The organism is Raineya sp. (assembly GCF_053497555.1).
Genome location: NZ_JBRCWE010000006.1, coordinates 1 through 57,671, shown reverse-complemented (window position 1 = coordinate 57,671; position 57,671 = coordinate 1). Strand labels below are relative to the sequence as shown.

Here is a 57,671-nt window from a genome sequence, read left to right as displayed (position 1 = left end):
GAGAATTCATTTTTTATGCTAATACAGGGAAACTAAAATTCTTCTTCATCACTTTCATTTTGCTGTTTGCCCAAATGCGTAGCCTTTTCAGCAAGCGTTGTAGAGCCATACTTCTGCTCGGAAAGGTTACCATATTGAGCGAAAGCGGCGGTTTCTAATAGCATTGAAAAAACTAAATAAAACAAGAAAAAAAGGATTGTAAAGGATAATACCAGAAACATTGCTTGCTCATTGGCACTTGTATTGCGTAGTGCCGTAGAAAAAATATCCCAAGAGTTCCCTACAAAAAATAAACCTAAAATATACATCAGCACATAAAAAATAAGATATGCCAAAACTCCTACAATTACACGAATACCAAAGGTTTGCCACCAGTACCCCCTCACTAAATTCCAAGATTTTCTAAGAGCCGCTATTCCTGCTTCTTGTTCTTTTATACTTATTGCCCCAATCAGAGCAAAGCTATTGCCAATAAAAATGGTGAAAATGTAAAAAAACAAGTTGAATATAATATAAAGGATACCCCCTAACTGTACAAGAGCAAAATTGAGAAAGGTGGTCAGTATCATTAAAAGCAAAAAAAGCAAACCATAAACAGCGTAAGTAACAAAAACTTTGTAATAATTTTGGAACGTAGCTTGCAATACCTCTATGATACTTGGTTTTTTCTCGGGATTGCTTTCGCTCAAAAGGTAATAATTCAGAAAAATGCTTATGCTATACGCATACGCCAGTAAAGCGATGAAACCCAAAATAAATATGGTTGTAAAAAGTTGAACAGGGTTTGGCATAACCACCGTAAAGAAATTCACCAAAAAGTTGGTGGTAAAAAGCACATTTACAAACCAATAAATCAGAGCAACGAAGGGTAAATGGGTAATGAGGATAGTTGTAAAAAAATGGAAAAAGTTTTTGCCTATAAATTTGAATGTAAAGCCAATAACTTCGCCCAAATCTCGTTTTTGAAAAAAAGAAAGAGTATTTGTCATTTTGGTACTGATTTTGTTACTTGCGAAAATAGTGAAATTTTTGTTAAAAAGATATGCTTATGAAAAATTTACTAATTTTTTCGTTTTCAGCTCTTTTCCTTTGCTTGTTGCTACTGATGAGTTATCGCTTTCCTGCGGTTTTGCAAGATGACCGAGAGCCTAATGTGATGAAAGGCATAACAGAAAGGCACAACTATTGGCGAGCAGAATTGGGCTTGCCGCCGCTCCGATGGTCTAATGAACTTGCCAAAGTAGCTCAAAAATGGGCAGACGAACTCAAAAAAAGGGGTTGTGAAATGGAGCATAGCACCAATCAATATGGCGAAAATATCTATTGGTACAAGGGTTCAAAGCGTTCTTCGCCACAAAAAGCGGTTGATGCTTGGGCGGCAGAAAAGCAATACTTCAATTTTGAAAAATTGGAATGTAACGGACATTGGAGCAAATGTGGGCATTATACACAACTTATTTGGGAAAATACTAAAAAAGTGGGTTGTGGTGTAGCCTATTGCGGAGATGAGGAAATCTGGGTATGCAACTACGAACCCGCAGGCAACGTAGTGGGGCAAAAACCTTATCGTAAAAAATAAGATTTTCTTGGCAAATTCAAACTTTTTACGTTTCTTTATAGTTGAAAAGCAAAAAGGAGGTTATGCTGAGAATTTCAAACGAAACTATCAATGCCAAAGAGGTTGAAAAGAAAGTATATTCTTTGCGTTTGGTACAAACTCCCAAAAGTGCAAGAATACTTACCTACTGGATTATTGGCATACTGATTTTCATTCTTTTTTGTATGTTTTTGCCTTGGCAACAAAACGTTCGTGGAGGGGGTAGAGTAACTGCTTTTGCTCCCCAAGACCGCCCCCAAGATGTAGTTGCCGTCATTGCAGGGCAGATTAAAGAATGGAAAATTCAGGAAGGGCAGTTTGTAGCACAAGGCGATACCATTCTGATTTTGGAGGAAGTAAAAACCGAATACTTTGACCCCGAACTTTCAAAACGTTTGGAAGAGCAAGTGCTTGCCAAAGGAGAAAGTATTGAGGCTACCCAGAGAAATATTATTGCCATAGAAAACCAAATTGCGGCTTTCAGGCAGGCACAAGCGGCAAGTCTGGAAAAAGCCAAAGCCAAAATTGACCAAAACCGCAACAAAGTAGCTATTGATAGTATTGAACTCTACAACGCCAAAGTACAATTAGAGCTAGAAGAACAACAATACAAAAATGCGGTGGAAATGGTGAAAACAGGTGTTATCGCTCAAAACAATTTTTTGAAGCGAGAGGCTTCGTACCAAGAAAAAGTTAATAAGTTTCAATCTGCCAAAAACAAATTACTTGCCAGCAAAGATGAACTCTACCAAAGTATAGCCGACTACAATAATATTTACGCAGACTATCTCGGTAAAATACAGAAAGCCGAAGCTGAAAAAAGCTACTATCAGTCTTATCTTGCCAATTCCAAAGGCGAGCTTGCCGAAAAGCAAAATAAACTTGCCAGCATCAATATTCGTAACCAACGCTATTTTATTTTAGCTCCGCAATCAGGCTATATTGTGAAAGCCTTACGAGCAGGTATTGGCGAGCAGGTGAAAGAAGGTGAAGCAGTCGTTACTATTCAACCTGCACAGCCTCAGAAAGCCGTAGAATTGTATGTAAAAGCAATGGATTTGCCATTGCTCACCAAAGGTACAAAAGTTCGTTTAGAATTTGATGGTTTCCCTGCCTTGCAGTTTTCGGGCTGGCCTGCTGTGAGCATTGGTACTTTTGGTGGAGAGGTTGCAGTGATTGATTACGTAAATACCAAAGATAACAAATATCGTGTGCTTATCATACCCGATAAGGCTGATAAGCCTTGGCCTAACCAATTGCGTATAGGTACAGGTGTGTATGGCTGGTTTATGCTTCGTGATGTACCTATTTGGTATGAAATCTGGCGACAACTCAATGGTTTCCCACCAAGTTTGGAAGAAGAACCTCGCGTAAAAGACGAAAAACTGCCTCCAAGTCCCAAAGATTTGAAAAAAGAGAAAGATAAAAAATAAGAAAAAACAAATAGGCAGGAAACAAGATTTTGAGCTATCAAATGTATTTTTGAATAAGCAAAAAAACTTACAAAAACCAAGCCCTTGCCTATAAAACGAGGGCTTTTGGTGCTTTTCAATAAAAAAAGCGAGAAATTTTCTCGCTTTTTGTGAATATGTTTTAGGTAAGTTTTATTTTGACATCATTGCTTCCAAGCGTGCTTTGTACTTTTGGGCATTAGGACGTTCTTGAGAATTGTAATGTTCTTTGATGATTTCTTCATACACCGCAATAGCATTTTTATAGTCGTTTTTCAGCTCGTAAGCCAAAGCCAATTTGCTCAAATACATAGGCGAATAAAACTGATTGGTGTAATAGTTTGCGGCTTTGCGATAGTAATTGATAGCATTATCCAGTTGGTTTAGCTCCATATGAGCATCGCCAAGCAAGGCATAGGCTCTTCCCTGAATAATTTTATCAGAGGAACTGAAACTTTCCAATTCTTTGATAGCTTCTTTGAACTTTCCTTCTCGCAAATAGGCTATTCCTGAATAAAAATGTGCCAAATCAGCAGATTTTGTAAGGGAATACTCTTTGGCGACTTTGAGAGCAGACCAATAAATTCCTCCCGGTTTTTTTTGCCCTTTCAAAACTAAGGAAAGAGAATCATTTCTAAAAAACTGCTCGGCGGGGAATAACTCGGCAGAAGCGGATTCTTCTTGCTCTCCAATATAATAACGCCAACCAAAATACGCTCCAACTCCCACCAAAATACCTACTAAAATGATAAGAATACCTTTTTGATTTCTTTTCAAGAAATCCTCTGATTTATTCCAAATAATTTCAGGACTTACCTCGCTTTCTTTTACTTCGGTAAATTCTACGGGAGGATTTTCGGCTTGTTCTTGGGCTTTCTTTTTAGCCTTTTCTTCAAAATGTTTGATTTTTGTCATTGCCTTCCGAATTTTGAACCGCAAATGTAGGGATTTTTATTCTTTTTACCAAACTTTTACCAAAAATTTACATTCGGCAAGCCGCCTCCATATTTCTGCGTTTTTCATCTTCTCGTTTTTTGCGTTTTTCTTCCTCTCTCTTTTTTCTTTCTTCCTCTTGCTTGCGTAAAAGTTCTATATCTTTTTGTTTTTTGGGAGGTGTATTGGTAGTAGTAAGATTCGTGGGTTTATCAATAGGTTCAAGGTCAATGATAACTTCAATAACATTTTTGCTGGGATTGGGCTGAAAAGTTTTCTTGAAGCTCTTAAAATTACTATCACCGCCGAAAGTTGCTTCAAAATCTCCTATTTTCTTTTTGACAATTATCATCAATTCGCCTGTACCTGCTTTGCTCCATTCGGTAGCAAAGTTAGTTTTATTTTCATAAAAATTGATTTCTCTACGCAAAGGGGCTTTGGTACGGGCATTGCGTACAATACCTTTGATAATGAAAGTGTAATTGGGCTTCATTTCGGGGGGCGATTTGCTAATATCAGCCATATAAATATCGCTATCACGAATAAAATACACCTCTTTGCCGTCAGAAGTAACTATGAAGCCGTAATCATCTTGGGCAGTATTGAAAGGAGAACCCACATTGTAAATGGTAGGATTTTTGCCTGCCAGCAAATCGTTGAGATTTACTTTGTAGATATCCAAACCGCCAAAACCTTTGTAGCCACTGGAAGCAAAATACAAAGTTTCGCCATCGGCGGCAATGAAGGGAGAGCGTTCATCGAGAGGTGTGGAAATGGATAATTTTTTGGGGTAAGTCCAAAACCCATTTTTGAAAAAACTAACGAACAAATCCATATTGCCATCGTATTTGCCTACGGCAACTACCATTGTTTTTCCGTCAGGCGAGATAGTCATTCCGTCTGTGGCAAGTTCCAAGCCTTTATCCTCTCTATCTTTGAAAAAAGAGGTAATCCCTCCTCCCAAACCTTTTACATTTACCCAATGATTATTGCCAACTCTATCAGCTTTGTAGTAAGGACCGCCGTTTCTTTGCCAACTGCTCCAACTCTGAAAATACACGGTTTTGCCGTCAGGCGATACATTGGGTTCGTCTTCGCCCGAGCTGGTATTGATATCTTCGCTTAGGCACTTGGGGCTTTGCCAAGTTTTACCTGCTCTTTCAGAATACCAAATATCGCCATCGGCTTCCCATTTACCCTTGAAACGAGTGTAACGGGAGTTAGTCCAAGGCATTTCGCCACGAGAGGACATAAAAAACAAATATTTGCCGTCGGGGGTAATATTGAGATTTACTTCGCGAAAATCAGAATTGAGTTGGGATAATTTAAGAATAGCAATGCTGGCAGGTTGCTTCAAAATTTGAACGTTTTGGGCATTAGCTACGAAAGCCAAAGAGCAACACAACACAATACAATACAATGCTTTCATAGTTTTATTCATTTTGCCCCAAACACAAAGTTCAAAGCATATCAGCCTTGAACTTTGTGGTATCAGACATTCAAACTTTTCAGACTTTCAGGTGAAAGTGGCTTGTTGAGGTATTTTTTTACATACTGATACTTTTTAGATTTGCTCATATCTTGTGGATTGATAGAGGAAGTGAGCATTACTATTTTGCAGTATTCTTTGGTAGTAGGGCTTAGGGTTTCAAATTCATCAAGAAATTGAAAGCCATCCATAAGTGGCATATCAATATCCAAGAAAATGAGTTCGGGCAAACCCTGATTTCCTGTAATAGGTGCGATTTTTTCAATGTTACGCAAAAATTCAATAGCACTTTTCCCTCCTGTATGCGTAAAAATATAGTCGCAAATATTAGCCGCCTCAATAATTTTTTGGTTTATCAGGTTATCTATCTCATTATCATCAATGAGCATAATCGCTTTGTAGGGTTTTTGCGTAGCCATAGGTTGTATGTTGATTTAAGGTGCTTGCAAGCAAATGTATAAAAAAGGTTTGAATAAACAAATTTTTTGCTAAAAATCAAATTTGATACCTTGTGCCAAAGGCAGTTCGGTACTATAATTGATAGTATTGGTTTGCCTACGCATATAGGCTTTCCAAGCATCAGAACCCGATTCTCTGCCTCCTCCTGTTTCTTTTTCACCCCCAAAAGCCCCTCCAATTTCTGCTCCCGAAGTACCAATATTCACATTGGCAATACCACAATCCGAACCTGCACAAGAAAGGAAGGTTTCTGCTTCCAGCAAATTGGTAGTGAAAATAGCAGAGGAAAGCCCTTGTTTTACATCATTCTGAATAGCTATGGCATTTTCAACATTGCCTTGATATTTGATAAGATATAAAATAGGGGCAAAAGTTTCTTCTTGCACCATTTCGTAATGGTTTTCCACTTCCACAATGGCAGGTTTTACATAATTGCCTTTGCCTTCAAGCACCTGACCGCCTACAATAAGTTTTCCGCCTTCGGCTTGTACTTTTTGCAAAGCATTCAGAAAGTTCTGTACAGCGTCTTTATCTATAAGCGGACCTACCAAAGTTTTGCTATCCAGTGGATTGCCGATGGGTAGAGTAGGATAAATTTTAGCCAAACGATTTTTTACTTCTTCATATACTTTTTCGTGTACTATCAGGCGGCGAGTAGTGGTACATCTTTGCCCTGCGGTGCCTACTGCTCCAAACAGCACCGCCCGAATAGCCATTTCTAAATTTGCATTTTCGGTAATAATGATTGCATTGTTTCCACCCAGTTCCAAAATGCTTTTGCCTAAACGTTTGGCAACAGCCTCGCCTACTTTTTTACCCATTCGGGTAGAGCCTGTCGCAGAAATGAGTGGCAAGCGGCGGTCGTTGCTCATCAATTCACCGATAGAAGCATCGCCCAAAATAAGACTAAACACACCTTCGGGCAGATTATTGGCACGAAGTACATCAGCAATGATATTTTGGCAAGCAATTGCCGTAAGAGGTACTTTTTCTGAGGGTTTCCATACACATACATCTCCGCAAACTGCGGCAATCATTGCATTCCAAGACCACACCGCCACCGGAAAATTAAAGGCAGAAATGATACCCACAATGCCAAGCGGGTGCCACTGCTCGTACATACGATGCATAGGACGCTCCGAGTGCATTGTAAGTCCATAAAGCTGACGAGAAAGACCTACGGCAAAATCGCATATATCTATCATTTCTTGCACCTCGCCCAAACCTTCCTGCAAAATTTTACCCATTTCATAGGTAACCAGTTTGCCCAAAGGCTCTTTGTAAGCACGCAATTTATCACCAATTTGCCTTACAATTTCGCCGCGTTTAGGAGCAGGTATTTTTTGCCATATCTTGAAAGCCTCTTGGGCTTTTTGTACAACGATTTCGTAATCTTGTGGAGTTGCCAATTCTACACTGGCAATAGGCTCATCATCAATAGGAGAGTAGATTGTTTTTTTGGTTCTATTACCTATTTTTGCCCATTCCAAACCTGTGCTATACGCAGGATTTTCAGATTTTATACCCAGTTGGGCAAGAATTTCTTGGATAGAGGATTGCGAAGTTGTCATAAGTTAAAAAATTTGCAAATACAAAGCTAAAATTTTTCAAGGAAAAATACAATTTTAGGTAAGAAAATTCGCTTATTTGAACTTTTGTGTGGCAATCATTCGGAGCATATCTCTCTTGACAAAATCAATAACGGGAGCAAGAGAGTCGTTATCGTTGGCAGTGCGAAAATAAATAGCGGCTCGTAAGAAATGTTTTACCGAATCGGTAGTGTAAAATTGTAAATGGCTGGGTATTTCGCCTTCAAAACCAATGGCAAGTACAGGTAAGTTTTGAGCATTTTTGTACTCATAGTATTTGAGGGCTTCAGCTCGGTAAAGATGTTTGGCGGCAAGGCGATGCGAGTCATCAATGAGTTCGGCAAGTTTTTTTGTAGGATTATCACTGATATTTTTGTAAGTGATTTGAATTTCGGACTTGCCAAGTTTGGGGTAAATGATATGTATCCAGTAGCGTTCTGCTAAGTGCGAGCTATCAGGACGAATAATAGCTTCTTTGGAATATTCAAAAGCGTAAGGGAAGCTATCAGGCAGAGGGCGATAGTCGTTTGGGGGCAGTAGAATACGATTGTAGCCTTTGGGCTTGGGAGCAAAGCTATCTTGCTCAGCTTGGCTTTTCCACCACCAAAAAGTGAGAGCTATTAGGGAAAATAGTGCGAAAATGGCAAGAGAAACTCTTACTTTTGCTTTCTGAAAATTCATAGCTAAACCGAAGGCTTTTGAAGGTTTGCAAAATAAGTAAAACCAAGAGCCTATGCAAATTTATTCTCGGATAAAATCAAGAGCATCTATGATATTTCTACCTTGCGGAGAAGTTTTAATTTTCAGAAAAACACGATAGTTGCCATTGGAGGAGGCATATTTTACGATAGAATAACTCAAGCCTGCTGATTGCCCTCGGTGGTAGCTTTCAAAACTCTCGGGAATAGGTGGATTTTTGCTGAAAAAATCTTTTACCACAAATTCGGCTTGGGTACGACTATAATTTTGCTTTTTACCTTCAATGTTGATTTCTATGGTTTCGTTGAAATAACGTGCCAGATTGCGGGCATCACCTTGTTTGAGAAAACTTTCGGCTTCATTCATTTCCTTGCGAGCTTCTATACCTCTGGATTGGGCAAAAAGCATATCAGCTGAAAAAATCAATATTCCGAGCAGTACAATAGCTTTTACAAAATAATTTTTCATTGTTTCAAATTCAGATGTTCAAAAATATTTTCAGTGTTCAAAATGTAAGGTTTGAAGGATAGTTTTTTCTAAAAGAAGCAATCCAAACATACCAAGTAATCAGCAAATTTCGTGCTACATTGCTGTTGATGTAAGAAAACTAAGAAGTTTTTGTTTGGTTTTGGCTAATAAACTGATTGATGACAAACTCAATGGAAGGAAAGCTGTTGGAAAGTAGATTTTCAGTTTCGTTGGGAGAAACCCAAAGGATTTGCTCAATATCTTCTTCGGCTTGGGGGTGGGCTTGGTTGGGGTTGGAGGTGGTCATTATGTACCATTTGGTTTTTTTAATAACCATTTTGCCTCCCATCCAGTAATGATGCCAAGTGGTGCAAAGTTTTTTTTGAATTTGGGTTTGCAGATTACACTCTTCTGCTACTTCGCGGATAGCGGCGATTTTAGCTTTTTCGCCTTCATCTATTTTGCCTTTGGGCAAATCCCATTTACCACGCCTGAAAATCATTAAAATTTTATCATCATAGATCACCACGCCCCCCGAAGCCTTGATGACTTCAAAATGCTTGCTTAAATGTTTTTTGAACACTTTTTTACTTTCTACCACAAAGGAAATTTTTCGGATAGAAGTATTTTCTTGCCTATCTAAAAATACAATGATTTGATAAAACAGGTCGGCATTGGCATTGAGCATTAGCACATTGCCGCTTAAACCTTTGAGCAATGCATTGCTCAAATTGATTTGGCTCAAATCAATAATATTCTGAAAGTTGGTATAGTTCAACTCTTTCTCAGTGATTTGCAGATAATATTGATGAATAAAGCAGTGCATCATAATTTTGTACAAGGATTAAAATAAATTCAGGGATTGAGAAAGCGAAAATTTCAAAAATTGTAACTATTGGCGTTCAAAAAATTAATGTTTGGAGTTAAGATTTTAAGGACTTTATCGCTCATTTTTGGCTATGGCATCAATTATCTAAAATTCTGTTTCCTTCTTTTTGTTTCTTACGCAAGATGGCATACAAATATTGCTGAAATTTCAGAAAAGCCAAACAAAATTCTAAAAATTATGAAAAACATCTTGTTTTTATCCAAAAAATGCTTAAATTTGTGAAATAATCAAAACGCAAAAGACCTTATGAAAAAACTACTACTAACATTCATTGCCTTGTGGGGTTTGCATTGGGCAATGGCACAAGAGAAGTGTGCCTCGCATATCGAGGAGCAAGAGTTGCGAGAAAAGTATCCACAACAATTTGGAACAAAAGAACAATTTGAAACTTGGTTAGCTGAAAAAATTGCAGAAAGGAAACGTTTTGGAAATGCCGCAAGAACGGGACCTTACACTGTGCCTGTTATTATTCATGTTATCTATAATAACGCATCAATAGCAGTATCTAATAACTCGCCCAATATTCCTTATGGTCAAGCGGCTTCGCAAATAAGAGTACTTAATGAGGATTACCAAAAAACAAATCCTGATTTTTCAACGGTTGTACGTGCTGTTTTCCAGCCTAAAGCAGGTTCTATGGACATTACTTTTGTTCCTGCCACCAAAGATCCCAATGGAAATTGGCTTGTTGAACCAGGTGTAGAACGTATCAATGGCGAAGCTCGGTTTAATAAAGAAAGTTGGAGCAGAACAGAATGCAATTCTATCTTAAAACCTCAAACGTATTGGGATCCACAAAAATACTTTAATATTTGGGTTGTAAAGTTTAGTGGAGGCGATGATATGGGACTTTTTGGTTATGCTCAATTCCCAAGTATATCTCCAGCGTGGGGAACTACTCCTGGTGCGGATAATACCGATGGGGTAGTTTTGAATTGGAGAGCTACAGGCTCAAATTATGATGCAATGGGTAATCCTCTTTCTACACCTTACGTATCTGCATCAAACCTGATTTGTTCTAATTGCGATAAAGGTAGAACTGCTACTCACGAAGTAGGGCATTGGCTTGGTTTGCGTCATATATGGGGCGATGTGAGTGGTTGTGGTAATGCAAACCACGATGATTATTGCACAGATACTCCTGACCAGAGTGGTTCCAGTCCTATTGGTGCTTGCTCATCTCCAAATACTTGTACAACATTGGAAACGGAATATAGTAATACAGATGTTCCAGACCAACGAGAAAATTATATGGATTACTCTTCGGATGCTTGTATGGGAATGTTTTCTTTACAACAAGTAGCTCGTATGGAAGCAGTAATGGATAACTCACCTAATAGAGCCTCACTTACAACTCCTGCTAATATTGCTGCAGTTGCTCCTACTCGCCCTACAGGTTTATATGTTAGTATTTACGGCAGTAGAACTCAAATCATAGAAGGTGATAATATTAATTTTTATCAATTAAGTCAGGCAGAAGGAGTGCCCAACCCTACAAGCTATTCTTGGAATTTTGATGTAGATGGTTTAGGAGGCGTTTCTCCTGCTACTTTTAGTGGGGCTACTCCACCTGCGGTTACTTTTAATAAGGTAGGAACTTACAAAGTACGCCTTACTATTAGCAATGGAAGCAATACGGCTCAAAGTAATGTCATAAATATTAATATAGGGTTACGTGCTCCAAGTGCTTTGCAGTTTTTAGATGTAGTAAATCCTGGTCCTAATGCTAAATCTGTTGATGTTGCCAAATTGAAATGGAATGATAATTCTAATAGCGAGGACAACTATGTTATTGAACGCAAAAAAAATACTGAACCTAATAGTGCCTTTGCTGTAATTGCTACCTTACCTGCCAATAGCACTACCTACAACGATAATTTTGCGAATAACAATGCTATTGAATCAGGACAAAGATATAACTATCGTGTAAAAGCTGTAAAAGGCACTTTGGAAGGCTCTGTAACAGGTTCTATTATTCTTGAAAGAGTTACGGCTCTTGATGAAACCCCGCTGGCTCGTGAAATAGGCTTGTATCCTAATCCTGCTCAAAATAGCTTTATAGTAGATTTGAAAGGTATTCAGGTGCAAGAAGCTCGCTTGGTACTTTATAGCTCATTAGGACAAATAGTAAGCGAGCAAACTACCCGCAGTAGCGAAGCTACTTTTAGTGTAGAACGCTTACCCAAAGGTATGTATCTACTGAAAATTTACACCGAAAAAGGTGTAGCTGTAAAACGTTTGAGTGTGCAGTAATATTGCTAACTTTTGCCTTGTAGATGGCAATATCTACAAGGCTTTTTTTCACTATTTTTCACCAAATTAAATTTAGTACGTATGTTGAAAAAATTACTTTCGCTCCTATTTTTTTGGGGTACAATAGGAATTCCGTTCTCAATGGCACAGGAGAAATGTTGGTCTCATATTTATGAACAACAGTTGCGAGAGCAGTATCCGGGAAATTTTGGTACTGTGGAAAGTTTTGAAAGTTGGCTCAAATCTAAAATGGGCGATGGGTATCTTTCTCAACCTGTAAAAATGCCGAATGGCAGATTAGGGGGAGGACCTTACAAAATCAAAGTGATTATCCACGTAATTTATCAGACCAGCCAAGCGACTATTGCCAATGGCAGTGAGAATATTCCTTATGCACAGGCAATGTCTCAGATTAGGGTACTAAATGAGGACTTTCAGCGTACCAATGCAGATGCTTCGCAAACTAGAAGCATTTTTCAAACTGTGGCGGGGGCTTTCCCTGATTTAGAGTTTGAGCCTGCCACACACGACCCCTCTAATAACCCATTGGCAGAGCCGGGGGTACGCCGTATCAATGGACAGACTACTTGGGGGGTTACAAGTTGGAATGAAGGATCAGGAGGAAATATTGAAACTATATTAAAACCAAATACTATATGGAATCCGAATGTTTATCTTAACATATGGTGTGTTAGATTTACAAACTCTGGATTATTTGGCTATGCACAATTTCCAGAAGGTTCTGGCTTGCCTGGTATGCCTACAGGAACTCAGCCTAGCAATACAGATGGCGTTGTTATCAATTTTAGAAGTTTTGGTTCTAATTATTTAGCAAACGGTAATCCAGACCCCGCAGGTCCTTATATTACTTCTCCGTTAGCGGCTGGTACTGATAGAGGTCGTACTGCTACCCACGAAATCGGACACTGGCTTGGCTTGCGTCATAGTTGGGGCGATGGAAATTGCTCCGCTGATGATTTCTGTTCGGATACACCTTGGCAAAATGGAGATTCTCCACTTACAAGCAATTGTGCTTCTTCACAAACTCGCAACACTTGTTCTACAATAGATGAACCTTGGGGACAAAATATGCCCGACCAAATTGAAAACTATATGGATTACTCTGCTGATGTGTGTATGAATATGTTTACCCGTCAACAGATAGATAGAGTGAGAATAGTGCTTCTCAATTCCCCTCGTCGCAAAGAACTTATTGGAAATACTTTATTTTCAATTTTCTCTGCGAATGTTATTGGTGGGCTTTCTCCCTTGCAAGTTACTTTTACCAATAGGTCGGGCGTAACAGGTACAGAACCCGCTATTACTTCTTGGAACTGGAATTTTGATGTAGATGGTTTGGGAGGAGCTTCACCTGCTACTTATACAGCTACTTCGGCTTCTGCGGCAAATCCTCCTTTGGTTACTTTCAATAATGTGGGTACATATAAGGTAAGACTTACAGTGAGCAATGGTTCTAAAACTGATGTTTCTGAAATGCTTATTTATGTTCGTCAGCCACCTTTACAAGCCCCTACCAACTTAATTGTAACTAATCAGGAGGGAACAAGTCCTAATTTCTATGCAACAGATAGAGTAGATCTTCAATGGAATGATAACTCCCCTAATGAAAATAGTTTTATAGTATCTCGTAGAAGAGATGGTGCCCCCGTATCTTCTACCGTAGATATAGCTACACTTCCAGCTAACACTACTACTTACAGTGATAATGACGCTTCTTTGGAAGATAATGTAGATTATATTTACCAAGTAAGAGCTACTCGGGGTACAGAAACAGCTTCATCGAACACTAGAAAAATCAAATTTAGAAAATCTGCTGTTTTATCTCTTGATGAAACGCCATTGGCTCGTGAAATAGGCTTGTACCCTAACCCAGCTCAAAGTAGTTTTGTAGTAGATTTGAAGGGTATTCAGGTACAAGAGGCTCGTTTAGTGCTTTACAGTCCTTTGGGGCAAATGGTAAGTGAGCAAACTACCCGCAATAGTGTAGCTACTTTCAACATAGAACGCTTGCCCAAAGGTATGTATCTACTGAAAATTCATACTGAAAAGGGCGTGGCGGTCAAACGTTTGAGCGTACAATAATGGAATAGTTTTTTTGAAGGCACGTAAATTTTTTAGATTTACGTGCTTTTATATTTTAATCAAACCTTTTCTGATTTTATGCTAAAAAACTTCTTTTTTTCTTTGCTGTTTCTGCTTACAAGTTTTGTTGCAACGGCACAACAAGAACCTTGTGGCTCTCATATTTTTGAGCGTCAGTTACGAGAGCAGTATCCTGATAGCTTCGGTACAATAGAAGATTTTGAAAATTGGCTTAAATCTAAAATGGGTGGTGGGCATCTTTCTCAGCCTGTAAAAATATCTAATGGTCGTTTGGGGGGAGGTCCTTACAAAATAAAAGTCATTATTCACGTAGTTTATCAGACCAGTCAGGCTACTATTGCCAATGGAAGCGAAAATATTCCTTATGCACAAGCCATTTCACAAATTAGGGTATTGAATGAAGATTTTCAGCGAACCAATGCTGATGCTTCTCAAACTCGGAGTTTCTTTCAGACCGTAGCGGGGGCTTTCCCTGATTTAGAATTTGAACCCGCCACACAAGACCCTTTGGGTAATCCGTTGGCTGAACCGGGTGTCAGACGAATTAACGGGCAGACAACTTTTGGGATTACAACTTGGAGTATGAATACCTGTAATAGCACCCTAAAACCTGCCACTATATGGAATCCGAATGTATATTTGAATATGTGGGTGGTAAATTTTGGTAGTTCGGGGCTTTTGGGTTTTGCTCAATTTCCTGATGGTTCGGGTTTGCCCGGTATGCCTACCAGCCCTCAGGCAAGCAATACAGATGGCGTTGTAATGGATTATAGAGCTTTTGGTTCAAATTATCAAGCTGATGGCACGCCTTATCCAGCGGGTCCCTTTATTACAGCTCCTGTTGCACCTAATACCGACCGAGGGCGTACTACTACGCACGAAATAGGTCATTGGCTTGGTTTGCGTCATAGTTGGGGCGATGGCAATTGCTCTGCTGATGATTATTGCACGGATACCCCTTGGCAAAATGGTTCAACTTCGCTGACTTCTTGCTCTTCGCTGTTGAGCAAAAATACTTGTTCTACCATTGATGAAATCTGGGGACAAAATATGCCCGACCAAATTGAGAACTATATGGACTACTCTGCTGATAATTGCAAAAATATGTTTACACGTCAGCAAGTAGATAGAATGAGAATAGTGCTTCTCAACTCTCCTCGCCGTAAAGAACTCATCGGAAATACACTATTTTCTATTTTTTCGGCAAATATAATTGCAGGGGTACAAGGTCTGCAAGTGAATTTTACGGATAGGTCAGGCGTAACAGGTACCGAGCCTGCTATTACTTCTTGGAATTGGAATTTTGATGTAGATGGCTTGGGAGGTGCTTCACCTGCTACTTATACAGCTACATCGGCTTCTGCGGCAAATCCTCCTGTGGTTACTTTCAATAACGTGGGTACATACAAAGTAAGGCTCACGGTAAGCAATGGCACCAAAACTGATGTTTCTGAAATGCTTATTTATGTTCGTCAAGCACCTTTACAAGCTCCTACCAACTTAATTGTAACCAATCAAGAAGGTGATAATCCGAACTTTTTTGCACAAGACCGCATAGATTTGCGTTGGAATGATAACTCTGCTGATGAAGAAAATTTTATACTTTCTCGCCGTAAGGAGGGGCAACCTGTTTCTTCAACAGTGGATATTGCTATTCTACCACCCAATACCACTACTTATATCGATAACGATGCAAGTTTAGAAGATGAAGCAAGTTATATCTATCAAGTAAGGGCTAAAAGAGGAACTGAAACAGCCGCCTCAAATACAAGAAAAATCAAATTTAGGAAAACTCCCACCGCTCTTGAAGAAACGCCATTGGCTCGTGAAATAGGTTTGTATCCTAATCCAGCTCAAAGTAGTTTTGTAGTAGATTTGAAGGGTATTCAGGTGCAAGAGGCTCATTTAGTGCTTTACAATCCTTTGGGACAAATGGTAAGTGAGCAAACTACCCGCAATAGTGTAGCTACTTTCAACATAGAACGCTTGCCCAAAGGTATGTATCTACTGAAAATTCATACTGAAAAGGGTGTGGCAGTCAAACGTTTGAGTGTGCAATAATAAAGCATCGTAATAACGAGAAAATAAAAGAGGGCTTCATTTTCAAAGCCCTCTTTTGTTTGGTTATTCCTTCTACTCAATTTTTACGCGTATTCCTGCCGAATGGCTCGTAAATTCGGGGGTGTACATACATTGAATAGTTGTGATGCCATTGGAGTAATTTCCTTTCAAAGAAGCTCGCAAAGGATATTCAAAAACATACGTACCCTTACGCAAGTAACTGATAAAGAAATTAGTTGCCATATCGCGAGTGCTTTCGTAGTACCACATTCCGTCTTGATAGCGGTAGCCCGAGAGTACATTGATAGGCTCAAAACCAGCGGCACGCATATCTTTCAGATGTACATATTCCATATCTCTATCCACACGAATTTCTACGCGTACTTTTACCAAATCGCCTACCTTGATAGGATTTTTCTCGGTGATAGGTACTAAAATTTTGCCCTTGTCGCTATCTTTTTCCAAGAATAGGTCTTTTTTGATGCTAATGGGGGTTTCGGCAAAAGTGATTTTATCTAATTGTTCAAAATACTGCCAATACACAGCTCCCCAAGCTACGCCTTCATCTTTTTTAGTAACTTTGATATTTCCCATTTCGGGACGAACTTGCTCGGCATTCCAAGCCGTTTTGAAATAACCTGTACCAGCCTCTACTTTGGTTTCGGTAGCCTCCGAAGGGCGAACCACTTGCCCGCCTAAACTTACTTCTACGAGTTGCTCGCTTGCCAAAACATCGCTACCTCTACGCAAAAGAGCAAAACAGGCTTCGGCAGTAGCACGTGTGGTTTTCCAATCTTGGGTTTGTTTTTGCTTCAAGAGCCAAACTTTCAAATCCTCAACGGCTTTGGTGTTTTTGGCAACCTCGTCATAAACTTCAATCATCAAGGCTTGTGTTTCGATAGGGGCGTGGTACCACCACCAAGAACGTTCTTGCTTCCAATACATTCCAAACTCTTCGCTATGCAAAGATTTTTCTGTGAAAGATTTTATCATAGCTTGCGGCGTTTGCTTATCGCCAAATCTATCCAAAGCCAAGCACAACATTCCTTCGGTATAGAGCGGATACGAGAGCCAGAATTTCTTGGCTTGTCCCAAATAATAATTGAAGGCTTCTTTGCTTCCATTGGGAATAGCTATATCTTTGAAATAACTGCGAGCATACAAATACTGAATTTGAATGTAGCTGAGGTTGTTGTTTTCAAATTTACAATCACCACGTTTTACGCAGGCTTTCAGTTTTTCATAATCATCGGCTATCATTCTATCGGCATAAGAGATGGCTTTTTGAAGCATTTGCCAAGTGCTAGCATCTTGGCGAACTGATTTTACTTTCATCACGTCCAGATGTCCCATTTGGGCAATGATGTGCTGTGTCATATATCTATCTTCGGGGAAGCCAAGAAACCACGTAAAACCTCCACTTGAAAGTTGATGCTTACGAACTTTCTCCAGAGCGGCGGCTTGTTCGCTTGCCATTCGGTTCAAATCGAAAAGGAGAGCGATTTGGCGTTTGCGTTGGCTTTCATCTTTGGCATTGAGTACCCAAGGCGTTTCTTCCAAAAGAGCCGATTTAAGTTCCTGATTTTTCTCCAAATTGGAAAGTAGGGCATCGGGCTGGTAGTTTTTCCAAGTATCAAATACTTGTTTGATTTTTGGGTTGCTATTGGCTACGTGGGTAGCAATGGAATTGGCATAATAACGGCTAAAAGTCTGCTCCACACACTCGTAAGGGTACTCCATCATATAAGGCAATGCCTGTACTGCATACCAAGCGGGGTTAGAGGTAAATTCCAAAGTGAAACGCTGGTGTTTGAGCGTATTGGAACTACCGCTGGTGATGAGTTTTTCAAACTTAAAGTCCTTTTCTTGCTTTCCACGAATGGGCAAAGGCATTGTTTCGGTTACAAGCATTCGGTTGGTAACTACGGGCAAAGTCATTTCTTCGCCGTCAGAAAATTTGCCTGATTTAGCCACCACTCGGTAAGTAAGAGCCTGCAAACCTTCAGGAATACGAATTTTCCATTCCAAATTCTGACTCTGACCGGGTTTTACCACAAAAGATTTTGCCCCAGAACTTTCTCCAAAGCCTAAATTCACTTTTTTACCTGCTATTGCATCAAAAAACTCTATTTGGGCTTCGCCTTTGAGTTCGGTTTCGGCAAGAGAGGTAACTTTTACAGCGAACACCATTTCATCATTTTCTCTATAAAAACGAGGCTGATTAGGCACTACCATCAAGTTTTTTTGGGTTACCAAAGAGTTTTCAGCAAGGGCATACGCTAATTCTTTGGTATGTACAAAGCCAAGCATTTTCCAGCGGGTTAGGGCTTCGGGCACGGTGAATTTAATGATAATTTCGCCGTTTTCATTGGTACGCAATTCAGGGTAGAAAAAGGCTGTTTCGTTGAAATTTTTACGGATTTGCACTTCATCTGCTTGAGTTTTCTTGCCTTTGTCTTTTCCTACATTATTTTTTGTTTCAGTATTCCCAAATACCTCTTGCTCGCTTAGTTCTTCATCGGCGGCGGCTTCTTTCTTTTTAGTCATTTCTCTTTTTTCTACATCACTATAAGCGGTCGTTGGACTTACCTCCAAAGCTTCTCCGTCTCTTTCTTTCATTGAAGCGGCAGGTTTTGTAGCATATTTTATATTTCCGCCTCTATCCCTCCGCCTTGAATAGTAGTAATAAAAGCTATACCCAAACCAGTTCAAATCGTCAAAATCGTAATTAAAAGTGGCAAAAGAGCGATTCCACCCATAATATTGCACCCGAAAAGCATCTGCCTTGAAGTCGGGGGTTGCCTCCCAATTTCCATAGAGATAGTTGGCTCTCCAAAAACTGGCGTCCCATTCATTTACTCTGAAAGCATCAAGCGAAGCATCGTAGAGTGTAGCAACCATTTCGGCGGCGATTTTATCGGCTTTTTTGCCCTTGATACGCAAACGCCATTCTTCTTGCTCGCCAGGCAGGAGTTTGTCGCGATAGGTTTCAAAAATTACTTCCAATTCTTTTTCGCTATAAGGTACATTGACAAATTTTTGCTCCTTGTAAAGGCGATTGTTGTAAATGCCTACAGCCGTAACATAAAAACCTCCTTTCATAGCTTCGCGGATAGGTACAGCCAGCAAGGTTTGCTCATTTTTTAGATTTAACCATTCGCTTTTCAAAATCTCTCTTTCAAAAGCGACTTCATACAATATCTTTTGCGTATGAGAGGTAGCCACCAAAATTTGAGCTGTTTCACCTGCTTCGTGAGCAGGTTTAAGGGGTTTGAGCAAAACATTGGTAGGAATGGCAGGGCTTTTGGCTTTATCCGAAAATACTTCAAAGTAATTTTTGCTACGAACTTCTTGCCCGTATTTATCGGTAGCAACCATTTCAATAAGATAAATGCCTTGTTGCCATTTTTTGAGGTCTTTGAGTTCAAACTCTTTCTTTTCGCGTGTATTGAAAGCTGTATTGAACACGCTTCTATCTTTTTCCCAAAAAGCTTGGTTATCTTCATTCTGATAGGCTTCATCGGGAAACATACGCTCAAAATCGGCTTTGGAGAGTGTATGTACATCAGGCTTGCCCCATAAGCGTTGCTTGAAAGACTTGGAAGGTATTTTGAGCCTATAAATGTGAACTTCTCCTTGGGCTGGTTCAAATTCGCCCATCAGGTTGGTTGTTTGAATTTGAAAGGCTTTGCCTTCCCAAGTATCTTGGTTAAGGTCGGCGAGATTTGTGCCAATTTGCAAAGTTTTGTAACCCACTTTCACGGTGATTTGGTTGCTACGGGTTTCGCCATTGAGGTCGGTTACATCGGCATAAATTGTATAATTGAACACAGGTTCGCTGGCTTTATCTACACTCAAATCGGGGATAGCATTGAATTTGATTTTGAAAACGCCATTGGCATCGGTTTGGGCAGTGCCATTCGTGATTTCAATTTCAGGGCTTTCAGGATAGTATCCATACCAACGCCACCACCAAATCGGAAACTCCGCTTTACGAACCACTCGGTATTTTACTTGGGCATTATCAATGCTTGCCCCTGAATAGGCTTGTGCTTTTCCTTCGGCAATTACTTCCTCACCCAAACGATAGGCTTGCTTCAAAGGCTCAAATTTTACTTCAAATTTGGGGCGTTTGTACTCTTCTACTGAAAAATAGATATTTCCATTGATGCTGGAAGCAAGTTGCATTTGCCCTGTAATGCCATTTTGTGGGGCGGTAAAAAAGCCATTGAAAGTTCCATATTCATTCGTAACAAAACTTTTTCTTTCTACTTCCTGACGATTCACATTGTAAAAAACTACTTCCACAGGCATATTAGGCAAAATCTTATTTTCTTTGCCTTTTTGGGTAATAAGTAGTCCCTTGAAATAAATAGTTTGCCCAGGTCGGTAAATGGCTCTATCCAAGAAAAACAAGGTTTTGGAAATAGCTTGTGGCTCTTGGTAGGCAGTTTGGTACAAAGCTCCATACGAATAATAGCGTCCGTCATCTACTTGTTGTGTAGAAACAAAGTCGTTTCCGAGTTTGAAATCTATATCTAAATTGGTTTCGTAGTAGCTTCTATCCGTAGAACGCATATAGGGTAATCGTACAAAGCCTTTGGAGTCGGTTTGAAACTTCCCTTTGGCAAATCTTTCATAATATCCCAAAGAAGAGTTGTAGCGATAGGTATAGGCTTCCAATTGTACATTGGGCAGGGGTTCGCCTGTTTTGCGGTGCAAGGTGTATAAGTCCATTTTGCCATCGGGCAGATTTTTATGGATATAGGCAATATCGGAAATGGTAAAAAAGTTGTAGGCAATGGCGTTATCTTTTTCAAGGGTAAAATTATTTTTTTCGCTGGTAATAAGCATATAGTCGCCTGTGGGCAAACCCTCAAAAGCAATTTCGGTACGGTGCTTTTGGAAATCTTGCTGGTTGGGTAAATTAAAAGAACCTGTACGAATAGGTTTTTGGCTAAGGAAATGAGTAAGAAATTTGCGTTCTTGGTAGTCGTCGTAGTTTTTGCGTTGCTCTCGGCGTTTTTTTTCAACTTCTGCCCTATCTACCTTAAAAATACGGAAATGCAGTTTGTCAAAATTACTATAAGTAAGCAAAGCCTTAAAAGCAGTGTTTGATGGCTCGGTTTGCTCCATTTGTAAAGCAATTTCTTTGGTGATAATACTATTTTGTAGGCTTTTGCAGTTGATTGTGCCTCTGCTATCGGGGTATTTTTGTATGGCCTCTTCGCAAATCTGATAGGCTTTTTTCAAATCCATCTGAAACTGATTACCTTTTTCGGGATTATATTTTTGCCCTCTCTTAAACCAATACATAGCCAAAGCGTGATATACAAAAGAAACTTCAGCGTTGCCTTCGTAAAGGTTTTTCATTTTTTCGAGAGCTTGCAAATAGAGTTCATCTTTTTGGGGTGAAACCGAATTTTTATACACAAACTGCTGGCGGGCTAAATCTATATGCAGATAGGTGTTTTTGTTGCTATTCTGATTGATTTTGAGCAGTTCTTGGTAGATTTTGAGCGTGATGAAATCAAAAGAGTCTTCGTCTTTGGTTTGCAGGTTGAGTTTGATAAAATAGGTGGCGGGGGCAAAGTATTCATTTTTATCTACCTGAAAATAGTAAAAAGGGCGAGTAACTTCAGCTTCGTTGTTTTGGAAAAAATAAATGGCACGCCAAGCCAGAAAATCGTAGAGGGTGGGGCGTAAGGCACGAGCCTCTTGCATACCTTTGCTGATGATTTCATCAAAAACGTTGATTTGTACTTTTTGCAATTCAGAAGCATTTTGAAGCGAAAGCAAGAAATGTTTGCGGGTTTCTTCGGTAATTTTGGCGATGCTCCACGTTTCTATATCTTCGGGGCTTTCCTGCATTTGCGTTCTGCCCGAAAATTGCCAGCGGTTTTCTTGGTAATATTTCCAAAAAATTTCAGCCTGCATAGAATAGAGCAGATTTTTGGTCGGGAAATCAGCTTTTTCAGCCTCTTTTTTGAGTTCCATTAGGGCTTTGACCACATCTTTTTCTTCTTTTACCTCGTAATATTTGAGCCTATGAATTACTGCTTTTACGAGTTGTGCATTGTTTTTTTCTTTTTGAGCGAGTGCATAAATAGCCTCTACTTCTTTGCGAGCCGTTTCGGGTAAGCCTTTGTCTTCGGCGTCAGTTACTTTTTTCCACAAATTTTCATACATAGTTTGTGCCTGATTAGTTTGGACGATTGCCAGTAGAATAGCAAGAGCGAAAATGAGCTTTTTCATAAAGATACGCTTTTTCTTGTATGATGTAAGGTTAGCAAAAATTCCATAAAAAAGAAAGAAAAAAATTTCAAAAGTAGGACAAAGCACTTTTCTGCTTGCGGGCTTGTGATTTTAGAAAATTTGGGCAAGAAAATTCTTTTCCTTACGTTTGATTAAAAATTGGTGCAAACACTTTTCTAAAACTTTTTTGCAAGTGGAAAATGTTTTTTTCTGTTCGGCAAACCTGACTAATACCCTCAAAGAATGGCTTTCGAAGCAAAATTACAGCAAGATTTTTATCCTTTGCGATGAAAACACTTCCAAGCACTGCTTGACGGCACTTGAGTTTTTGTGGAATAAGGCGTTTGTTTTTAAGATTCCTTCGGGAGAGGCATATAAAAACATTGAAACCGCCCAACAGATTTGGTCGGCAATGACTGCCCAAAAATTTGATAGAAACGCACTACTTATCAATTTAGGGGGAGGGGTGATTGGTGATTTGGGAGGCTTTTGTGCCGCTACATACAAACGTGGCATTGATTTTATTCAAATCCCAACTACCTTGCTTGCCCAAGTAGATGCCAGCGTAGGCGGAAAAGTAGGTATAGATTTTGAAGGCTATAAAAATCAAATAGGTGTTTTTTCACTTCCTAAGGCGGTTTTTATTGATACAATTTTTTTAGAAACCTTACCCGAAAGAGAATTGCGTGCAGGTTTTGCCGAAATCATTAAGCATTGCCTCATTGCTGATAAGGAAATGTGGAATGAAATCTCCACTTTGCCTTGGAAAGAGCAAGATTGGGATACTTTGGTTCAACATTCCGTTGGGTACAAGAAAATAATTGTTGAAAAAGATTTTCAAGAAAAAAATGTTCGCAAACTGCTCAATTTTGGGCATACGGTTGGACACGCTTTGGAAAGCCACTTCTTGGAAACTGATAACTCACTTTTACACGGCGAGGCAGTAGCTTGGGGTATGATTGCCGAAAGTTTTATCGCTGTTCAAAAAGGCTTTATTGAAAAAGAAGATTTAGATGAAATTCAAGATTACATTGCAGGGCAGTTTGCAGATAGCAAAATATTTTTGAGCGATAAAGATGTGGAAGAAATTACCCAACTGGCTCTGCAAGATAAAAAAAATCAGAGTGGCGAAATTCGTTGCACTTTGCTTTCGGAAATTGGCAGAGGCATTATTGATGTGCCTGTGGCTGAACACGAATTGCAAGAAGCCTTGTTTTATTTGAATGAAATACACTAATTTTTGCTCTTTCCTCTTTTTGGTAGCCACCAAAAAGAGGAAAGAAAATGAAACCCAATCTATGCCAAATATTCGTAAGCGGGAATAGTCAGAAATTCCACAAAATTTTCATTCAAAACAATTTCATCAAAAATTTTGATAGCCTTTTCTAAATTTCCTGTTTGCACTCTTGCCTCACCGAGCAGTTTTTTGCATTTTTCGGTTTCTTCTTGTAAAATTTGCTTGTAAAGTGCTAAATCAATAGTTCTGCCGTCCTCTAATGGGGCTTTTGTTTTGAGCCATTGCCACACTTGGGCTCTTGAAATTTCAGCGGTTGCGGCATCTTCCATAAGGTTGTAGAGAGCCGCCGCTCCTACCCCCGAAAGCCACGATTCAATGTACAAAATGCCTACATTGATGTTGGTTCGCAAGCCTTGCTCGGTAATTTTTCCACCTTCTATCGTAAAATTGAGCAAATCTTTATCCGAAAGGTGTAGGTCTTGGCGTAAAATGTGCTTTTGATGAGGATTTGAGCCCAAAACTTTATCAAAGGCTTCTTGGGCAATAGGTACAAGGTCGGGGTGGGCAACCCAAGTACCATCATAGCCTGTGGTAGCTTCCAATTCTTTATCGGCACGTACTTTGGCAAAAGCATTTTTATTTACTTCTTCATCTTTACGAGAAGGAATAAAAGCCGACATTCCCCCTATGGCGTGAGCATTGCGTTTGTGGCAAATTTTCACAAGCAACTGAGCATAGGCACGCATAAAAGGTACTTGCATCGTGATTTGGCTTCTGTCGGGGAATTGGGCTTGGGGCAAATGATGAAGTTTTTTGATAGTGCTAAAAATGTAGTCCCAACGTCCTGCATTTAACCCTGCCAAGTGCTTACGAAGTTCGTAGATGATTTCTTCCATTTCAAATGCCGCAAGGATAGTTTCAATCAGTACCGTAACTTTGATAGTACCTTCGGGTATGGCTAAATAATTTTGGGCTTCTACAAATACTTCGTTCCAGAGGCGGGCTTCCAAATGGTTTTCTAATTTGGGCAAATAAAAATAAGGAGCTGTACCACGAGCAAGCAAATTTTGGGCATTGTGGAAAAAGAAAAGTCCGAAATCAAACAGAGAGGCAGAAATAGGTTCGCCTTCTACCAGAAAGTGCTTTTCAACTAAGTGCCAGCCACGAGGGCGAACTTTCAGGACTGCGGTTTTTTCGTTGAGCTGATAGGTTTTGCCGTTTTCGGCGGTAAAGTCTATTTGTCGCAAAATGGCATTTTTCAAGTTGATTTGCCCTTCCAAACAATTTTCCCAAGTGGGCGAGTTGGCATCTTCAAAATCTGCCATAAATACCTTTGCTCCCGAATTGAGAGCATTGATAACCATTTTTCTATCCACAGGTCCTGTGATTTCTACGCGTCTATCTTGCAAATCCGCAGGTATAGGGGCTACTTTCCAAGAAGCATCTTCACGAATGGCTTGTGTTTCGGGTAAAAAAGTGGGTAATTTGCCATTTTTAAGTTCCTGCAGGCGTTCCTGACGTTTAGCAAGTAGCTCTTTACGCTTGGGATTGAATTTTTTGTGTAAATGAACCAAAAAAGCGATTGCCTCATCTGTTAGCACTTCGCTATACAGATTGGCGGCTGAAATTTGGGCATTGAGCATAATTATCCAAGATTAGAGGGTTGAAGTATGGGCAAGCAATTTAGCGAAAATTCGCTAAAAGAGAAAAATTTGCCAAGAAAATTTATAAGCATTTAGGCTCAAAAATGCAGAAAGAGGGGAGTATTACATCTACTGCCCTTACCTTAAACTTTTGCCTTGCTGTTTTCAGCCTTTAATAAGCCCTTTCCAATCTGCCCTCTAAAAAGTTTTTCAAGGATTTATTCACCACCTTATAGCCGCCAGGCGTGGGATAGTTGCCTGTAAAGTACCAATCACCTTGATGTAGGGGGCAGGCATTGTGCAGATTTTCTATACTTTGATAGATAACTTCAACTTCTGCCTGAATTTTGCTTTTTTGCTTTATCATTTGGGCAATTTTGACTGAAATTTCCTCTTCGCTGAAAAGATTGTACCATTTTTGAGCAAGATTTTCATTTTCAGCAAGCAGTTTTTCGTCAAAAACAAGGTGTTCGCCTCGTTCTTTGAGCAGTTCCAGCATAGCCCGAAAGGCAACAAATTCACCCATTTTGGACATATCTATTCCATAACAATCGGGATAGCGAATTTGAGGAGCAGAAGAAACAATGATAATTTTTCGGGGTTCTAATTTATCCAGCATTTGCAAAATGCTCTCTTCCAAAGTAGTACCTCTCACGATAGAGTCGTCAATGATAACGAGCGTATCTTGCTTTTTGCGAACTACGTTGTAGGTGGTATCATACACCGAATTGACCATTTCTTTGCGGTGGCTATCATCAGTGATAAAAGTGCGGAGTTTAGCATCTTTGATAACCAGTTTTTCTACGCGTATGCGTGTAGAAATGGTTTTTTCAAGATTTTGCCAATCTTGCTTTTGTAGAAAATCTTTTCGCTTTTGCTCCAAGTGGTATTCCAAACCTTTGAGAAGTCCTAAAAAAGATGTTTCGGCGGTATTGGGAACATAGGAAAAAATCGTGTTTTCTAAATCGTATTGGATAGCTTCCAAAACTTTGGGAGCAAGTAAAAATCCTAACTGCTTGCGTTCCTGATAGATAGCAGGGTCTGTTCCACGTGAAAAATAAATGCGTTCAAAACTGCAAGACTTTTGGGGCAAAGGCTCGGCAAAGGGTTTTTGTTCAAAAGTAGCGTTTTTATGAACAATCAGGGCGTGAGCAGGCTTTATCTCTTCAATTTCTTCATAAGGGGCATCAAAAGCAAGTTTGATAGCGGCTCTTTCAGAAGCTACCACCAAAAATTCATCATTTGCCCAAAAATAAGCAGGGCGAATACCCGCAGGGTCGCGAGCTACGAAAGCCGCTCCGTAGCCTGTCATTCCTACAATAGCATAGCCGCCATCAAAATCTTTGCAAGCTCTACGCAAAACTCTCTGTAAATCAATCTTTTCCTCAATTACTGCCGACATTTCCTGCTTGCTGTAAAGTTCTTTGTGGGCATCGTAGATGAGTTGGTTTTCTTCGTCCAAAAAATGACCGATTTTTTCAAGTACGGTTACGGTATCAATTTTTTCTTTGGGGTGCTGACCAAGCTGAAGCAGTTTTTCAAAGAGTTCATCATTGTTGGTCATATTAAAATTGCCTGCAAGCACCAAATTTCTGCTTCGCCAATTATTCTGACGCAAAAAAGGGTGGCAATTTTCAATGCTGTTCAAGCCGTGTGTGCCATAGCGTAGGTGTCCTAAAAGCAACTCACCTGTAAAAGCGACATTTTCTTTAAGCCATTGGGCATTGAGGGCTTCTTTTTTGTGTCCTTTGGTAGTTTTCTTAATTTTTTTTGCTATTTTCTTGAAAATTTTATGCGTAGCTTGCTGTTTGATAGAACGATACCTACTGATGTAACGGTGCCCAGGCGGCACATCTAACTTAATGACAGCCACTCCTGCTCCATCTTGCCCCCGATTGCTTTGTTTGTCCATAAGCATATACAACTTTTGCAAAGGATATAGCACCGAGCCGTATTTATCTAAGTAATACTGGTAAGGCTTACGCAAACGAATAAAACCAATTCCACACATTTGTACCCAAAAATTTAGAAATGAAAAAGCAATAATTTTCTGCAAAGATAAGGAATTTATTTGGCAAAAAGAGAGCCTAATGGCAAGTTTTGGAAAAAGGTTTTATGAGGCTGATATTAAAAATTTTGGCAATTGTTTAGGTCTAATTGCAGTATTGAAACAGGAAACAGGAAGCAAGAAACAGGATTTAGAGCATTAGATATGATAGCTATACGGAGTAAAACTTTTTTTACCCCAAACGCTTGAACCTTTAACTTTTTGAACATAAATAGTTACAAATTTTGTATCTTTGTGGCTTATTTGGAAGCAATGAAGCAACTGGTTCGTTTTTTTATTCGTTTTGTGCCTCGCAAGTATTTACAGAAGTTTGGTATAGGTGCTTTGCGGGTGGTAGCGGTGTTTTACAGAGGCAATCAGGTACAATGCCCTATTTCGGGCAAAACTTACCGAAAGTTTTTGCCTTATGGCAGAATAAAGCCTCGTGAAAATGCTCTTTGCCCCGACTCGCTTTCTTTGGAACGCCACCGCTTGCTGTGGCTATACTTGCAAAGAAAAACCAATTTTTTTCAAGCCCCCCTGAAAGTGTTGCACATTGCTCCTGAAATTTGCTTTTTGAAAAAATTTGAAAATCTATCTAATTTACAAGAATATGTTACGGCAGATTTGGAGTCGCCTTGGGCAAAAGTAAAAATGGATATTCACCAAATGCCTTTTGCTGATAATAGCTTTGATGTAGTTTTCTGCAATCACGTTTTAGAACACGTAACAGATGATTTGCAGGCTTTACGAGAAATTTACAGAGTGCTACAAAAAGGGGGCTGGGCAATTTTGCAATCTCCTTTGGATTGGAACTTGCCTCAAACCTATGAAGACAAAAGCATTACCTCACCCAAAGAGCGAGAAAAAGCCTTTGGGCAAAGCGACCATTTGAGGCTCTATGGCGGAGATTATGCAGAACGCATTGCTTCTGTGGGTTTTAGAGTAGTGGCAGATGATTTTGTAAAAACGCTTCCCGCCGAAGAAATCAAACGTTATGCTTTGGATATGAATGAAATAATTTTCGTAGCTTACAAGGATTAAAACAATGAAAACCAAAACTTTACGCAAAAACAAAGTCAATATCATTACTTTGGGGTGTGCCAAAAATTTGGTAGATTCTGAAGAAATTTTTACCCAACTCAAAGCCAATCGTTTTGAGGTAACTCACGAAGAAGCTCAATCTGATGCCAACATCATTATTATCAATACTTGCGGCTTCATTGAAAATGCCAAGCAGGAATCCATTGATACTATTTTGCAATATGCCGATGCCAAAGAAGAAGGCTTAATTGATAAACTCTATGTTACAGGTTGTCTTTCGCATCGCTACAAAGACGAACTTTCTGCTGAAATTCCGCAAGTGGATGCTTTTTTTGGCACAAACGAATTGCCTCGTTTGCTCAAAACCCTCAAAGCAGACTACAAACACGAACTTGTAGGCGAAAGGCTACTCACTACCCCTTCGCATTATGCTTATCTCAAAATTTCGGAAGGTTGCGACCGACCTTGCTCTTTTTGTGCTATTCCGCTGATGAGGGGCAAACACGTTTCGCGTCCTGTGGAACAACTTGTAGAACAAGCCAAAAATTTTGCCAAAAAAGGCACCAAAGAGTTAATCCTGATTGCCCAAGACCTTACCTATTATGGTTTGGATACCGAAGGCAAAAGAACTTTACATCAACTTTTAGAAAAACTCGCCGAAGTGGAAGGCATTGAATGGATACGCCTCCAATACGCCTATCCTGCGGGTTTCCCTATGGAAATTTTGGACGTAATCCAAAAACACGCTAGTATCTGCAAATATTTGGATATGCCTTTGCAACACGGCTCCTCTGAAATGCTCAAAATAATGCGTAGAGGCATTACCCGTGAAAAAACAGAAGTACTTTTGGATAAAATTCGGCAAAAAGTGCCTGAAATTGCTTTACGAACCACACTGATTGTCGGACACCCCCACGAAACTGAAAAACACTTTGAGGAAATGTGTGAATTTGTAGAAAAAATGCGTTTCGATAGGCTGGGAGTTTTCACATACTCTCACGAAGAGCAAACACATTCCTTCACAATGCCAGATGACATTCCACAAGAGGTAAAGCAAGAACGTGCCGCCGAAATTATGAACATTCAGCAGGAAATTTCTTGGGAACTCAATCAGCAAAAAGTAGGCAAAGTTTTTAAGGTGCTTTTTGATAGAAAAGAGGGGGATTACTTTATCGGTAGAACAGAATACGACTCCCCCGAAGTAGATAACGAAGTGCTGGTAAAAGCTGATAAAAATACTTACATACGCATAGGCGATTTCGCAAGTATTCGCATTACCGTAGCCCAAGAGTTTGATTTGTTTGGTGTGCTTGCCTAAAAATCATACCCCATAGAAATCACCCACACGGGGCGTGGCGTAACTACAAAGTCCTCCACTTTCCAAGCTATATCGGCTTTCAGGTAGTAGCCCAAAAAGGTGGTACGAAAGCCCCAGCCATAGCTTGCCAAATAAGGACTTTTGAAATTATTGACAATGATAGTGAAAGGGGGTGTATCTATCAGTTGGGTATTTACATCATTTTGCCTATTCCAAGGGGCTGTGTTGTTCCAAGCCGAGCCGAGGTCGCCGAAGGCAATAAATTGCAGATTTTTGAAAAAGTTGGAAGAAATGGAGTTTTGAAGCAAATATTTGATAATTGGCACTCGCAGTTCGGCATTGAATAGCATAAAATATTTGCCATTCTGGCTGTTGAAATTAAAGCCACGCAAATTAGTGGCAAATTCGTGAAAAAGTACATCAGGATTGCCTTGCTCAAAACTTACATCAAGCGGCGGATTGCCTCCCAAGCTTGCTTGTTGCGAAAGATTATTATCCACACCTCCCAGCATAAAACGTTTAGGCGAACGTCCTCCAAATGCCCCAGCACTGAAACGAGCCGCAAAGGTAATTTCTTTGTGCAAAGACTGATAGTGGCGAATGTCCAACATCAACTTATCAAAACCTTCGTTGATATGGCTGAAAGAGGGGTTGAACTCATAATAAATTTTCGCCCTTGTGCCTTCTACCATATTGGGAGCTTTGGTAATGGTGTTATCAAAGTTAAACTCGGCTCTTGAGTGGAAATAGCTGATGTATTCGGGAAACTTTGTAATAAAAAGCAAATTCACAGAGCGTCTGTCCATATAACCGCCTGTTAGGCTCACTCGCATTGAATTGGTAAAAGGATAAGAGGCTGTAAGCGTGAAGCGATTGCTGGCATAGCGTTGAGCAATACCTACCGAAGGGTTGTTGGCGTAGATGCTTTTTCTATCGTAGCGAGCAATGAGGTCAAGACGATTGGCAAGATACTGATATTCTGCAAAATAATTGGCACTACGAAGGTCAAAAAGCCCTAACAACCCGCCTTTCATGCGGTGGTTTTCCAGTAAATCACTCACTTCCATTTCAAAAAGCAAACCAAAACCACGTATAGGGTCTATGAAAGGGGTGGAAACACTGCTTTCGGTGGTAAAAAGTGGCTCATAGGGATAGGCTCCGCGTATTTCAGGGTTTTTGTTAGTTTTTCTCCTTTGCGAGAAATTGGTAACGAGTGTCAGATTATCATTTTTCTGATTTTTCATCTTTTCTTTGACTTCCTTTACCACTTCGGGGTCAAATTGGTAGTCGTCTGTATCAATTTCTTCGGGGTTGTAGGGCTTTTCGGGTTTGTATTCGGGTTCGGTGGGTTGTTGAGTTTTTTCCTCTTGTTTTTCTTGGGCAGAGCTATCTGCAAGGGCTTGCTGTTCGGGCAAAAGACCTTTTTGCTTCAAATACAAAATGCGTGAAGTAGGAATACTTTTCCGATTTTGGGTAAAATCAAAATTTCTTTTGAGCATCAATTTTTCTTTACGCTTGTGCCAAGAGCGAAAAGCCAGCAAATTTCCTCGCTCTGCCACGCTAAATTTCTGTATGCTATGCCTTGAATTGGTAAGTTGGCGAACTTCTTTGCTCACCAAATTCACACTAAAAAGGTTAGAAATACCATTTTGCTCGCTCAAAAACATTGCTGTTTGTTCATCAAACATTACAGGATATAGCTCTTTTTGAGGGGCATTGGTAAGACGAACTAATTTATTAGCCGATTCTTGCGGATTGTAATAGAAAAGGTCATAATTTTCGCCGATGGTTCTGAAATCGCCGGGAGGAATATTTAGGCTATCGGCGGGGCGGTTGGAAGAAAAAACCAAAATATCGTTGCTTTTGCCTACAAAAACGGGGTCTGTATCGTCATAGAGGTCATTGGTAAGACGTTTCATAAAACGCTCTCGGATAGTGTATAGGTACAAATCGTTGCTACCTGCCTGCACACCTGCCGAGCCTATACGGTCGCTACTAATCGCCAGTACGCTCCCATCTGCCGAAATATCAAAACCTGTTACCTGATTGAAAAACTCAAATTGCAGTTGTTCCAATTTTTTCACTTTTCTTTTACCTACTTTGAGTATTCGGAAGCGGGTTTTGTTTTTGTGTTTGTAGCAAATGGCAAGTTGGTTATCATCAGACCAAGCCAAAAGTGGGATTTTTTCGTTTATTCTTTGTGCATTGAGCCGAAAGCCGCCTCTGAAAACCACTTTTCGCCTCATATTATCCAAATTCCTCACTACTACGGCGTAATGCCCGTTTCGGTTTTCGGAATAAGCAACAAATTTTCCATTGGGGCTAATTTTTACCTCGTTGTAGGTTTTGCGTTTGTGGTTTTGTTTCTTGAGTTGTGTATCAAAATCCAGTGCTTCGTAATCGGTTTTTGCTTGTTTAGCCATTTCCAAATAGAAACTTCGCCAATCCTCAATAAAATCGTCATACGAAATACCCAAAGTGCTTGCAATGGCATCTTTTTCGCTACGTATGATACGCGTAAGGTTCAGAATGTTGGAAATGTTGTTTTCGCCATATTTGATAGCAATGTAGTTCCAAATAGATTGCCCTACCAGCATAGCTTCTTTGCCAATGAGTTTGTGAGGGCGTTTGAGTTGCGGATATTCAATGGAGTTTCGCATATAGTCGTCCATTTCGCTACTCCACGCATCGGCTACGAAAGCGGCGGCACCGGGCATAAACCAATCGGGCAGGGTGAGCAAAGCTCCATTTTTCAAGATTTCACGAATATTGCCGCCATACATCATTTCATTGACAAAAATCTGGGCAATTCCGAAAGAAATTTCCTTTTTGAATTCATACAAACTCCCTGTGAAAGGAATTTCAATTTTGGGCTTGATAAAATTTGTTTGTCCGCCTACGGTACGGCTGTTTTCATTGGCAAGCCCTACATTGCTTTGCTGTAAATCAGAAACGGAGTTGTAAATAAAAAGTTTGGTTTTGGCAGTGGGGTTATGCCCCAAAAGAGTGGTAATTCTATCAAATTCGCTTTCGGCGTAAAGCAAAGCAAAATCGGCAATGGCACTACCAAAATCGTAGTAATAGACTTCAAAATTGGTAGTTGTTTTCATTCGCCAGTCAAATTCCTGAAATTGCACCCGATTTTTACCAAAGGGTCTTTGCGTAAGTCCTTCTACTTGCGAATAGACTGGAAAAGAAAGCAAAAAAATAGCCAAAAGGGCAAACATTTTTTTGCTAATGTTTTCAAGCAGGTTGGTTGATTTCTTGAGGTAATGGAGCATTTTCGTATAAGTGTTTGAAAAATCTATCAGCCAAGTAAGGGGCAAGCGAAACGCCTTTGCTACCCAAACCATTGAAAATACCTATCTGAGGCATTTGCGGGTGTAAGCCTATAATGGGGCGGCGGTTTTTGGTAGCAGGACGAAGCCCCGCTTTTTGAGCAATAACGCTAAAATCTTTTTTAAGCAAATTTCTTGCCTTTTCTGTAAGTTCGGCTTTTGCTTTTTCAGAAATTTCCCAATCCAACTGATGCCAACTATACGTAGAAGCTACTCGGAAGGTATTTTTACCCAAAGGTACAATACTTATCCCCTGATTGATGATACTTTCAAAATTTGCCTCTGCCATTGCAATATCAATCACCTCTCCTTTGGCAAAATTGAAAGGCAAATTTTGGAAAAAAGGGTTCAGAGTGGCTTGCGTACCTTCGCAGAAAATAATTTTTTCAGCTTCAATACCTTTGTAGGCAACTTTGTCTGAAAAAATCTGCAAAGCCGAATAATCAAAAATTTCCCTGAAATATAGAGATTTTTTTTCCAAAAAGCAACGAAATGCTCTAAGAAGTTTGGGAAGTTCTATCCAGCCTGCCTGCAAAGTTTCTATCCCGCCGTAGGGGCTTTGTATATCAGGGCGGTACTGCTCCTCGGCTACGGCTGTATTGAGGTACGACTTGAATTCGGGCAAAGCACTTTTGGCAATCCATTCGTTTTGCTCCTCAATAGAACGAAATGGGCGATAAATTGGGGTAGAATGTACAAACTGCTCTCCCAAAACATCTTCCATTTCTCTGTAAAAAGTATGTAAAAAAGGGAACAAATCATCTGCAAGCCAAGTTTTTACAAGATTTTTTCCTGTAAGCGGGTTGAAAATACCCCCTGCTACTTGCGAAGCCGAAGGAAATTCCTCTGCATTGAAAACAAGAGGTGTTTTTTTATGTTGCAAGAAAGTGTAAGCAAGCACGGTGCCTGCAATGCCTTGTCCTACAATAATGCAATCGTACATAAAACCAAGTTACAGAACCAAACACTTTCAAAACGCTGTTTTTATGGCAAAAGTTTGCATTTTGCAAAATCAAAATTTTGTTATCTTTGTAAAACAAAGCACGCTTACCAGTCGTTCTCTTTGGAAAATAGTAGAAAATCGCAAACTATGAAAACAGGCGAAGCCGAAATTATTACTACACGTTTGGAAGATTTGCTCAATTGGGCAAGAGCTTCTTCGTTATTTCCGATGAGTTTTGGATTGGCTTGCTGTGCTATTGAAATGATGGCAACGTATGCCTCACATTACGACTTGGATAGATTTGGAGTAATTCCTCGCACTTCGCCACGCCAATCTGATGTGCTGATTGTTTCGGGTACGGTTACTTTCAAAATGGCTGACCGCATTCGCCGCATCTACGAGCAAATGCCTGAACCTCGTTATGTAATTTCTATGGGTAGCTGTGCCAATTGTGGCGGACCCTATTGGGAACACGGCTATCACGTCGTAAAAGGAGTTGATAGAATTATTCCTGTTGATGTATACGTACCGGGCTGTCCGCCTCGCCCCGAAGCCTTGGTAGGAGCTATTTTGGAGTTGCAAAAGAAAATTTTGCAGGAAAAGCCTCTTTCAAACCTAAAAAAATCTCCTGAAAATACCAATTCGGATTGATTTTTGCTTATCTTTGCTTAAAAGCGTTTCTTATGACAAGGAAGTTGTGGATAATTTTCGTTTTGCTTGGCGTTTGGCAGATAGATTTTGCTCAACATACCCAGCCCGAAAAAGAAGGTAAAGACCGCACCAAAAAAGCCAAAGAAATTTTAGGCGAAGATGGCTCGTTTGAAAACCCCATTTTCAACAAAGAAAGGCAAACCAGCCTTATGGCAGAAACAGCCCTAATGGAAGGTTTTTTTGATTTTGCTGTAGAAGAATATGAAAAGGCTTTGAGCAATTTCAGAAAAGCTCTTAGGATAAATCCTAAAAGTTCAGGTATCAATTATCAGATTGCACTCACATTGTTTCAGCTCAAACGATACAGCGAAGCTACCGAATACGCCGCCGCCGCCATTGACCTTGAAAGCAACATTGTCTATTATTACCTGCTTCTGATAAAAATTTATCAAGAGCAAGGTTTATTTAATGACGCCGCTCGCATTTACGAAAAAATGTTTGATAAAAAAGTTCCTAATTCCGAAGTATATTGGAAAGATTTGGCGGAACTTTACCACAAGAAACTTCAAAAACCCGAAAAAGCTCTCAAAATATACGAAGATTTGGAACGTAAGCACGGCATAATGGAGCATATCAATTTTGCAAAGCAAGAAATTTTTTTGGAACAAAAAAATCTTGGCGAAGCACTCAAAGAAGCAGAAAAATTAGCCAAATTTTACCCCGAAAAGCCTGAATGGCAAGCCAATTATGCCAAAATTTTACTGCTTAATGGCAAAGATGCCCAAGCCGAGCAGTTTTTGCTTTCCAAACTAAAAGCCGATTATACTTTCCAAACCCACCTGCAACTGCTATACACTTATCAGAAGCAAAATAAAAATTCTCAAAAAGAGCAATTAGCAAGCGATTTGCTGAAAAACAGCCAATTACCTGATGAAGTGAGAAGTGAAATTTTGAAAAACTTTGTAGATAAAAAGGCTCAAAACTTTGAGCAAGTAGTAAAAAATACACCCCAAAATGCTGAGGCTTGGCTAATGCTTGCCCAAGAGGCTGAAAAGCAAAAAAACTTTACCAAAACCCAAGAGGCATACAAAGAGGTTGTAAAGCTGGATAATACCAATTTTGAGGCTTGGAAAAGGCTTCTGTGGTACGATTGGCAACTTTACGAAATAGAACAATTGCTTGAACACTCCAAAGAGGCTTTGGATTTGTACCCTACTCAGCCTGAAATATGGTGGTACAATGGAAAGGCTTGTTTTGAGCGTAAAAATTACAAAAAGGCTCTTGAAAGCTATGAGCAAGGAAAAAGTTTTGTTCGTAGAAACAAATCCGCCCCCCTTGAAATTGCAATTGCCGAGCTTTATTTGGCAGAAGGTAAAGCTAATGAAGCAGAAAAAATCATATCAGAATTACAACCTACTTTTGGCGAAAATCGCGATTTTCTGAATTTTTATGCCTACTTTCTGGCTTACAAAAAACAAAAACTTGATGAAGCCTTGAAAATAGCTCGTAAAATAGTAGAAGCGGAAAGCGAAAATGGTGAATTCTTATATACGCTTGCGTATGTGCAGTATCGGCAAAATAAACTCTCGGAGGCTCTTAAAACCCTTGAAAATGCTCATAAATTTCAAAAAGGGGCAAGATTGCAAGAACTTTTCGGCGATGTTTATTTCAAAATGGGCGAAAAAGAAAAAGCCATAAGCCATTGGCAAAAAGCCCAAGACCTTAAAGGCGGCAGTACCTTGCTTTCTAAAAAATTAACCGACAAACAGCTTTACGAGTAAAATGAATCACTCAATAGTTTCACAAAATAGGTCGTCCTTTTCTTTTGCAGAAGGGCGAGGGCTGATATTTGTTTTATTTATTGCTTTTGCTTTGCTTTTTTTGGGTAGCTCTTGCCGAAAAAAGCGAATACAACCTGTCAAAGATAACACGCAAGTTATTCAAAACCCTCTACCAGCCAAAGAGGAAAATATCCAAGAAAGCAAAGAAAACTTTTTTTCGCTTCCTCAGAAACCTGTTTTGCTGAATTTTAAGTATCTTTCTTCCAATTCCAAAATTGATTTTACAGACGGCACCAATGAGGAAAAGTTCAAGACTACAATGCGAATCCGTAAAGATAGCCTCATTTGGCTTTCTTTGCAGGCAAATGTAGGTGTAGAAGGTATGCGTATTCTGATTGATAAAGACTCCATTCGCTTTCTGAACTATCAAGCCAAAACCTACCAAAGTTTTTCATTTGAGCAACTAAGCGAGCAATATGGTATTTCTCTGAATTATGCTCTTTGTCAGGCTATTCTTATCGGCGAAATGCCCATTAAGGAGTTTGACGAAAAAAGAGTGCTAAAAGATACTTCCCACTACATTGTTCGCCAAAGAATGAAATTTTTACAAGTAGATAACTACTTGCGTTTGCAAGATAGCCAAATGGAAAAACTATGGGTGAGTGATACGGAGCGAGGCAGTCAGTTGCAAATTCTATACAGCGATTTTCAGCCTTTGGCAGAAGGGCTTTTCCCCGATAAAAACCAAATAACACTCAACTATCGGAACGCCCAAGGGGTTTTTCAGCTCAAATTGGATATAGACCATAAAAAAACCAAAATTTCCGATACACCTCTTGATTTTCCTTTTAGCGTTCCCAAAAAGTATAACCGCTTGTAAAACGTAAAAACTTTCACCTTTTTACGAAATTTTTGCAAAAGTTTTTATTTTTGTGCCAAAAATTGCCTGCTTTTGGCAGTTTTACGCCAAACTCATTTCTCTTATGAAGAACCTTGTGATTGTGGAATCGCCCGCCAAAGCCAAAACCATTGAAAAGTATTTAGGCAAAGATTTCACGGTACGTTCCAGCTATGGGCATATTCGCGACCTTCCTGAAAAAGGTTTGGGCGTAGATATTGAAAAAAACTTTACACCTACCTACGAAATTTCGCCCGATAAAACGGCTATTGTGAAGGAACTCAAAAAAATGTCCAAAGAAGCTGAAAATGTTTGGCTTGCCACTGACGACGACCGCGAGGGCGAAGCAATTTCTTGGCATTTGAAAGAATCTTTGGATTTGGACGATAGCAAAACCAAAAGAATTGTTTTCAGAGAGATTACCAAAAATGCGATTTTGAAAGCTATTCAAAATCCGCGTAAAATTGATATAGATTTGGTAAATGCTCAGCAGGCTCGCCGTATTTTAGACCGCCTCGTAGGGTATGAACTTTCGCCTGTTCTTTGGAAAAAAGTCAAATCGGGGCTTTCGGCAGGGCGAGTGCAGTCGGTAGCAGTGCGTCTGATTGTAGAAAGAGAAAGAGAAATTGAGAAATTTCAGGCAACTTCCACTTTCAAAATTACAGCCCAGTTTGATGTGGGCGGCGGAAAAACCCTCGTTGCCGAACTCAAAGATAAAATCAGTACTGAAGCGGAAGCACAAGCCTTTTTGCAATCTTGTATTGGGGCAAAGTTTTCTATCAAGAATTTAGAAACCAAACCTGCCAAAAAATCGCCTGCACCGCCTTTTACAACTTCTACACTCCAACAAGAAGCTAGCCGCAAGTTAGGTTTTTCGGTGGCACAAACAATGACCATTGCCCAAAAACTTTACGAGGCAGGAAAAATAACTTATATGCGTACCGACTCTACGAACCTTTCCCAAGAAGCTATCGGTGCGGCGGCAAAAGAAATAGAAAAGGCTTTTGGTAAAAAATTTGTGCAGTCGCGTCAGTACAAAACCAAATCCGAAACAGCCCAAGAAGCTCACGAGGCTATTCGCCCTACGGATTTTTCGGCACACCAAATAGATGGCGACCGCAACGAGCAACGCCTCTACGAACTCATTTGGAAACGTGCTATTGCCTCACAAATGGCTGATGCTCAATTAGAGCGTACTATCGCTACCATTGATATATCCACTAGCCCCGCACTGCTTTTTGCCGAAGGCGAAGTAATCAAGTTTGAAGGTTTTTTGAAAGTATATTTGGAAGATACCGACGAAGAAGCAGATGAAGAGGGCACCAGCAAAATGTTACCTCCCTTGCAAGTAGGACAAGATTTGCCACTGCTTGAAATGAAGGCATTGGAGCGTTTTTCGCGTCCGCCTGCTCGCTATACAGAGGCAAGTTTGGTGAAAAAATTAGAAGAATTAGGCATAGGCAGACCTTCTACGTATGCTCCTACCATTTCTACCATACTCAAAAGGGGCTATGTAGTGAAAGAAAACCGAGAGGGCAAAGAGCGAAAATATCAGGAGATAACCCTCAAAAATGGTAAAATTTCTGTCAAAACCAAAACCGAAATCGTTGGCTCGGAAAAAGCCAAACTTTTCCCTACCGATGTAGCGATGGTAGTCAATGATTTTTTGCAAAATCATTTTGAAAGCATTGTAGATTATTCTTTTACTGCCAAAGTAGAAAAACAATTTGACGAAATTGCCGAAGGCAAACAAGATTGGGTGAAAATGATAAAAAATTTCTACAAAGACTTTCACCCCAAAATAGAAGAAACCGAAGACATCAAGAAAAGCGAGGTAGTTGCCCACCGAGAGCTTGGCATACACCCCGAAACAGGCGAAAAGGTATTTGCCAAATTGGGAAAATACGGAGCTTATGTGCAAATTGGCGAAGCAGGTAGCGATAAAAAACCTCTTTTTGCCAAACTCAAAAAAGGGCAGTTTTTGGAAACGATTACTTTGCAAGAAGCCTTAGAGCTATTTAAGTTGCCTCGCGAGGTAGGCTCTTACGAAGGAAAAACGCTGACGGTAGCTATTGGACGCTTCGGTCCTTATGTGAAAATGGGAAATGAGTTCTTTTCTTTGGGTAAAGATGATGACCCTTACAGCATTACCGAAGAGAGAGCCATTGAAATTATTGAAGCCAAACGCAAAGCCGACTCTGAAAAAATTATCAAAACTTTTCCTGAAAATTCAGAAGTACAGGTTCTCAATGGTAGGTATGGGGCGTACATCAAAGTTGGTAAGCAAAATGTAAAAATCCCCAAAGGAAAAGAACCCAAATCGCTAACTCTTGAAGAGTGCTTACAACTTGCCCAAGAACAAAGCGATAAGGAAAAAACAAAAAGCAGTAGCAAGAAAAAGCCTTGAAAATATAAAGCCTGAATGAGCGATAAAGATAAAGCTCTTAAAGGCTTGAATATCAAACGCTAAACTTTTTTGAAATTCGTTATGGCAAATAAATCACAAATCACCCCTGAAGAGGCAACTCTGCAAAAAATTGTAGCTCACGCCAAAGAATATGGTTTTGTTTTCCCAAGTTCCGAAATTTACGATGGCTTGCAAGCAGTTTATGACTATGGGCAAAATGGCGTAGAACTCAAAAATAACCTCAAACAGGTTTGGTGGAAGGCAATGACAATGCTCAACGAAAATGTGGTTGGCATTGATGCCGCTATTTTTATGCACCCGTTGGTATGGAAAGCCTCTGGCCACGTGGATAGCTTCAACGACCCAATGGTGGATAACAAAGATTCTAAAAAACGCTATCGCGTAGACCACCTCATTGAGGCAAAAGCCTACGAATACGAGGAGCAGGGTTTCCCTGATAAAGCCGCCGCACTCATTAGCCAAATGAACATTTTGCTAGAAAAAGAAGATTTTGAGGGTTTGGGCAGGCTACTACAAGAGGAAAAAATTGTTTGTCCTGTCTCGGGTACAAGCAACTGGACCGAAGTAAGGCAATTTAATCTGATGTTTGGCACGCTCTTGGGCTCGGTAGCTGATGAAGCCTCCGTAATTTATTTGCGTCCTGAAACCGCACAAGGTATTTTTGTCAATTTCTTGAATGTACAACAAACAGGCAGAATGAAGATTCCTTTTGGCATTGCCCAAATCGGAAAAGCCTTTCGGAATGAAATTGTAGCAAGGCAATTTATTTTCCGTATGCGTGAATTTGAGCAAATGGAAATGCAATTTTTCTGCCGTCCGGGTACCGAAATGCAATGGTACGAATATTGGAAAGAAAAAAGATATAAGTTTTTGTTGGCTCTGGGCTTACCTGCCGAAAAATTACGCTTTCACGTACACGAAAAGCTCGCTCATTATGCCAATGCCGCCTTGGATATTGAATATGAATTCCCTTTTGGTTTCAAAGAATTGGAAGGCATACACTCGCGTACCGACTACGATTTGGGCAGACATCAAGAGTTTTCTAAAAAGAAACTCCAATATTTTGATGATGAAATTACAGACAAAGACAAGCAACGCTATCTGCCTTATGTAGTGGAAACCTCTATCGGTGCTGATAGACTATTTCTGGCAATTCTCTGCAATGCTTATACCGAAGAAATAAAAATAAACGCCAAAGGTGAAGAAACCAAACGTATATTTTTGAAGTTCCACCCTGCAATAGCCCCCGTGAAAGTAGCAGTGTTGCCACTTTTACGCAAAGATGGCTTACCTGAAAAAGCTCGTGAAGTATTTGAGCAACTTCGTTATGATTTTAACACTATTTACGAAGAGAAAGGCACTATTGGCAAAAATTATACGCGTATGGATTTAATCGGTACGCCTTTTTGCGTAACCATTGACCACCAAACTTTGCAAGACAATACCGTTACTTTGCGTTATAGAGATACTGCCGAGCAGGTGCGTTTGCCTATTTCCGAGCTGAATAGCGTAATTGAAAAAGAAGTTTCACTCAGAAACATCTGGCAAAAGATTGTATCCTAATAGTTTTCTCAACTGCTTACTTTTTCGGTGCTTGGCTTCAAGCACCGAAAAAGTGTTAGCCTCAAATTTTCATTGGCACTTCTATCAGCAAAATTTGAGTATTTTCCTGAAATTCAATTTCTAAATTATCAGTTTCCCATACGCCCACGGCATCTCGCTTTTGGAGCGTTTCTTGTGCCATTTGTGCTTTGCCTTCTATTACAAAGGCATAAACACCATTTCCCTTTTTTTGGATTTGATAGCTTGTTTTTTGCCCTTTTTCAAAATTGCCAAGCCAAAAGTAAGCATCTTGATTTATCCACAGGGCATCAGGCTTATCGGGGGCAACTACGGCTTGCAAACGATTTTGATAACTTTCGGGCGAGAAAGATTTTTGGGCATAACGAGGCTCAATGTTACGAATTTTAGGAAAAACCCATATTTGCAGGTGCTTTGTAATTTGGTCTGCAAAAGCGTTTTTTTCGGAATGATAAATGCCCTTGCCCGCCGACATAATTTGCACATCATTTTTGAGAATTACCCCCGATTGTCCTATACTATCGGCGTGAGCCAACCCGCCTTCCAGAGGGATAGTTACAATTTCCATATTATCGTGAGGGTGGGTGGCAAAACCTGTTCCGCCCAAAATCTTATCGTCATTTAGCACTCTCAATGCTCCAAAATGTACCTTTTCAGGATTGTAATAGTTGGCAAAACTAAACGAATAATAGGCTTCTAACCAACCAAAATTGGCATAGCCTCTTTCTTTGGCACGATGAACTATCTTTTGCATAAATTTAATGTTTTAACATTTATTGTTAAAACAAATTTACTACAAAAAAGTTTCATTCCTCTTTTCCGAGTTTCATTAGGGTGTCTCGTTTTTTCTGCGGATTGGGTTTATTTTGCAGAGTAGGCGTATTTTGGGGTTTGCCTTCGGTGGGGGTATTGGCTACGGGGTTAATGGCTTTACGAGGTTTAGGGGGTTCTAAAATATTTTGCCTTGTGGGGCGAAACTCCTCTTGCCACGAAAAACCACTTAATTTTTTATTACCTTCTTGCAATTCGTGAGGGGGGATAAGTTCGCCGTTTATCTGTTCGTAAAAGGTAGCTTCCGAAAGCTCATTTTCTTCAAATTCAGCTTTGATGCTCCCACAAATTACTTTATACATTCCGATAAAATTCTCATTTTCATCAAATTGGAAGTAGATACTTTCGCTGTTGCCTCTGACAAAAACTTTGTCCATTTTGCTATCTTTGAGCAAAGCGTCAATGAATTTTCCTTTGATTTGGTTGAAGTTGCCTGCACTATCTTTGGAAATAATAAAGCCATTGTGCCGCATTACGAGCTTATCGGGTTTGTTATTTTTGGTGAGAATATGAATGGAATCAGCAGAAATTTGATTTTTCTTGCTCCAAAGAATAGGCATACGAAAAAAATGTATCACCGAGTCTTTCATATTGTAAGTAAGCGAATCGCAAAGCCCTTGCAAATTGCTTTTGTAAATCTTTACATTTCGGTAGGCAAAAAGCATTTTGGGTTCTTGGGCATTGCGTAAGCTATCTTCCTCCAATTGTTTTTTCGTTTTTTTGGCTTTTTGCTCTTTGTCTTCCATTTTTGTACCAATAGAAACGAGGGTATCTGCTACAATCCATAGCGTATCTTTGTCCTCGTCAATCATACGCATAAAGGCTCTGCCTCCGTAGAAAAGCGAAATTCCCTGTTTGCCGTTCATTTTACCTTTTCCCGCATTGATGAAAACGTTATCTTTTTTAGAAAAAAATTCAACGTTGCCTTCGGCTTCGCCTCGTTGTTGGGTTTGGTCGTAATCTAAAAAATCGCCTTTGAGCGAATATTCGTCTGTTTCTATACGAGGTTTTCCTTTGAGTTTGGATTTTTTGGTTTTGGTATTAAACTCTCCGTCAGTGGTATAAATAATGCCTTCTTTGGTTTTGATTTGAGCCTCTTTGCCCAAGATTTTGATATTCTTGCTGAAATCGTTGTAAGAAAGGGTATCGGAACGAATTTCGTAAGGCTCGCCGTCATCGCTGATGCCTTTGGCTTTCACATTTTTACGAGCAAAAAGATTTTTGGTATTGGTGTCGTAAGCTCCTGCTTCGCTGGTGAGTTCGTTTTGGGCATCGGAGAGCTTACCACCGCCATAATAGTACATAATTTTAGAATTGATGTTGTAATCTATGGCGGGGGCACGAACATTGGTTTGGTCTTTGGTAAAATTGGCATCGCCGCGAGCCATTAGCGTTCCCGAGTTGGCATCAAAATCCATTTGCCGAGCCGAAAGGGTTGTACCTACATCATCAGTGATTTGCACATTGCCCATTGCTTTGACAAAGTTTTTGCGAGGATAAAAATATGCCGAATCGCAAAAAATGTATCGGTTTCCTTGCTTGACTGTGATGTTTCTGCCTGTAACTTTTACGAGACTATCATAACCAAAACCTTCGCTCTGCAAAGCTCCGCTCAAGAGTTCTATGGGTTCGCCTTTTTCGTATTTGGCAGTATCGTAAGGCAGTTTTTGGTAGCGAAAGGTATCTTTTTCATAGACATTTTCGGGCAAGCGTGGTTTTTTCTTGGTTTTAGGTTGAGCCTGCAATACAGGTGCTCCAAACACCAAAAGTAAGCCTACGAGCCAACAAAAAAATTTTTTTGCAAGCATTTTCCACCTAATTTTTCTTATTTTGCCTTGCAAAAATATTACCAAAAAAGCCAAAAGCCAAAAAAACTTATGTCAAATCAGGAAAAAATACAAACACTGCTTGCCGAAATTGGAAAAGTGGTGATAGGGCAAGAAAAAATGATAAATCGGCTACTGATAGGACTTTTTACGAATGGACATATTCTTTTGGAAGGTGTGCCTGGGCTTGCTAAAACACTCACTATCAGTACGCTTGCCAAAACCCTTCATTTATCTTTCCAACGCATACAATTTACCCCCGACCTTTTGCCTGCCGATTTGGTAGGAACGATGATTTTTAACCCTAAGGAAGCAGAGTTTGAAGTAAAAAAAGGACCCATTTTTGCCAATTTGATACTCGCCGATGAAATCAATCGCTCGCCTGCCAAAGTACAATCAGCTCTTTTAGAAGCTATGCAAGAAAGACAAGTAACCATTGGCGAAAATACGTATCCACTGGATTATCCCTTTTTGGTACTTGCTACGCAAAATCCCGTAGAGCAAGAAGGAACCTATCCACTGCCCGAAGCCCAAGTAGATAGGTTTATGATGAAAATTTTTGTGGGCTATCCGAGCAAAGAGCAAGAACTTGCCGTAATGCGAAAAATGGCAAATATCAATTTCAAGCCTGAAATAATTGCTATACTCAATAAAGAAGATATTGCCAAAATTCGGGACGAAATCAATCAGATTACCATTTCCGAAACTTTGGAAAAATACATCATTGAGCTTGTTTTTGCTACTCGCTCGCCTGCCGAATATGGCTTAAATCAGGAAGCTCAATACATTCAGTTTGGGGCATCGCCGCGTGCTTCTATCAGTATGAACCGAGCCGCCAAGGCTCTTGCCTATCTGAACCAAAGAGATTTTGTTTTACCCGAAGATATCAAAGAGGTAGCCGTTGATGTCCTCAATCATCGTATTATTCTGAACTACGAAGCCGAAGCCGATGGCATTACTACAAGGCAAATTATTGAAAATATACTCAAAAACGTGCCTATTACGCAGTGAGAAAGTTCTATGAGCTTAAAAACAAAGTCTTACGTTGCCGATTATCTTTTTTTCCTGATTTCAAAAATTGCTTTATCCATATTCCAGTTTAGCTCTATGGTTTTGTAAGTGATTTGTTTTTTTACTTTTTCAAATTGTTCAGGTTCAATGTTTGCATCAATGAGCGGGATTTCTTCCAAAGTAGCAATGATGTTGGTGCCTTTTTGTGGCAACTGATATTTAATCTGAAAGTGATTGCGAATTTTGAGTTCAGGCAATTCAGCGGAACTGCCCCAAAAATCTTTGAAACTCAATAAGGGGCAAATTTCATCGGTTACATTTTTCCACATCTTACCCTCAACTCTGAAAAACTGAATATCGTGTTCGCTTGCACCTACGGTTCCTTGTGCAAAATACTGATAACCAAAAGTTTTTCTTTTTTCATTATCGGTAAAGTAGGTAAAATAAACTATTCGGGGAGGCGACATATCATCTGATTGCTCAAGCTCTAAAAAGGCATTGGATTTATCTTCATTCACTTTTAGATTAGGAGAGGAGAGAGAAAAGCCTTCGGGCTGAAATGGAAATAAGGTATATAGTTCGGCGATGCTTTTTTCCTCGTCCAAGACTATATCTTCATTTTTTTCCAAACTTTCCCTTCTGATAAAAGAAACTTGTTCAAATTTGCCTTTCTCGCTGAGTTCATACGTTATTACAGTCTTGATATACCTTTTCTGTTCGGTAGAGTGTTTTACTTCCTCAAAATGGGCTTTTACTTCATATTCATTCCAGAATGAAAAAGATTTCTTTTCAGTAGTGGGGCTGATTTCGGCAAAATAAGCCCAAGGGATATAATCAATAAATTTACCATTGAGCTGAAATGTAAGTAAATAAAAATCAACTTGCTCTCTGAGCATACCCTTGGGCGAAGCACCTACTAAAAGCAATACAAAATTTTTTTGTACCCATTTATTTTGTATCCATACCCAGTTTTCCTTGCCAAACTCAACCTGTGGCAAGCCCATTTCTTGTATGAGCTTGGTAGGTAAAAATCCTACAAAATCTTTCTCATCTTCTATCTGCGGGGCAATTTTTGTTCTAAAATTTCTTTGGACTTCATCGGCATACACTACAAATTTTGCAGGTTTAATATCTTTGACTAAATTCAAAAATCGCTCATCTTTTAGGGCTTGCGGTAGAGCTTCGGGAAAGCTGTTGCTTGTATCTACAACTTGTGAGTTGGTTTGGCTTTTGTCTTTATTTTTGGGCGAGCAAGCCAAAACTATTAGGCAAAGAAAAAGAAAAATAACTTTTGAGGACATAATTTTCGTATTTTTGAGCATTATACAAAGCTATGAAAAATTTTGAAACACTTGATTAGTACCATTCAATATTGTGAATACCAATGTCAGCTCTATATCTACATATCCCTTTTTGCAAACAGGCTTGCCATTATTGCGATTTTCATTTTTCTACGCAAATGGCTCAAAAAGAGGAAATGATACAAGCTATTTGCAAAGAAATGGAACTACAAAAAAACTATTTGCAAAACAAAACCCTGCAATCGGTGTATTTGGGTGGGGGAACTCCCTCGCTCTTGAATCTGCAAGATTTAGAGAGAATTTTTGAGCAAATTCAACGTTTTTTTACACTTACCCCCCATACCGAAATTACTTTGGAAGCTAATCCTGATGATTTGAGCCGAGAAAAACTACAAACTTTGCAAAAAATAGGCATCAATCGGTTGAGTATTGGTGTGCAAAGTTTTCATCAGCCTCACTTGCTTTTTTTGCATCGCTCTCACGATGCTCAGCAAGCTGAAACTTGCATAAAAACTGCCCAAGATGTTGGTTTTTCAAATATAACCATAGATTTGATATATGCTATTCCTGCCGAAAATCATCAAATTTGGGAAAAAGACTTACAGAAAGCACTTGGTTTGGGTGTTCCTCACCTTTCGGCGTATTGCCTTACTATTGAGCCTCGCACCGTTTTTGGTAAAAAACTGGAAAAACGCAAGATGCAACCCATAGACGAAAACTTTGCACGCGAGCAAATGCAAATGCTTATGGGTACGCTCAAAAGTGCAGGATTTGAACATTACGAAATTTCAAACTTTGCCCAAAAAGGCTTTTATTCCAAACATAACTCCAATTATTGGCTGGGTGCTGAATATTTGGGTATTGGGGCTTCGGCTCATTCTTACAATGGTGTAAGCAGGCAATACAATATTGCAGATAACAAACGCTATATTGCAGAAATTTTTGCAGGTAAAGTACCCGCTACCATTGAGCAACTATCAGCCAAAGATAAACTAAACGAATATTTACTTACAAGTTTGCGAACCCAGTGGGGGGCAGAAAAACCTAAAATACAAAGGCTTTATCCTGATTTCTTTCAGATAAATCAAGTTTTGCTCCAAAAGTTTGAAAAGCAAAAACTAATACAACAGGATAGTACAAGAATGTATCTGACAGACGAAGGTAAATTCTTTGCAGACCAAATTGCCGCCGACCTGTTTTGGGTATAGCTCAAACAAGCATAATTCCTGCTCCAAACCTACCTGTTTGGTTTTTATCGCGGCGGGCAGAAAAGAACAAATCTTTTTTTGTGTATGTGCAATGAGGCATTATTTCAATGCGTTCAGGGGATACGCCTGCTTCTTGAAGCTGAAATAAATGTGAGTATCGCAAATTGAGGTGAAATTTTTGATTTTGAACGTTCCACCACAAGAAATTTTCTTTTGTTCCAAAAACTTTTTCTACTTCGCTTACAACTTCATCACCTACTTCATATTTTTCTACGCTTATGCAAGGGGCTATGCCTACCCAAATATTTTCGGGCTTTGAGCCAAATTCTTTTTGCATAGTTAGCACCATTTTTTGTGGAAGCAGTTTGAGTGTGCCTCGCCAGCCTGCGTGTGCCGCCCCGATTACCTGCTTTTCTGTATCGTAATACAAAGAACACACACAATCGGCTGATTGTACCGCCAAAACAATATTTTTGTGTTTGGTAAGCAAACCATCGGTATCGGGTAAGGCATTGCTTCGCGAAAAAGCTCCTTTTCCACGTTCCAAAACAGAAATGCACAAAATATTATCGCTGTGTGTTTGGCGTGGTACGCACCAATTTTCTAAAGGCATTTGCGTAGCTTCGGCGAGCATTTTTCGGTTTTGAACAACATTTTCAGGTAAATCGTCTGTGCCAAAACCTAAATTGAGGCTATCAAAAGGGGCAGGGCTAATGCCTCCCTGCCTTGTAGAAACAAAATGTTTGATAGATGTAAATTTTGCAAGGTTCTGAAATTGCAGAAACATCAGTGTATTTCCTTGTAGGTTAATGCTTCGTTAGATTGATTTTTACGTGGTTTATCGTTCCAAATCCATATCAAAAGAAAAACCAAGCCTGTGGTTGCTAAAAAGAAGCCTCCCCAACCTATCAGAGCCGCTTCAGTTGTAAAACCTGAACAACTCGCCGAACAAGAAAGTGCGGCAACAAATGCCATTACAAACAAATATACTACGGCACCCGCAACAGTCAGTAGTATTTTTGCCCATAACTTTCTTGCACCTTTCAAGTGCTTATTGGTGTAAGTTTTGAAAAGTGGTTTATACTGCCGAATGAGCCTGCGAGCCATTTTACGATGATTGGGTATTTCCTCCGACCAGTGTGTGGCAGTGCTATTTCTAGCGGTAAAGTTGGTGGAGGCACTTTGCCAAACCCAAGGATTTTCTCGGCTTGCTTCAAAGGCTTGTTCATAGCCGAAATACCCAAATAGCAAAAAGGCATCCCCGAACATCAAGGCAATACAAATTTTTTTGAGCAGAAAACTACTGCCTACTCTGAAATACCCAAAAAACAACAAAAGGCTTAGCCCCAGCAAAAAATAAGGCGTAATGGCAGGTATTTCCCAAGAACCTTGCAACAAAGCCCCCGCTACAAAAAATAACGTACCTAACCCAAAGGAAATCAGTACGATAAGCGTTTGAGCAAAGCGAGAGTTTTCTTTTGCCCAAAAAGCAATTTTTAATGATGCTTTTTTCATAAAATAAAGGGTTTGAGAAAACTTTTTCAAGTAAATCAAAATTTTACAAAAAAGCAAAAAATATCCAAACAAAAGCCCTTTACATTGTGTTGCAAAAACACGAAAACAAAGAAGGAAATGAGAGTCAGAATCGTTTTTGGCTTAAAAAACAAAGGGGCTTGTGTGCCTTTTCATCATCAACACTTACTTTATGAGTTGGTAATGAAACTATTACCACCTACCTACAATTTGCATACTTATAGCTTTTCGGGCTTGAAAGGGCAAACCCAAACTACACAAAAAGGCTTACACTTTTATTCCTCGAAAGTTACTTGGGTAGTTTCCAGCCTGAGCAGAAATTTTCTGAAACAACTTGTTTCAGCAATTTTTCAGCAAGAACAATTGTATATTGGCGAACTCTTGCTCAAACCCGAATATGTTGAAAAAGAAATTTTACCCGATTTGGGCAATAAAACGCAGTTTTTGTGTATTTCGCCGATAGTGCTTGCCAATCCGAATAAAAATAGTTTTTACGCCAAACACTTTGTTTCGCCTTCGGTCAGTTTGTTTTCCGATTTAATCTACGAGGCTACGCTTTCGCGTATGGAAGCCTCTCATCTGTATACACCCGAAGAAATGAAGGAATTTAGCAAATTTCAGGTGGTACCCGATGCCGAATATTTAGAGCGTATCAAGAACAACGATAAAAAGTTTGCTCGCATTTACACCTTGCAAGAAAGTGGTATTCGTTACGAAATACGAGGTTACACCTTCCCTTTTACGCTGTATGCTCACCCAAAGGTTCAGAATTTTGTTTTGGCTTGCGGATTAGGCTCTTACACCTATAAAGGCTATGGTATGCTGGATTTAGCCGACCATAGCCAAACGCAAAGGTTTATTTTGCCTCATTGGGAAATGATTGATGAGGATTTAGAGGCTATCAAAGTAAATGGCAAAGATGAATTTTAAGCCCAAATTTTATAGCTTTGCCCAAATTTTAGCTTTTTCTGTATGCAAATAAAATATTGGATTAGGGCTTTTCGCTTGCGTACTTTGCCTCTGGCTTTGTGTAGCGTAGGAATGGGAGCTATTTTGGCGTATCAGTATGGCAGTTTTCAGGCAAAGATTTTTGGGCTTACGGTTGCTACCACCATTTTTTTACAAATACTTTCCAACCTTGCCAATGATTATGGCGATGCTCGTAGTGGCATAGACCAAGCACGCAAAGGCGAGCAAAGAATGGTACAAAGTGGCTTGATAAGCCATAAAGCTATGCTAAAAGCGATTTTCGTTTTTGTACTTTTCTCGCTTTTTTCGGGAATATGGCTCTTGTACGAAGCCTTTTTCAGAAGCACAACCCAAATATATCATTTTTTGAGTTTTTTGGTGCTGGGTCTGCTGGCTATTGTTGCAGCAATTACTTATACAATGGGCAAAAAACCTTATGGTTATGTAGGTTTGGGCGATTTGGCGGTGCTAATTTTTTTTGGCTGGGTAGGAGTGATAGGAGCATTTTATTTACACACCCAAGAGTGGAACAAACTGATTGTATTGCCTGCAACTTCTTGCGGCTTGTTTTCGGTTGCTGTTCTGAATATCAACAACATACGTGATATAGAAAGCGATAGCCAAGCAGGGAAAAACTCTATTCCTGTGCGTTTGGGGAAAGCAAAGGCTGTATGGTATCATTATTTTTTGCTTATTTCTGCCACATTGCTTGCAGTTTGGTACAATTTGCTTATTTCTGCCCAATGGCAGGCATATTTGTTTTTGCTTATATTACCGCTTTTATGGAAAAATGCTTGGGCTGTTCGGAATTTGCAAGGTTTAGAGCTGGATAGTTATCTTAAACAAATGGCACTCACTACGCTGCTTTTCGTTGTGCTTTTCGGAATAGGGGTATATTGGAAATAAAGAGTGAGCAAAATTTGCTCACTCTTTTTTACTTTTGTAGTTTTTCTTTTTCGGGTACAGCTTCTTTGGCTGGTCTGCCAACAAAACTTGCCATTGAATTGTAGATGTTTAAGCCTTTGCCAACGAGCAAATCAAAAAGACGTGTAGGCATAATGCCTCGCAGAATGGGTATCAGATGAACCGACCAAGGGGCTTTCACTTCTATTTCGTTGTATTTTACAGCCTTGATGATTTGGTCTGTGATTTCTTCGGGTTCAAGCAGTGGAGCTAATATAGGGGCTTCTACGCCTTCAAACATTCCTGTCTTGATGTAGCTGGGGCAAACCGTAGTTACGTGCAAATCGCCTTCCATTTCCTCCAATTCCAAACGCAAAGACTCCGACCAGCCTAAAACAGCCCATTTACTACCTACGTACACACTCATTTTCGGGTTAGCAAGAAGCCCCGCCGCCGAAGCAATATTGACGATATGCCCGCTTTTTTGCTTTACCATTTCGCCTACAAAACATCTGGCTACGTGCATAACCCCTAAAACATTGATACGGATGGTTTTTTCAATTTCTTTGTGTGAATGTTCGTGAAAATTTTTTCCGACCACAATCCCCGCATTGTTGAATAGTATATCCACCCTACCTACTTCTGAAAGGGTAAGCGTTGCGGCACGCGTAATATCGTCTAAATCGGAAACATCTACCACATAAGGATGCACCGAATAACCTTTATCGCTCAATTCTTGGGTGGTTTTCTCTAAATTTTCGGCATTGATGTCCCAAATTATCAAATCGGAAGCTCCTTCACGCAAACATTTTTCTCCTAAAAGTTTGCCAATGCCATTTGCTCCACCCGTAACTAAAACTTTTTTGCCTACAATCTTTGTCATAAGATTTCAGTTTTTGTGCGAATTTACAAATAAAATTTGGTAAATGCTCGGCTTGCAGAAAGTTTTTTTACAAAAAACAAAGACCTTCTAAAAAGTAGCCTAAAAAATAGTTTTCTTTTGAAAAAAATGCTATTTTTGCACCTCAAAATATTTCGCAAACGTAAAAGAGCGGTATTGTTTATGATGGAAGAAGATAAAGTACTCGGTAACCAAGCAGACTTGGTAGAAACGGCATCTGAAAGCCTTGTTTCAGAAACAGAGGAAAATCATACAGAAGATTTTTCTCATTATTCAGCCGAACAGCTCCTGCATTTGGTTGAAAAGTATCATAAAAAAGAACTTCCCGAGCAAGAGGTAGAAGAGGCGTATCAGCTATTTAGGCAAACAAAGCCTGTTTTTGATGCTTGGGTAGCTCATCAGAAAGAAGAAGCCCTACACAAATACATTGCCGAAGGAGGCGAAGAAGATAGTTTTGTGTATAAGCCAAGCCTTACGGAAGCGAAATTTTATCAGATTTTCAATCAGGTTGCTAAAAAACGCAAAGAAATACAGAAAAAAATAGAAGAAACGCTCCAAAAAAATTTGGAACGCAAGAAAGAAATTATTGAAAAACTGCGTGAGCTTATACAACTTGAACAAGAAAGCCGTCAGACCAACGAAATGGTCAAGAATTTGCAACAAGAATGGCGAAAAATAGGAGCTGTACCCAAAGGGCAATCAGGAAACTTGTGGGCAAGCTACAACGCCCTGATTGATATGTATTACAGCCGTGTAGGCATTTACAATGAACTCAAAGAACTTGACCGCAAACGAAATTACGAGGCTAAACTCGCTATCTGTGAAAAAGCAGAAAAATTAGCCGAATTGCCTTCTATCAAAGAGGCTATCAAGCAACTTACCGAATTGCACGAAGAATACAAACATATCGGACCCGTAGGAAGCAAAGAAGACCAAACTGCCCTGTGGGAGCGTTTCAAAAAAGCCTCTGATGTAATTTATAGCCGTAAAAAAGAACTCATAGAAGAACGCAAAAAAGAACTTCAAGAAAATCTTGCGAAAAAAGAAGCTCTTTTGCAAAAAGCCCAAGCATTTGCCAGCTTTGTAGGCGAAAAAATCAAACAATGGCAAGATGCTACCCAACAGCTTATGGAACTGCAAAAAGAATGGGAAGCTATTGGGCAAGTGCCTTTGGAAAAATCCAAAGAAATTACCAAAGAATTTTGGCATAGCTTCAAGGTCTTTTTCCGCAGAAAATCTGAATTTTTCAAGAGTTTAGACGAAAATCGTCAGAAAAATTTGGAGCAGAAAATAGCCCTTTGCGAAAAAGCAGAAAGTTTGGCTAGCAATGCTACCGAAGAAAATTTGGAAGAAATTGCCGAAGAACTCAAAAAACTGCAAGAGCAATGGAAAGAAATTGGGGCAGTACCCGAAAACCAGAAAGAAGCTATTGCAGAACGATTCAGAAAAGTTTTAGACGAATTTTTTGATAAACGTCGCGGCTTTTTTGCAGAAAAAGATAAGGAGGAAAAAGAAAATTACGACAAGAAAAATGCTTTGTGTGAGCGTCTGAAAAATTATTCTGCCGAAGACTTGGCAAATTTTGATATAGAAAGCCTTATTGACCAAGCCATTGAGGAGTGGAAATCTATTGGTTTTGTGCCACGCAAGCAAATTACCAAAATTAAAGACAAATTCTACAACGCTCTCAAATCGCTTGCTAAAAAGGTAGAAGATGGCGAAAAAAGAGATTACGTTGATTTGATTGTGGAAATTAAATGGGCAAACCTTAATGGCAAAAACTCTGCCAAAGACCTCGCCAAAAAAGAGCAAGCCATTCGTAAGAAAATTTCACAATTGGAAGATGAAATTTCAACGCTCAACAACAATTTAGGATTTTTTGAGGTTTCGGGCAAAGAAAATGCTATTCGGGGTAGTTTTGAAGAGAAAATTCGCAAAACAGAGGCTCAAATCAAAAGTCTTAAAAATCAGCTTAAAATGATTAGAAGCCTTTAAGCAGACGTACATCTAAAAAATTGGCAATATGGCGGTGGGCTTTCATAGAAAAGCCCACTTTCCATTTCTGCCAAGCCTCGTATGTAATGCCCCAACGATGATACCACCAATGAAAAAAATCGGTATCGTTGTAAAGATACAAGCCCAAATGTTGGGTAAAACGAAATTTGCCCAAAGCAAACTGATGACCTGCAAATACTCCCCAACGCCAAGCATTTTGGCTTAAATCGGCTTGCCTGATACGTTCTTGCAGAGAGCCGTCCCAATACACTTCTGTTCCGCCGCCTACAATGCTCAAACGTCCTATTTGTTTGTGTATCTGCCCGCCTGCACCTATCATCATAAAACGCTCTTTTTGCCCTACACCTGCTCCTTTGTTAGAAAGAAACAAGAAAGCCTCTTTTTCCCATTCTTGGCTTGGCTGAAAAGGTGTTTTGGGGCGTTGGGGGATTTCAAAGGGGTGTAAAGTATAAAGTAAGCCCACAGAAGTAGTAATCCAGTTGATACCCTTGTTGGGGTCTTTGATACCACCATTGGATATATGCTGATAATTGATTTGCCATTGAAACTGCCAAAATTTATTTATGTGCAGTTGTAAGCCCCCTGCTACGTTCAAATAAGCACTCACGGGCAAGCTGTAAGAGCGGTTATTGGGGTTTTTGAGCGAATCAAAAGGATTGCTTAGGTACGAAAATCCCGCTACTCCTCGCAAAGTAAATTGTAAGCGTTTGGAAAGATTGAAGGTAGGTTCTAAAAAATAACCTATTTGCAAGCTTTGTCCCAAAACTGCATTGTCGTAATTGTAGTAGCTCAAAACCAGCCCCGATTGCGGATAGCAAAGACAATTTTGCCAAACTTTTTCAGAAATTTTTTGCCAATTTGCTTCTAATTGCACTCCCCAAGGGTATGAGCCTGCTGTATTTTCTACTTCGGGGGAGTGTGCAAAAATAGTTCCATAATGCAGCTGCCCCCCCAAACGAAAAATACTTTTGGTGCTATCGTTTTGAGCAAAAGCCTGATGAAAAATGCAGAAAGCAAAAATACAAGCAATCCATCTCATAAATTCAGCCTAAACACCCTCAAAAACAACAAAGCACTTCCGAATGTTTTGAACTGAGCCAATCCGTTTAATCTCTAATAATCGCTCCCAAATCTTTTCTAAAACCTTCCATAAGTTTCTGCATAGTTTTATCTATTTGCGAGTCGGTGAGGGTTTGCGTTTCGTCTTGCAAAATAAAACTAATGGCATAAGACTTTTTGCCTTCGCCTAATTGCTCGCCTTCATACACACTAAAAATATTTACAGCTTTGAGCAATTTTTTCTCTAATGCAAAGGCTTTTTGCTCTACTTCTTGGTAAGAAACAGATTTATCCAACACCAAAGATAAATCGCGGCGTACTTCGGGGAACTTTGAAATTTCTTGATAAGTAAATTCATCGTTAAACTCGGCTACGAGCCAGTCCCAATCCAGTTCGGCATAAAATACAGAGCCTTTCAAATCGGCTGTTTTGAGAATGTAGGGTTGCAATTCTCCGATTTGGGCAAAAATTTTATGATTTTTTTGCAAAGCCAAACCATAAGCAAAAATACGCTCATCTGCGTTTTGCTTGGTAAAACCTGATACTTTCAGACTTTGCAAAACTTTATCCAGAATGTTGTAGAAATGGTGAAAAGTAGTTTTGGGGGCAGGGCTATGTTGCCAGCCTTCGGCATTCCAATTGCCTACTGCCCAAAGGGCTAATTGGGTTTGCTCCTCGTATTTTTCGGTTACACTGCCTTGCGAGCCTTTTTTGCGATAGATTTTACCAAATTCAAAAATTTTAATATCTTTTTGCTTGCGATTTAGGTTGTAGGAAATGGCTTCTAATCCTGAAAAAATCAGACTCTGACGCAAAACTTCCAACTCCTCGCTCAATTTATTAAGAATAACCACATTTTGAGCTTCATCAATATTTTTCAATACTTGGGCGTATTCGGGTTTGGTGAGAGAGTTGGTGATAATTTCATTAAAAGCATTGGCATTGAGTATTTCTGTAACTTTTTGTTGCAACCTATGTTTGTCTATTTTGGGGAAAGATGCCAAAAAAGAAGCACTCAAATTTTCACTAAACTCAAGATTATTGAAGCCATAAATGCGTAAAATTTCTTCTACAATATCGGCTTCTCTGCGTACATCTACACGATAAGGAGGAACGCTCACACTGAACCCCTGCTCGGTTTCCTTGGATATTTCAATTTCCAAACCACTTAAAATGCTTTTAACGAGGGTTTTATCCAAAGATTTGCCAATGAGCCTATCCAGATTTTTGTAGCGTACTTCAAAATGAAAAGGAGCAATGGGTTGCGGATAGATGTCAATAATTTCAGATGCGATTTTGCCTCCTGCTATTTCAGAAATCAGTACAGAAGCAAATTTAAGAGCATACACAGGCATATTGGGGTCTGTGCCTCGTTCAAAACGGAAGGAAGCATCAGTTTTTAGGCTGTGCCTTTGGGCTGTTTTGCGAATGGTATCAGGGTGGAAATAGGCACTTTCAAGAAATATTTTGGTGGTATTTTCTGTAACGCCCGAATGTAATCCTCCAAAAACACCTGCCAAAGCAAGTGGCTTTTCGGTATCGCAAATCATCAGGTCTTGGGCAGAGAGTTTGCGTTCTATGCCATCAAGCGTTACAAAAGGTGTATTTTCGGCAAGTTTTTTGACAATAATTTTGCTACCTGCAATACAATCGGCATCAAAAGCGTGCAGAGGCTGTCCTAAATGATGCAAGACATAATTGGTAATATCTACGACATTATTGATAGGGTTCAGACCAATAGCTTTTAGCCTATTTTTCAGCCAAACAGGGGAGGGCTTCACGCTTACACTCTCAATGAGAATACCCGCATAGCGAGGGCAGGCTTGGGCGTCTTCTACAATTACTTGAATAGCTTTGCCTGTACCTTCTACAAATTGGGCATTGGAGGGGCGACATAATTCTTTTTGCAAAAGCACTTTCAAGTCTCGGGCTACGCCCAAATGCGAGGCGGCATCAATCCGATTGGGAGTAAGCCCTATTTCAAAAATATAGTCGGTTTCAATACTAAAAAACTCTGCGGCAGGTGTGCCATTGGGCAAGTTTGTTTGCAGAACCATTATTCCTTCGTGAGATTCGCCTATACCAATTTCATCTTCGGCACAAATCATTCCTACGGACTCCTCGCCACGAATCTTGGCTTTCTTAATCATAAAAGGCTCGCCTGTGGTAGGGTATAGGGTAGTGCCTACCGTTGCTACTACTACTTTTTGCCCTTGGGCAACATTGCTTGCTCCACAAACAATAGGCAGAATTTCCGAGCCAACACTCACGGTGGTTTTGGAAAGTTTATCGGCGTTGGGGTGCTTTTCACAAGTAAGTACCTCGCCAATTACCAGACCTTCAAGGGCATTATTGAGCTTTTTGCCTTGATATAAATATACTTTTTCTACGCTTTCCACTTCCAAACCTGCTTGGGTAAGCACTTGGGCAAGGTGTTCGGGTGTTTCGCTGAGGTCAAGAAAGGTTTTGAGCCAATTGTAAGATATTTTCATACAGCACTATTTGCTTGCAAAGATACGCTAATTTTGATGTAAGGCAAATTTACTTGCATACAGAAAAATAAAGGACTTCCGTTGGGAAGCCCTTTGTAGTAAGATGTAGAGAGAAAATTACTTTTTCTTTCCTCCTGATTTTGCAGTAGATTTTCCGCCAGAGGCTTTTTTTGCTCCACTGCTTTTTGCTTTGGCAGCTGCTTTTTTGTTTTTAATGTCTTGCACTTCCTTTCGGATGTCTTGGGCAAGCACTTTCAAATCTTGCATTGCCTTACGCACGCGAGTACCAGCGGCTTGGTTGTCTTTGTCGTAGAATTTTTCTACGTCTGCTTCAATAGAAGCAACGATTTCCTTTACTTTTTTGAATTTTGCTGACATAGTAGTAAGGGTTTAAGTGAAACAAATAATGACGATTAACTTGCCAAATCTAAATATTCTTTTGAAA

The 57,671-nt window shown here is 39.7% G+C and carries 41 protein-coding genes and 1 pseudogene (1 of these 42 running past the window's edge); 19 read left to right on the top strand and 23 right to left on the bottom strand.

Annotation, left to right across the window (positions count from 1 at the left end; translation table 11 throughout):
- Both ACWITO_RS00755 and ACWITO_RS00750 read right to left on the bottom strand, forming a co-directional pair.
- On the bottom strand, window positions 1-10 hold the 5' portion of the coding sequence (locus ACWITO_RS00755; protein WP_448528096.1) for a hypothetical protein. The gene continues 935 nt to the left of window position 1, outside the view; 10 of the gene's 945 nt are visible here — the first part of the coding sequence; it begins with the start codon at window positions 8-10; its stop codon lies off the left edge, out of view.
- A 22-nt stretch (window positions 11-32) separates the two neighbouring features.
- Entirely contained in the window at window positions 33-989 is a 957-nt protein-coding gene (locus ACWITO_RS00750; RefSeq protein ID WP_448528095.1) for a hypothetical protein, read from the bottom strand.
- Between the two features lie 59 nt (window positions 990-1,048).
- Here ACWITO_RS00750 and ACWITO_RS00745 point away from each other — a divergent pair, with 59 nt between their 5' ends.
- On the top strand, window positions 1,049-1,579 hold the full coding sequence (locus ACWITO_RS00745) for a CAP domain-containing protein (RefSeq protein ID WP_448528094.1): 531 nt from the start codon (window positions 1,049-1,051) through the stop codon (window positions 1,577-1,579).
- A 62-nt stretch (window positions 1,580-1,641) separates the two neighbouring features.
- Window positions 1,642-3,030 carry an HlyD family secretion protein gene (locus tag ACWITO_RS00740; RefSeq protein ID WP_448528093.1) on the top strand — a complete coding sequence of 463 codons (1,389 nt, stop codon included), beginning with the start codon at window positions 1,642-1,644 and terminating at the stop codon, window positions 3,028-3,030.
- 171 nt (window positions 3,031-3,201) lie between these two features.
- Here the strand turns inward: ACWITO_RS00740 and ACWITO_RS00735 are convergent, their stop codons facing one another.
- The 7 genes from ACWITO_RS00735 to ACWITO_RS00705 all read right to left on the bottom strand — a co-directional run bounded on the left by ACWITO_RS00735 (window position 3,202) and on the right by ACWITO_RS00705 (window position 9,514).
- On the bottom strand, window positions 3,202-3,963 hold the full coding sequence (locus tag ACWITO_RS00735; RefSeq protein ID WP_448528092.1) for a tetratricopeptide repeat protein: 762 nt from the start codon (window positions 3,961-3,963) through the stop codon (window positions 3,202-3,204).
- A 67-nt stretch (window positions 3,964-4,030) separates the two neighbouring features.
- Window positions 4,031-5,410, bottom strand: coding sequence for a TolB family protein (locus ACWITO_RS00730; protein ID WP_448528091.1), 1,380 nt, complete (start codon window positions 5,408-5,410; stop codon window positions 4,031-4,033).
- A gap of 62 nt (window positions 5,411-5,472) precedes the next feature.
- Complete coding sequence (locus ACWITO_RS00725; RefSeq protein ID WP_448528090.1) at window positions 5,473-5,889, bottom strand: response regulator; 417 nt, start codon at window positions 5,887-5,889, stop codon at window positions 5,473-5,475.
- Between the two features lie 69 nt (window positions 5,890-5,958).
- Window positions 5,959-7,500, bottom strand: a complete 1,542-nt coding sequence (gene amaB, locus ACWITO_RS00720) for an L-piperidine-6-carboxylate dehydrogenase (RefSeq protein WP_448528089.1) — start codon at window positions 7,498-7,500, stop codon at window positions 5,959-5,961.
- A 72-nt stretch (window positions 7,501-7,572) separates the two neighbouring features.
- The gene (gldD, locus tag ACWITO_RS00715) at window positions 7,573-8,199 is read right to left on the bottom strand and encodes a gliding motility lipoprotein GldD (protein ID WP_448528088.1); all 627 of its coding nucleotides are present in this window, start codon (window positions 8,197-8,199) and stop codon (window positions 7,573-7,575) included.
- A 60-nt stretch (window positions 8,200-8,259) separates the two neighbouring features.
- Window positions 8,260-8,685: a DUF4783 domain-containing protein gene (locus ACWITO_RS00710; RefSeq protein ID WP_448528087.1), complete on the bottom strand. Its 426-nt coding sequence runs from the start codon at window positions 8,683-8,685 to the stop codon at window positions 8,260-8,262.
- A gap of 139 nt (window positions 8,686-8,824) precedes the next feature.
- On the bottom strand, window positions 8,825-9,514 hold the full coding sequence (locus tag ACWITO_RS00705) for an NUDIX hydrolase (protein ID WP_448528086.1): 690 nt from the start codon (window positions 9,512-9,514) through the stop codon (window positions 8,825-8,827).
- A 306-nt stretch (window positions 9,515-9,820) separates the two neighbouring features.
- On the opposite strand from ACWITO_RS00705, the gene ACWITO_RS00700 reads away from it, so the two are divergent.
- The 3 genes from ACWITO_RS00700 (at window position 9,821) to ACWITO_RS00690 (ending at window position 16,012) form a co-directional block, all read left to right on the top strand.
- A complete protein-coding gene (locus ACWITO_RS00700) occupies window positions 9,821-11,827 on the top strand; it encodes a T9SS type A sorting domain-containing protein (protein ID WP_448528085.1) in 2,007 nt (668 codons plus the stop codon).
- 81 nt (window positions 11,828-11,908) lie between these two features.
- Window positions 11,909-13,930 carry a T9SS type A sorting domain-containing protein gene (locus tag ACWITO_RS00695; RefSeq protein WP_448528084.1) on the top strand — a complete coding sequence of 674 codons (2,022 nt, stop codon included), beginning with the start codon at window positions 11,909-11,911 and terminating at the stop codon, window positions 13,928-13,930.
- A gap of 78 nt (window positions 13,931-14,008) precedes the next feature.
- Entirely contained in the window at window positions 14,009-16,012 is a 2,004-nt protein-coding gene (locus ACWITO_RS00690) for a M43 family zinc metalloprotease (protein ID WP_448528083.1), read from the top strand.
- Window positions 16,013-16,084: 72 nt separating this feature from the next.
- On the opposite strand, the gene ACWITO_RS00685 is transcribed toward ACWITO_RS00690, so the two are convergent.
- The gene (locus ACWITO_RS00685) at window positions 16,085-22,267 is read right to left on the bottom strand and encodes an alpha-2-macroglobulin family protein (protein WP_448528082.1); all 6,183 of its coding nucleotides are present in this window, start codon (window positions 22,265-22,267) and stop codon (window positions 16,085-16,087) included.
- A gap of 193 nt (window positions 22,268-22,460) precedes the next feature.
- Between ACWITO_RS00685 and aroB the strand changes: the two genes are divergently transcribed.
- A complete protein-coding gene (gene aroB / locus ACWITO_RS00680; protein WP_448528081.1) occupies window positions 22,461-23,504 on the top strand; it encodes a 3-dehydroquinate synthase in 1,044 nt (347 codons plus the stop codon).
- Window positions 23,505-23,563: 59 nt separating this feature from the next.
- Here the strand turns inward: aroB and aceB are convergent, their stop codons facing one another.
- Together aceB and ACWITO_RS00670 are read right to left on the bottom strand one after the other, a co-directional pair.
- Window positions 23,564-25,147 carry a malate synthase A gene (gene aceB / locus ACWITO_RS00675; protein WP_448528080.1) on the bottom strand — a complete coding sequence of 528 codons (1,584 nt, stop codon included), beginning with the start codon at window positions 25,145-25,147 and terminating at the stop codon, window positions 23,564-23,566.
- Between the two features lie 172 nt (window positions 25,148-25,319).
- Window positions 25,320-27,158, bottom strand: a complete 1,839-nt coding sequence (locus ACWITO_RS00670) for an amidophosphoribosyltransferase (RefSeq protein WP_448528079.1) — start codon at window positions 27,156-27,158, stop codon at window positions 25,320-25,322.
- Between the two features lie 309 nt (window positions 27,159-27,467).
- Between ACWITO_RS00670 and ACWITO_RS00665 the strand changes: the two genes are divergently transcribed.
- A complete protein-coding gene (locus tag ACWITO_RS00665; RefSeq protein WP_448528116.1) occupies window positions 27,468-28,238 on the top strand; it encodes a class I SAM-dependent methyltransferase in 771 nt (256 codons plus the stop codon).
- A 4-nt stretch (window positions 28,239-28,242) separates the two neighbouring features.
- On the top strand, window positions 28,243-29,556 hold the full coding sequence (gene rimO / locus ACWITO_RS00660; protein WP_448528078.1) for a 30S ribosomal protein S12 methylthiotransferase RimO: 1,314 nt from the start codon (window positions 28,243-28,245) through the stop codon (window positions 29,554-29,556).
- On the opposite strand, the gene ACWITO_RS00655 is transcribed toward rimO, so the two are convergent.
- A complete protein-coding gene (locus ACWITO_RS00655) occupies window positions 29,553-32,837 on the bottom strand; it encodes a hypothetical protein (protein ID WP_448528077.1) in 3,285 nt (1,094 codons plus the stop codon). The genes rimO and ACWITO_RS00655 overlap by 4 nt on opposite strands.
- The gene (locus tag ACWITO_RS00650; protein WP_448528076.1) at window positions 32,800-33,837 is read right to left on the bottom strand and encodes an NAD(P)/FAD-dependent oxidoreductase; all 1,038 of its coding nucleotides are present in this window, start codon (window positions 33,835-33,837) and stop codon (window positions 32,800-32,802) included. Before ACWITO_RS00650 ends, ACWITO_RS00655 begins: the two co-directional genes overlap by 38 nt.
- 147 nt (window positions 33,838-33,984) lie before the next feature.
- On the opposite strand from ACWITO_RS00650, the gene ACWITO_RS00645 reads away from it, so the two are divergent.
- The 5 genes from ACWITO_RS00645 (at window position 33,985) to ACWITO_RS00625 (ending at window position 41,158) form a co-directional block, all read left to right on the top strand.
- Window positions 33,985-34,488, top strand: a complete 504-nt coding sequence (locus ACWITO_RS00645) for an NADH-quinone oxidoreductase subunit B (RefSeq protein ID WP_448528075.1) — start codon at window positions 33,985-33,987, stop codon at window positions 34,486-34,488.
- Between the two features lie 32 nt (window positions 34,489-34,520).
- Window positions 34,521-36,269 carry a tetratricopeptide repeat protein gene (locus tag ACWITO_RS00640; RefSeq protein WP_448528074.1) on the top strand — a complete coding sequence of 583 codons (1,749 nt, stop codon included), beginning with the start codon at window positions 34,521-34,523 and terminating at the stop codon, window positions 36,267-36,269.
- A 1-nt stretch (window position 36,270) separates the two neighbouring features.
- On the top strand, window positions 36,271-37,149 hold the full coding sequence (locus ACWITO_RS00635) for a DUF4292 domain-containing protein (RefSeq protein ID WP_448528073.1): 879 nt from the start codon (window positions 36,271-36,273) through the stop codon (window positions 37,147-37,149).
- 103 nt (window positions 37,150-37,252) lie between these two features.
- Window positions 37,253-39,574, top strand: a complete 2,322-nt coding sequence (gene topA, locus ACWITO_RS00630) for a type I DNA topoisomerase (protein ID WP_448528072.1) — start codon at window positions 37,253-37,255, stop codon at window positions 39,572-39,574.
- An 81-nt stretch (window positions 39,575-39,655) separates the two neighbouring features.
- On the top strand, window positions 39,656-41,158 hold the full coding sequence (locus ACWITO_RS00625) for a glycine--tRNA ligase (RefSeq protein WP_448528071.1): 1,503 nt from the start codon (window positions 39,656-39,658) through the stop codon (window positions 41,156-41,158).
- Between the two features lie 61 nt (window positions 41,159-41,219).
- Here ACWITO_RS00625 and ACWITO_RS00620 read toward each other — a convergent pair whose 3' ends face one another.
- Together ACWITO_RS00620 and ACWITO_RS00615 are read right to left on the bottom strand one after the other, a co-directional pair.
- A complete protein-coding gene (locus ACWITO_RS00620; protein ID WP_448528070.1) occupies window positions 41,220-41,930 on the bottom strand; it encodes a pirin family protein in 711 nt (236 codons plus the stop codon).
- A 52-nt stretch (window positions 41,931-41,982) separates the two neighbouring features.
- Complete coding sequence (locus ACWITO_RS00615) at window positions 41,983-43,815, bottom strand: OstA-like protein (protein ID WP_448528069.1); 1,833 nt, start codon at window positions 43,813-43,815, stop codon at window positions 41,983-41,985.
- A gap of 69 nt (window positions 43,816-43,884) precedes the next feature.
- Between ACWITO_RS00615 and ACWITO_RS00610 the strand changes: the two genes are divergently transcribed.
- The gene (locus ACWITO_RS00610) at window positions 43,885-44,844 is read left to right on the top strand and encodes an AAA family ATPase (RefSeq protein ID WP_448528068.1); all 960 of its coding nucleotides are present in this window, start codon (window positions 43,885-43,887) and stop codon (window positions 44,842-44,844) included.
- A gap of 41 nt (window positions 44,845-44,885) precedes the next feature.
- Here the strand turns inward: ACWITO_RS00610 and ACWITO_RS00605 are convergent, their stop codons facing one another.
- Window positions 44,886-46,145: a hypothetical protein gene (locus ACWITO_RS00605; RefSeq protein ID WP_448528067.1), complete on the bottom strand. Its 1,260-nt coding sequence runs from the start codon at window positions 46,143-46,145 to the stop codon at window positions 44,886-44,888.
- An 83-nt stretch (window positions 46,146-46,228) separates the two neighbouring features.
- Between ACWITO_RS00605 and hemW the strand changes: the two genes are divergently transcribed.
- Window positions 46,229-47,353 carry a radical SAM family heme chaperone HemW gene (gene hemW / locus ACWITO_RS00600; RefSeq protein WP_448528066.1) on the top strand — a complete coding sequence of 375 codons (1,125 nt, stop codon included), beginning with the start codon at window positions 46,229-46,231 and terminating at the stop codon, window positions 47,351-47,353.
- Between the two features lies 1 nt (window position 47,354).
- Here hemW and pgeF read toward each other — a convergent pair whose 3' ends face one another.
- Together pgeF and ACWITO_RS00590 are read right to left on the bottom strand one after the other, a co-directional pair.
- On the bottom strand, window positions 47,355-48,140 hold the full coding sequence (pgeF, locus tag ACWITO_RS00595) for a peptidoglycan editing factor PgeF (RefSeq protein ID WP_448528065.1): 786 nt from the start codon (window positions 48,138-48,140) through the stop codon (window positions 47,355-47,357).
- Window positions 48,140-48,868, bottom strand: a complete 729-nt coding sequence (locus ACWITO_RS00590; RefSeq protein ID WP_448528064.1) for a hypothetical protein — start codon at window positions 48,866-48,868, stop codon at window positions 48,140-48,142. The genes pgeF and ACWITO_RS00590 overlap by 1 nt, the downstream gene beginning before the upstream one ends.
- Before the next feature lie 117 nt (window positions 48,869-48,985).
- Here ACWITO_RS00590 and cas6 point away from each other — a divergent pair, with 117 nt between their 5' ends.
- Both cas6 and ACWITO_RS00580 read left to right on the top strand, forming a co-directional pair.
- Entirely contained in the window at window positions 48,986-49,816 is an 831-nt protein-coding gene (gene cas6 / locus ACWITO_RS00585) for a CRISPR-associated endoribonuclease Cas6 (RefSeq protein WP_448528063.1), read from the top strand.
- Between the two features lie 42 nt (window positions 49,817-49,858).
- Window positions 49,859-50,761, top strand: coding sequence for a 1,4-dihydroxy-2-naphthoate polyprenyltransferase (locus ACWITO_RS00580; RefSeq protein WP_448528062.1), 903 nt, complete (start codon window positions 49,859-49,861; stop codon window positions 50,759-50,761).
- Between the two features lie 28 nt (window positions 50,762-50,789).
- Here the strand turns inward: ACWITO_RS00580 and ACWITO_RS00575 are convergent, their stop codons facing one another.
- On the bottom strand, window positions 50,790-51,641 hold the full coding sequence (locus tag ACWITO_RS00575; RefSeq protein ID WP_448528061.1) for an SDR family NAD(P)-dependent oxidoreductase: 852 nt from the start codon (window positions 51,639-51,641) through the stop codon (window positions 50,790-50,792).
- A gap of 135 nt (window positions 51,642-51,776) precedes the next feature.
- On the opposite strand from ACWITO_RS00575, the gene ACWITO_RS00570 reads away from it, so the two are divergent.
- Window positions 51,777-53,654 (top strand): DUF349 domain-containing protein, encoded by a 1,878-nt coding sequence (locus tag ACWITO_RS00570; protein WP_448528060.1) that lies wholly within the window; start codon window positions 51,777-51,779, stop codon window positions 53,652-53,654.
- On the opposite strand, the gene ACWITO_RS00565 is transcribed toward ACWITO_RS00570, so the two are convergent.
- Complete coding sequence (locus ACWITO_RS00565) at window positions 53,641-54,630, bottom strand: acyloxyacyl hydrolase (RefSeq protein ID WP_448528059.1); 990 nt, start codon at window positions 54,628-54,630, stop codon at window positions 53,641-53,643. The genes ACWITO_RS00570 and ACWITO_RS00565 overlap by 14 nt on opposite strands.
- On the opposite strand from ACWITO_RS00565, the gene ACWITO_RS00560 reads away from it, so the two are divergent.
- Window positions 54,613-54,771, top strand: coding sequence for a hypothetical protein (locus ACWITO_RS00560; protein WP_448528058.1), 159 nt, complete (start codon window positions 54,613-54,615; stop codon window positions 54,769-54,771). The two genes, ACWITO_RS00565 and ACWITO_RS00560, sit on opposite strands and share 18 nt — an antisense overlap.
- Before the next feature lie 10 nt (window positions 54,772-54,781).
- On the opposite strand, the gene pheT is transcribed toward ACWITO_RS00560, so the two are convergent.
- Both pheT and ACWITO_RS00550 read right to left on the bottom strand, forming a co-directional pair.
- Window positions 54,782-57,226: a phenylalanine--tRNA ligase subunit beta gene (pheT, locus tag ACWITO_RS00555; protein WP_448528057.1), complete on the bottom strand. Its 2,445-nt coding sequence runs from the start codon at window positions 57,224-57,226 to the stop codon at window positions 54,782-54,784.
- 204 nt (window positions 57,227-57,430) lie between these two features.
- Window positions 57,431-57,604, bottom strand: a pseudogene (locus tag ACWITO_RS00550) (histone H1); the annotation flags it as partial.
- Window positions 57,605-57,671 lie beyond the last annotated feature (67 nt).

Coding starts and splice junctions, on each gene's coding strand:
- pgeF (WP_448528065.1), bottom strand. CDS start 48,140: ATGTTTCTGCAATTTCAGAACCTTGCAAAATTTACATCTATCAAACAT.
- hemW (WP_448528066.1), top strand. CDS start 46,229: ATGTCAGCTCTATATCTACATATCCCTTTTTGCAAACAGGCTTGCCAT.
- topA (WP_448528072.1), top strand. CDS start 37,253: ATGAAGAACCTTGTGATTGTGGAATCGCCCGCCAAAGCCAAAACCATT.
- ACWITO_RS00610 (WP_448528068.1), top strand. CDS start 43,885: ATGTCAAATCAGGAAAAAATACAAACACTGCTTGCCGAAATTGGAAAA.
- ACWITO_RS00615 (WP_448528069.1), bottom strand. CDS start 43,815: ATGCTTGCAAAAAAATTTTTTTGTTGGCTCGTAGGCTTACTTTTGGTG.
- ACWITO_RS00560 (WP_448528058.1), top strand. CDS start 54,613: ATGCAGCTGCCCCCCCAAACGAAAAATACTTTTGGTGCTATCGTTTTG.
- pheT (WP_448528057.1), bottom strand. CDS start 57,226: ATGAAAATATCTTACAATTGGCTCAAAACCTTTCTTGACCTCAGCGAA.
- ACWITO_RS00575 (WP_448528061.1), bottom strand. CDS start 51,641: ATGACAAAGATTGTAGGCAAAAAAGTTTTAGTTACGGGTGGAGCAAAT.
- ACWITO_RS00655 (WP_448528077.1), bottom strand. CDS start 32,837: ATGCTCCATTACCTCAAGAAATCAACCAACCTGCTTGAAAACATTAGC.
- ACWITO_RS00740 (WP_448528093.1), top strand. CDS start 1,642: ATGCTGAGAATTTCAAACGAAACTATCAATGCCAAAGAGGTTGAAAAG.
- cas6 (WP_448528063.1), top strand. CDS start 48,986: ATGAGAGTCAGAATCGTTTTTGGCTTAAAAAACAAAGGGGCTTGTGTG.
- ACWITO_RS00635 (WP_448528073.1), top strand. CDS start 36,271: ATGAATCACTCAATAGTTTCACAAAATAGGTCGTCCTTTTCTTTTGCA.
- ACWITO_RS00665 (WP_448528116.1), top strand. CDS start 27,468: ATGAAGCAACTGGTTCGTTTTTTTATTCGTTTTGTGCCTCGCAAGTAT.
- ACWITO_RS00685 (WP_448528082.1), bottom strand. CDS start 22,267: ATGAAAAAGCTCATTTTCGCTCTTGCTATTCTACTGGCAATCGTCCAA.
- ACWITO_RS00590 (WP_448528064.1), bottom strand. CDS start 48,868: ATGAAAAAAGCATCATTAAAAATTGCTTTTTGGGCAAAAGAAAACTCT.
- gldD (WP_448528088.1), bottom strand. CDS start 8,199: ATGAATTTTCAGAAAGCAAAAGTAAGAGTTTCTCTTGCCATTTTCGCA.
- ACWITO_RS00700 (WP_448528085.1), top strand. CDS start 9,821: ATGAAAAAACTACTACTAACATTCATTGCCTTGTGGGGTTTGCATTGG.
- ACWITO_RS00695 (WP_448528084.1), top strand. CDS start 11,909: ATGTTGAAAAAATTACTTTCGCTCCTATTTTTTTGGGGTACAATAGGA.
- ACWITO_RS00640 (WP_448528074.1), top strand. CDS start 34,521: ATGACAAGGAAGTTGTGGATAATTTTCGTTTTGCTTGGCGTTTGGCAG.
- ACWITO_RS00750 (WP_448528095.1), bottom strand. CDS start 989: ATGACAAATACTCTTTCTTTTTTTCAAAAACGAGATTTGGGCGAAGTT.
- ACWITO_RS00605 (WP_448528067.1), bottom strand. CDS start 46,145: ATGTCCTCAAAAGTTATTTTTCTTTTTCTTTGCCTAATAGTTTTGGCT.
- ACWITO_RS00625 (WP_448528071.1), top strand. CDS start 39,656: ATGGCAAATAAATCACAAATCACCCCTGAAGAGGCAACTCTGCAAAAA.
- aceB (WP_448528080.1), bottom strand. CDS start 25,147: ATGCTCAATGCCCAAATTTCAGCCGCCAATCTGTATAGCGAAGTGCTA.
- rimO (WP_448528078.1), top strand. CDS start 28,243: ATGAAAACCAAAACTTTACGCAAAAACAAAGTCAATATCATTACTTTG.
- ACWITO_RS00580 (WP_448528062.1), top strand. CDS start 49,859: ATGCAAATAAAATATTGGATTAGGGCTTTTCGCTTGCGTACTTTGCCT.
- ACWITO_RS00725 (WP_448528090.1), bottom strand. CDS start 5,889: ATGGCTACGCAAAAACCCTACAAAGCGATTATGCTCATTGATGATAAT.
- ACWITO_RS00670 (WP_448528079.1), bottom strand. CDS start 27,158: ATGTGTGGAATTGGTTTTATTCGTTTGCGTAAGCCTTACCAGTATTAC.
- ACWITO_RS00690 (WP_448528083.1), top strand. CDS start 14,009: ATGCTAAAAAACTTCTTTTTTTCTTTGCTGTTTCTGCTTACAAGTTTT.
- ACWITO_RS00620 (WP_448528070.1), bottom strand. CDS start 41,930: ATGCAAAAGATAGTTCATCGTGCCAAAGAAAGAGGCTATGCCAATTTT.
- amaB (WP_448528089.1), bottom strand. CDS start 7,500: ATGACAACTTCGCAATCCTCTATCCAAGAAATTCTTGCCCAACTGGGT.
- ACWITO_RS00735 (WP_448528092.1), bottom strand. CDS start 3,963: ATGACAAAAATCAAACATTTTGAAGAAAAGGCTAAAAAGAAAGCCCAA.
- ACWITO_RS00710 (WP_448528087.1), bottom strand. CDS start 8,685: ATGAAAAATTATTTTGTAAAAGCTATTGTACTGCTCGGAATATTGATT.
- ACWITO_RS00730 (WP_448528091.1), bottom strand. CDS start 5,410: ATGAAAGCATTGTATTGTATTGTGTTGTGTTGCTCTTTGGCTTTCGTA.
- ACWITO_RS00650 (WP_448528076.1), bottom strand. CDS start 33,837: ATGTACGATTGCATTATTGTAGGACAAGGCATTGCAGGCACCGTGCTT.
- ACWITO_RS00645 (WP_448528075.1), top strand. CDS start 33,985: ATGAAAACAGGCGAAGCCGAAATTATTACTACACGTTTGGAAGATTTG.
- ACWITO_RS00705 (WP_448528086.1), bottom strand. CDS start 9,514: ATGATGCACTGCTTTATTCATCAATATTATCTGCAAATCACTGAGAAA.
- ACWITO_RS00745 (WP_448528094.1), top strand. CDS start 1,049: ATGAAAAATTTACTAATTTTTTCGTTTTCAGCTCTTTTCCTTTGCTTG.